This is a genomic window from Aliivibrio fischeri (assembly GCF_009727955.1).
GTDB classification, from domain to species: domain Bacteria; phylum Pseudomonadota; class Gammaproteobacteria; order Enterobacterales; family Vibrionaceae; genus Aliivibrio; species Aliivibrio fischeri_A.
Map to the genome: position 1 here is coordinate 1,243,125 of NZ_WOBR01000004.1, position 57,671 is coordinate 1,300,795.

The window sequence follows — 57,671 nt, forward strand, 5'->3', positions numbered from 1 at the left end:
CTTAAGGTTGAACTTAACGATTACAGCGCGGAATACGAAGTAGTAGATTGCGAAGAATACGATACCTTGGATAATTAGCATGTACCAGTTAACAGCTAGAGGGTTACGAGTAGAAAGTACCATATCTACAAGACCAGCTGAGAAACCGAAACCTGCAATCCATTGCATAGATGCTGCGATGAATACAGAGATACCTGTTAGTGCTGCGTGAACTACGTATAGTGCAGGAGCAAGGAACATGAATGAGAATTCTAGAGGTTCTGTTACACCAGTGAAGAATGATGCGAAACCAGCAGCGATCATGATAGATGCAACTTTTTCTTTGTTCTCAACTTTAGCAGTGTGGTAGATAGCTAGTGCTGCACCTGGTAGACCAAACATCATGATTGGGAAGAAACCAGCTTGGTACATACCTGTAACACCTACAGTTGCAGTACCTTCAGCGATAGACTTAGCGCCACCTAGGAAGTTAGGAATATCGTTAATACCCGCTACGTCAAACCAGAACACAGAGTTAAGTGCGTGGTGAAGACCAACTGGGATTAGTAGACGGTTGAAGAATGCGTAGATACCAGCACCAACAGAACCCATACCTTGGATTGATTCACCAAAGTGTACTAGGCCACCGTAAATTGCAGGCCAGATGTACATAAGTACAAACGCAATTAAGATACCTGCGAAAGATGTTAGGATAGGTACAAGACGCTTACCTGAGAAGAATGCAAGTGCTTTATGCAGTTCTACAGAAGAGAAACGGTTGTAGATTTCAGCAGATACGATACCAACTAGGATACCAACAAATTGGTTATTGATTTTACCAAATGCAGCTGGAACTGCAGCAGGATCAATACCCTGAATTTGAGCAACTGCTCCTGGTGAAAGAAGAGTAGTAACAACTAGGAAACCAACAAAACCAGAAAGTGCAGCTGCACCATCTTTATCTTTAGACATACCATAAGCAACACCTACTGCGAACAGTACTGACATGTTGTCGATGATAGCCGCACCAGCTTTGATTAAAAACGCCGCAAGTGCACTGTTGCCACCCCAAGCTACCGGGTCAATCCAGTAACCAATACCCATTAAAATTGCTGCTGCAGGTAATGTAGCAACTGGTACCATCAGTGCCTTACCTACTTTTTGAAAATATCCTAAAATATTCACCTTTAGTTTCCCCCTATAAGGATTTTAGATTTTTTTTGAATAACTTAACCTGTTCTTCACAAAACTTATTTCGTTACTCGTTATAAACAGGGTCAGTGTAAGGGATTAATTTCGCCCCGCAAATTAAAAGCTAACGTATTGTGATCATTATCACCTGCGGAAGGAATATTTAGGGTATTTTGCTAGCGAGATCATAAAACTTATTTTATCATTCGAAAGAATAAAACATCAGGAATAAAATTTGGTGCATATTATGACCAAATTTTGTCATTACTGAACGTAACATTTAGGTATTCTGAGTGTACCGCTCAGTAAGCAGTTCTATTTTCACCTGCTTAAAAATTTCAACGAAAAAAGTTTATATTTTTTCGTACTCTAAATTATAACCAAAGGATTCAAGCTATGTATGCGCTAACTAACTGTAAAGTTTATACAGGTAACGATGTTCTTACTGACCATTCAGTAATTATTAATGGAACAGAGATTGAAGCTGTTTGCCCAACATCAGAACTACCAGCTGGTATTGAGCTAAAAGACTTAGATGGAGCGATTCTAAGCCCAGGCTTTATCGATCTTCAGCTTAATGGTTGTGGCGGTGTAATGCTTAATGATGAAATTACAGCAGAAACCATGCAAATCATGCATGAAGCAAATCTAAAATCAGGCTGTACTAGCTTTTTACCAACGTTAATCACCTCTTCTGATGAAGATATGCGTGCGGCAATCGAAGCTGCTCGTGAATACCACAGCAAATATCAAAACCAATCTTTAGGTTTGCACTTAGAAGGTCCATACCTAAACGTAATGAAAAAAGGTATTCATAGCGTTGATCATATCCGTACATCAGACTCAGACATGATCCAACTTATGTGTGATAACGCAGACCTAATCGCAAAAGTAACACTAGCGCCAGAGCAAAATGATCCTGAGCACATCGAACGCCTTCATAAAGCAGGTATCGTTGTATCAATTGGTCACACAAATGCAACTTATGCTGAAGCTCGTCAAGGCTTTGAATCAGGTATCACTTTCGCAACTCACTTATTTAATGCAATGACGCCTATGGTAGGTCGTGAACCTGGTGTTGTTGGTGCAATTTATGATACTCCAGAAGTTTATGCTGGCATCATTGCTGATGGTTTCCATGTTGACTATGCAAACATCCGTATTGCACACAAAATAAAGAAAGAAAAACTAGTATTAGTGACCGATGCCACAGCTCCTGCAGGTGCTGACATGGAATACTTTATTTTTGTGGGTAAGAAAGTATATTACAAGGATGGCAAATGTGTTGATGAAAATGGCACATTAGGTGGCTCAGCTCTGACTATGATTGAAGCAGTTCAGAATACAGTTGAGCACGTTGGAATCGCTTTAGACGAAGCACTACGCATGGCGACTTTATATCCAGCTCAAGCTATGGGCTTAGATAATAAACTTGGCCGCATCAAAAAGAACATGGTTGCTAACCTTGCTATTTTTGATCGTGACTTCAATGTAAAAGCGACTGTTGTGAACGGACAATACGAGCAAAGTTAATATGACTGGCGGACAAATTGGTAATGTAGATCTAGTAAAACAATTAAACAGTGCGGCTGTTTATCGTTTAATCGACCAAAAAGGTCCGATTTCTCGAATTCAAATTGCAGATGTAAGCCAACTGGCTCCTGCAAGTGTTACCAAAATCACCCGTCAACTATTAGAGCGCGGCTTAATAAAAGAAGTCGCGCAACAAGCATCTACTGGTGGTCGAAGAGCTATCTCCTTGACCACTGAAACCTCCCCTTTCCACTCTATAGCAGTACGTCTAGGACGAGATTACATTCAACTAAGTTTGTTTGACCTTTCGACTAAAGAACTGGCTAGCGAGTACCAAGAATTCCATTATAGCAACCAAGAACATCTACTCGATGGACTGAAATTACTATTGGAAGGCTTTATTTCAAAAAACCAAGATACAATTAAGCAATTAATTGCTATCGGCATTACTCTTCCTGGTTTAGTTAACCCTGAAACAGGTGTCGTTGAATACATGCCAAATACCGATGTAAACAAGCTACTTCTAGCGGATTTCATCAAAGATAACTTTAATACTGAATGTTTTGTAGGTAACGATGTTCGTGGGCTTGCACTTGCTGAACATTACTTTGGTGCTTCACAAGATTGTTATGACTCGATCTTAGTCAGTGTTCACCGTGGTACGGGGGCTGGTATTATTGTTAATGGCAAAGTATTTTTAGGTCATAACCGAAATGTAGGTGAAATTGGTCATATCCAAATTGATCCTATTGGTGATAAATGCCAATGTGGTAATTTTGGTTGCCTAGAAACTGTTGCAGCAGACCCTGCAATCATTGCACATGTTGAGTCCTTACTAAAGCAAGGCTATCCATCAAGCCTTTCTCAACTACCAAAAATTACCATGACTGATATTTGTCATGCAGCAAACCATGGCGATGAGCTAGCGACTCAAACAATATTGCGTGTAGGTAATCAATTAGGTAAGGCTATTGCGATGACAATAAACTTATTTAATCCTCAAAAGATCGTTATCGCAGGTGCAATTACTCATGCAGATAAAATCCTATTTGCTGCAATCCGCAACTGTATTAAGAACCAATCATTAACTACTTTCCATAAAGATCTACCCATTGTTGCTTCTGAGTTATACGACCAACCAACGATCGGAGCATTCTCTATGGTAAAACGTGCGATGCTTAATGGGGTCTTGTTACAAAAATTACTCGATGAATAATCACGAGTCTCTATTCGCGTGTTATTATTCTAAGGGTTGCTATTAGCAGCCCTTTTTTTCGATTACCATCAGGAACATGAGTATATGGAGTTACTTTTTATCATTGCAGCGTTTGTAATGGGATTTATTGCTTTAAAAATTAATCTACCGCCCCTTGTCGGTTTTTTATTAGCTGGATTTGGTTTACACGCCCTTGGTTTTCAATCTAATGACGCTCTTGAGACATTTGCCGATCTCGGTGTCACCCTATTACTTTTCTCCATTGGCTTAAAATTAGATATTAAAACCTTACTTGCTAAAGAAATTTGGTTAGGCGCTACACTTCATAATGTCTTTTCAACACTGTTTTTTACCTTTGCATTATTAGGGCTTAAACTTCTTGGCATTAACATGCTTGCCAATATAGAAACCGCTCAACTGGTACTCTTTGGTTTTGCACTCTCTTTTTCAAGTACAGTATTCGCAGTAAAGGCATTACAAGAAAAAGGTGAAATGAATGCAACCTACGGCACCTTAGCCATTGGTATTCTTGTTATGCAAGATATCTTTGCGGTTGTATTTTTAACCGCATCAACGGGGAAAATTCCAGAAATTACCGCGCTCGCTCTTTTTGCATTACCTTTGTTTAGACCATTATTTTTTAAACTACTCGATTGGGCTGGCCACGGTGAAATGCTGGTCCTTTACGGTATTTTCTTAGCGTTAGTTGCTGGTGCTGGTACTTTTGAATTAGTAGGTATGAAACCGGATCTAGGTGCTCTTATCTTAGGAATGCTATTAGCTGGACATGCAAAAGCCTCAGAATTATCTAAATCACTTTTTAATTTAAAAGAAGTTCTCCTCATTTGCTTCTTTTTAAATATAGGCTTGTCTGCTGCACCAACTATTTCAGGTCTTGGACTCGCTCTGATCCTTATTCTATTGCTGCCTGTTAAAGGTTTCTTGTACTTCATTATTATTAATAAATTTAAGTTCCGAGTGCGAACCTCATTGCTTGCCTCCCTAACTCTATTTAATTACAGCGAATTTGGGCTTATTGTTGGCGGCCTCGCCTTTAAAATGGGATGGTTACCAGCAGATACCTTAGTTGCCATTGCAATCGCCGTCTCCATCTCATTCATTATCTCTGCACCATTAAATAATTTTGGACATAGCATTTACCAACGTTCTCGTCATTGGCTAAAAGAACATACTGCTGAACGATTAAATCCAATGGATAAGTTAATTAATCCAGGACGAGCTCAAATTCTGATTTTAGGCATGGGTCGCATTGGTAGTGGCGCCTATGATGAACTAAAAGAAAAATATGGTGATATTATTTTAGGTATAGAATTGCGTGAAGAATCAGCAAAACAGCACCAAGAGCTAGGAAGAAATGTGATTTCTGGTGATGCAACCGACCCTGATTTTTGGGAACGTATTCTTTCAACGTCGCACGTAAAGTTAGTTTTATTAGCGATGCCAAATCACCAAGGTAATCAATTTGCACTTGAGCAACTACAAACCAGAAACTATCAAGGACAAACCGCTGCAATCGCAGCATATAATGACCAAATTGATGGATTAATTGAACAGGGTGTTGATGCTGCATTTAATATTTACCACGAAGCAGGCAGTGGTTTTGCCCGCCATGTAAGTGAACAGCTGGATCCACAATTTAATCATCATAAAGATTACATAACACATTAATTTACCGTTAATTTATTTCATTCAAATAATGAAGAGAGCACAGCATCGTTTGTTGTGCTCTCTTTTTTTATTTCTTTTATCTTCAATAATTATAACTTTTAGTTCAAAAAAGCAGCGCTAAGTAATGATTCAATAAGTAAATATTCATTTTGTTAAAAAATATCTAATCATGGGTCGTATTTGTGAATTTATTTGTATTTCTGGGTTGATTTTTTTAGCGGTAATGGCAAATTGTATTCAGGACAATAATTTAAGATAAAAATTAAGAAGAGTAGAAGGAACTTATTTATGTGCTCAATTTTCGGAATTCTAGATATTAAAAGCGATCCAACGCCACTAAGAACTACCGCTTTAGAAATGTCTAAAAAGTTACGCCATCGAGGTCCAGACTGGTCAGGTATCTATTCATCTGACAAAGCAATTTTAGCGCATGAACGTTTAGCTATCGTTGGCTTAAACAGTGGCGCACAACCTCTTTATAGCGAAGATAAAAAGCACATTCTTGCTGTTAATGGTGAAATTTATAACCACAAAGAGCTTCGCGAAAAATACGCAGATAATTACACATTCCAAACTGATTCAGATTGTGAAGTTATTTTAGCGTTATATCGTGAAAAAGGAGCTGATCTACTCGAAGATTTAAATGGTATTTTTGCCTTCATTCTTTACGATGAAGAAAAGGATGAATATTTAATTGGTCGTGACCATATTGGTATTATCCCTATGTATCACGGTTATGATGAACATGGTAACTATTATGTTGCTTCAGAAATGAAAGCATTAGTTCCTGTATGTAAATCAATCAGTGAGTTTCCTCCTGGCCATTTCTACTCATCAAAAGATGCAGAACCAACACGTTATTATTTACGTGATTGGATGGATTATGATGCAGTTAAAGATAACTCAACAAGTAAAGAAGACTTAACGCAGGCACTTGAAGATGCTGTAAAACGCCAATTAATGACAGATGTTCCTTATGGTGTACTTCTTTCTGGTGGATTAGATTCATCCATTACGTCTGCCGTAGCTAAACGTTTCGCGGCGATGCGTATTGAAGACGATGAAAAGTCGGAAGCATGGTGGCCTCAACTGCACTCTTTTGCTGTTGGCTTAGAAGGTGCGCCAGATCTAAAAGCCGCTCGTGAAGTTGCAGATAAACTGGGTACTGTTCACCATGAAATGACTTACACCATTCAAGAAGGGTTGGATGCGATTCGTGATGTTATTTATCATATTGAAACCTATGATGTAACCACGATTCGAGCATCAACACCAATGTTCTTAATGGGTCGTAAAATCAAAGCGATGGGCATCAAGATGGTACTTTCTGGTGAAGGTGCAGATGAAATTTTTGGTGGCTACCTCTACTTCCATAAAGCACCAAACAAAAAAGAGTTCCATGAAGAGACCGTTCGTAAACTACTTGCTTTAAACATGTTTGATTGTGCTCGAGCGAATAAATCACTTGCAGCTTGGGGGGTAGAAGGCCGTGTTCCATTCTTAGATAAAGAATTTATTGATGTGGCTATGCGTTTAAACCCACAAGATAAGATGTGTGGCAATGGGAAGATGGAAAAACACATCTTACGTGAATGTTTTGAGCATTATTTACCTGAAGCTATCGCATGGAGACAGAAAGAACAATTCTCTGATGGTGTTGGATATAGCTGGATTGACACATTACGAGAAACTGCAGAGGCAAAAGTAACAGACCAACAAATGGAATCAGCAAAATTCCGCTTCCCATATAACACGCCAACGACCAAAGAAGCGTATGTTTATCGAGAAATCTTTGAAGAGTTATTCCCTCTAGAAGATGCAGCGAAATGTGTTCCCGGTGGTCCGTCAGTTGCATGTTCATCAGCAAAAGCGATTGAATGGGATGAATCTTTCCAGAACTGTGTAGACCCGTCAGGACGTGCTGTTCAAGCTGTTCATAACGAAGCATATAGTTAAATTTTAGTGTAATAAAAAAGCGCCTTATAGGCGCTTTTTTTATGTATTAATATTCTATATCTGAGTTCGGTATTTTAATTTCTACTTTTTTATTAATTAACGTTATTAAGAGGATGGAGCGTTTTTCACCATCAGCTTCTTTATAAATCGCTTCAATACCGCTATACGGACCTTCTTTTATCGCCACTTTTTGCCCTGCTTCAGGTAAACACTCTAATTTTTCTTTATTGTTATTTTCATCGAGCGCTTTTAATGAGTAAATCAAGTCACCTTGCAGAACCTTTGGCTGAGCTCCAAATCGAATAAAATCACTCACTCCACGAGTAGAGCGAATAGAAGTAAACGATGGACCTATTTCAAAGTCAAAATAGATAAACATATAGCATGGAAATAGTGGTTCTTTTACTTGTTTTCTTTTTCCTCGAACAATTTTCTCTACAACGATCTCAGGATAAAAGCACTCTACCATTTGATTTTCTAAATGCAGTTTTGCTCTCTCTTGCTCACCGCGTTTGCAATAAAGTAAATACCACTCTTTCATAACTCAATACCTAACCAAACCAACGGAAGATCATAGCATGTCAAATCATTCAAAAAAATGATTTCCTAGTAAAAATCAATAGTTACACGCACAACAAATGTTAAATATCGATAAACCACCAAAATTACATCTAAAATCTAAACACCAACACCAAATCAAAACAAAAAACCAACAATGAAAATCAAAATAGAATTTAAAACTGTAAATTAAGATAAAAAAAGAGTATGGTAATGTTACTAATTTAAAGTGTTTCTAAACATTTCAAGGAGTTAAAATGTTAAGCAAATCACATAAAAATGTACGACATTGCAGTAAGGACATTCAAAGCGTATAAATTTATGCTGTATAAGAAGAATAATATTCCATTATAAAAGAGAACATTATGTCAAATAACAACAAATTACTTATGGGACACCCTCAAGGGTTGTTCTTACTTTTTGGAACAGAGCTTTGGGAACGCTTCTCCTATTACGCAATGCGCGCTATCTTGGTTCTGTATCTCACAGATAGAACCATTAATGGTGGTATGGGTTGGACAGTAAAAGATGCATTAAGCCTATATGGTACTTATACCGCCCTTATGTACATCACCCCTCTCATTGGCGGATGGTTAGCTGATAATTACTTAGGCCAACGTAAAGCATTATTAATCGGTGGTTTTTTAATGGTAATTGGTCAATTTACTTTGGCTTTACCACACGATTTTCTTCCATTCTCTGTCGAAGCCTTATTTTATACCGGTCTTGGTTTTCTAATCGCTGGTAATGGTTTATTTAAACCAAATGTTTCAACAATGGTTGGTGATTTATATGAAGATGGTGATCATCGCCGTGATGGTGCATTTACTATCTTCTACATGGGTATTAACTTAGGTTCTTTACTTGCTGGTGTTGTATCAGGCTCTGTAACTGGAGTATGGGGATGGAAAGCTGGTTTCGTTGCAGCTGGTATCGGTATGATCATCAGTTTGATCATTCAAAGTCTTTTTGCTCAGCGCTTCTTAGGTGACATCGGTGTTAGACCTGCTGCACATATTGCAAAAGAGAATGCAAAAGCAGCTGGTAAATCAAGCACAGCGTTAACTAAAGAAGAAATTGATCGACTAAAAGTGGTCATGATCATGGGCTTATTCGTTATTGTTTTCTGGGCAGGTTTTGAACAAGCTGGTGGTCTAATGAATGTATATTCACAACAATACACAGATAGAATGATTGGTTCTTTTGAAGTTCCAGCAGCCTGGTTCCAATCGTTAAATCCATTCTTTATTATTGTTCTTGCTCCTATCATTGCAGGTATATGGGTTAAACTCGGTCCAAAAGAGCCAAGCTCACCAGTTAAATTTGCTATGGCCTTATTCTTCTTGGCTATGGGTTTCGTATGTATGGTTGGTGCAGTACTAGAACAAGGCGGTGATTTAACAATTAAAACCTCAATGCTTTGGTTAGTTGGCGCGTATTTCTTCCATACTTTAGGTGAACTTTGTTTATCGCCAATTGGTCTTTCATTGGTTACTAAATTAGCACCATTACGTCTAGCTTCATTAATGATGGGGACTTGGTTTGGTTTCAATGCTATCTCTAACTACATTGCTGGTTTAGTAGGCTCACACGTTGAAAGCTTAGGTGCTCTGGATATTTTCGCTGGTATTGCTATCACGGCAACGGTTTCAGGTGTTCTTCTTCTGATAATTTCAGGTACGCTTATTCGTTGGATGCACGGCGCTGAAAAAGCCCATTAATAAGTAATTCCAACCTAAATATCAAATATTCAGAATACGATTTAACACAAAAAAGGCAGCTTTCATGGCTGCCTTTTTATTGTACCAATAAACTGATTAGCCAAATTGGTATAACTTAATATAACTCTACAATGTAATTCTATCTCGGTTTTTCTCAACCAGTTTATCCCCAATACCTTTAACTTTCGTTAAATCATCAGCTTTTACAAACTTGCCGTTAGCGTTACGATAATCAATTATCGCTTGAGCTTTTGATTCTCCAACACCAACTAATAGTGTTTTTAACTCTTCAGCTCCAGCCTGATTGATATTAACCGTTATTTCGATACCTTCATGTTTTTCAGCTTTTGCTGTTTCTGCCGCGATTACTGAACCAGAAAAGAGCGCTAGCGTTAACATTAATGTGCTCAGTAGATTTAATATACGTTTCATTATGTATCCTTTTTAGAATGAATATATTGATGATTGATACATCAGAAAAACAACAACCTACTCAAACATCGGAAAAAGCATATTAAAACGTTTACTAAAAACCTATATGGAAATAGTTTCTATCTCTAAAAACACGACGGGCCCCTTATAGGGGCCCGTCTTTTATATTTATCAGTTACAAAGAAATGCTCTATTGTTCAAGTAACGGATAGCTTATTTCTGTACTTGCCTTTAGCGTATCTAACGTTGCCGTTAAATCTTGCTGAGTTTGAGAACGCAATAAACCAGTAGCTATTTGTGATGACATATTTGAATCACTTAATTCTAATACACTATCAAGAGCAACAATGACATGGTTCCCTTGGCGATCCATAACTTGTGCATACGTTGGTTTACCATCAACAGGTTTCTCTAAGCGGTATACATCATTTGCTAACTCATCATTACGGCTGATCATACGAGCCTCATCAAACGCTAAGCCATTATTTGTGATAACGCTATTGTCACCTTGATTAAGACCTGAAATTACGTTTTGAGCAAGTTCTAGAGCTTTCTGTTCGCCTTGTGCTTGAGATAAGCGAGCGATTACTGCATCTTTTACTTCATCAAGAGGTAAAACCATTTCATCACGAACATCTTCAACACGAACAACGATAACATGTTCAGGTGCAATTTCGATAACATCAGAGTTTAAACCGTCTTCTTTAACTTCTGGGCTATAAATAGCTTGAAGTACAGCTGAATCCGCAAGCGCTTTAGGAGCATCAGCTTGAGAGAAGAAATCAGATGTTACAATCTTCGCATCAACTGCTTCTGCTGCATCATCTAATGAGTCAGGTGATTCAAACGCTTTTTCAGCTAATTCAGTTTGTAGACTGTAAAACGCATCTGCTGCATGCTCATCAACTAAGAACGACTTAATATCAGCACTTACTTCAGTAAGCGGTTTTGTCGTTGGCTCTTCGATACCATTCAATTGAATAATATGATAACCAAACGCTGATTTAACGATACCAGAATGATCACCTACTTTTGCTAATTGGAAAGCGGCATCTTCAAACTCAGGGTCAATAACACCACGTTCAATCCAACCTAATGAACCACCTTCTTTAGCTGTAGGAATATCTTGTGAAGCATCTTTAGCTACAGTGGCAAAATCTTCACCATTGTTAATTCTATCTAGCACTTTCTGTGCATCGGCTTCGTCGCCTTTAATTAAAATATGGCTAACTTCACGCTTCTCTTGTGTAGAATATTTGTCTAAGTTTGCTTGATAGTATTCTTCAATTTCTTTATCTGTAATTGGTGCCTGCTCTTTTAGTGAATTACCAGATAACTCTACGTATGACACTTTCACTTGTTCAGGTCGAACAAATTGTTGTTTATTTGCATTGTAGTATTCTGTGATGTCTTCATCTGTTACTTTTGCATTTTTAGCAAAATCAGCAGTATTTAATGTAATCGTACGAATTTCGCGTTGCTGAGTTTCTAAAGCAGCTTGTGCTTGAACTTCATTTGATAGCGTAAATTCTGTTGATTCCAACGCCATGACTAGTTGGTTTCTTGCTAGGTCTTGACGTAAATAAGCAGCAAAACTATCAGAGCTAAAACCTGCGCGGCGTAAAGAAATGTTATAGATTTCTTCATCAAACTTGCCATCTTTTTGGAATTGAGGCATTGAAAGGATAGTTTGACGAATTTGATCATCGCTAATACGCAAGCCTAAATCTTGAGCTTGGTTATCAAGCAGTGCATCATTAACCATACGGTCTAAAACTGACTTACGGAATTGCTCTACATATGCAGGATCACCCAGTAACGTAGCAAAATACTCGCCTAACTGTGATTGCATACGGTTACGTTCATTTTGATAAACTTGCTCAAACTCATTACGAGTAATTTCGCGCTCACCAACTTTCGCTGCTAAAGGCTGGCCACCACCGACTAAATAACTACCTACACCTGCAAATACAAATGAGAAAATAATTAGACCGAGAATGATCTTAACTGCAAGGCCTGTTGAACCTTCGCGAATTCGATCCATCATAATGTGTATTAACTCCTAATCACCGAATGGAATGATTTTATTCCTAAGAAAACATTTCAATTTCTATTGATAGTGAAAATTTAAAATAGTTCAACAAAAGAAAAATTTAACAATAAAAAAGCGCATCATTGGATGCGCCTATGACTCATATCTCTAGTCTACTAGCGTTACGCTAGCTTGTGTAGAGTTTTATCTAGTTTTCGATTAGTTACACGCATCTTTTAATGCTTTACCCGCTTTAAAAGCAGGAACTTTTGCAGCTGAAATCTCAATCGCTTCACCAGTTTTTGGGTTACGACCTGTGCGAGCTGCACGCTCACGAACTACAAATGACCCAAAACCAACAAGAGTTACTTGATCGCCACTTTTTAGTGTCTCAGTTACTGTTTCAACTAGTGCATCTAAAGCACGGCCTGCTGCTGCTTTTGAGATATCTGCACTTTCAGCAATTTGATCAACTAATTGAGATTTATTCACGGTATTCCCCTTTAAAATTTTCATTCAACAGTTTAATGAACGAGTCCATATAATAATATTTGTTGTGTGAATTTATCTTCACAGCAATAGAGTCTAACTTAACGATATCAATATAGAGTGACAAGTCATTTCGACTTGTCAGCCCTGTTATATCAACGTTTTTTGCTACACATCACTTTTTAGATTGTTCAACACTAAAACCTGATGGGTCGCTTTGTAAAGCCAATGTCAAAACTTCGTCAATCCACTTAACTGGATGAACAGATAGATCAGCAATTACATTCGCTGGAATGTCTTCTAAATCACGCTCATTCTCTTTTGGAATGATCACGGTTTTAATTCCACCACGGTGTGCAGCTAACAGTTTTTCTTTTAAACCGCCAATAGGTAGAACTTCGCCACGTAATGTGATTTCACCCGTCATAGCAACATCAGAGCGAACGGGATTACCCGTTAAACTTGAAACAAGAGCAGTACACATGCCAATACCTGCACTTGGACCGTCTTTTGGTGTTGCACCTTCAGGTACGTGAACATGAATATCACGTTTTTCATAGAAGTCAGGATTAATACCTAGTTTTTCAGCACGAGTACGAACAACGGTCATTGCCGCTTGAATTGATTCTTTCATAACATCGCCAAGCGAACCAGTATAAGTAAGTTTACCTTTACCTATCATTGATTCAGCTTCAATCGTTAGTAAGTCACCACCCACTTCTGTCCAAGCTAAACCAACAACTTGACCAATACGGTTTTCATCATCAGCTTTACCATAATCGCAGCGCTGAACACCTAAGAAATCTTTCAAGTTTTCTTGATTAATCGTTACTTTCTTAATCGATTTATCCAATAGGATCTGCTTAACTGCTTTACGACATAATTTAGAGATTTCACGCTCTAAACTACGAACACCCGCTTCACGCGTGTAGTAACGGATAATTCCAATAATTGCTGAATCATCAATCTCAATTTCGTTTTCTTTTAAGCCATTACGCTTAATCTGTTTCGTCAGTAAATGATTTTTAGCAATGTTTAGCTTTTCATCTTCTGTATAACCAGATAAACGAATAACCTCCATACGATCCAATAATGGGCCAGGAATATTCATTGAGTTCGATGTTGCAACAAACATCACATCTGACAAATCATAATCCACTTCTAAATAGTGATCACTGAATGCGCTGTTTTGTTCAGGGTCAAGCACTTCTAATAATGCTGAAGCTGGATCACCACGCATGTCTGATGACATTTTGTCGATCTCATCCAAAAGGAAAAGTGGGTTTTTCACTTCAACTTTAGACAGCTTTTGGATTAGTTTACCTGGTAATGAACCAATATAAGTACGACGGTGACCTCGGATCTCAGCTTCATCACGTACACCACCAAGAGCCATACGAGTGTATTTACGTCCTGTTGCTTTCGCAATAGATTGGCCTAATGAGGTTTTACCTACACCAGGAGGTCCAACTAAACAAAGGATAGGACCTTTTAGCTTACTTACTCGGCTTTGAACCGCTAAATATTCTAAAATGCGTTCTTTTACTCGCTCTAAGCCGTAGTGATCTGAATTTAAGATCTCTTCAGCCTTTGCTAAATCTTTCTTAACTTTAGAGCGCTTATACCAAGGAACACCAACCATGCAATCAATGTAGCTACGAACCACTGTTGCTTCCGCTGACATTGGAGACATCATTTTTAGCTTTTGCAGTTCTTGCTCTGCTTTTTCTTGTGCTTCTTTTGGCATTTTTGCATCTACAATTTTCTTTTGTAGTGCTTCAAATTCATCAGGAGCATCATCCAAATCGCCCAGTTCTTTCTGAATGGCTTTCATTTGCTCATTCAAATAGTACTCACGTTGGCTTTTTTCCATTTGCTTTTTAACGCGGCCACGAATACGTTTTTCGATTTGAAGTAAATCGATCTCCGATTCCATCATGCCCATTAAATACTCTAAGCGAGCAATCACATCAGTCAGCTCTAATACTTCTTGCTTATCTACCAATTTAAGAGGCATATGAGCAGCGATGGTATCAGCTAAACGTGCGGCGTCTTCAATTCCATTAAGCGAAGTTAATACTTCTGGTGGAATTTTTTTATTTAACTTGATGAAACCTTCAAATTGATTAATAGCAGAGCGCATAATCACTTCTTGCTCTGCATCATCAATAACTGGAGTCAGCAAGAATTCAGCATCGGCTGTAAAGAAATCAGCCTCAAGAAACTGGTGAATTTTTGCTCTTTGCTGACCTTCAACTAACACTTTCACTGTGCCGTCTGGTAGTTTTAATAACTGTAAAATCGTCGCAATTGTACCAACGCCGTGCAAGTCATCTAATTGTGGCTCTTCTTTTGCTGCTTCTTTTTGTGCCACAAGTAAAACTTGCTTATTTTGTTCCATTGCTGCTTCTAAGCAACGGATGGATTTTTCACGGCCTACGAATAATGGAATAACCATGTGGGGATATACCACAACATCGCGTAATGGTAGAACTGGTATCTCGATGCGCTCGGAACGCTCCAGGTTCATATTCTTCTCTCTTTCCGTCAGTATCTATTAGGAATAATATGGGGGCAAGTCGCTAAGATTCAATATAATTTTCATTAAAAAATAAAAAAGGAGGCCAATGCCTCCTTTTTATTCAACTAACTTGTCTTTTGCTATTCAGCAGAAATTGCTTTTGTTTCTGTGTTTTCAAAAATTAATAGTGGTTCTGATTCACCATTAATCACAGACTCATCGATTACTACCTTAGAAACGCCTTCTTTTGAAGGTAATTCATACATAGTTTCGAGTAATACTGCTTCTAGAATTGAACGAAGTCCACGAGCACCTGTTTTACGATCCATTGCTTTTTTAGCAATTGCTTTTAAAGCATCTTCACGGAATTCAAGCTCTGCACCTTCTAAATCAAATAATGCACCATATTGTTTTGTTAATGCATTTTTAGGTTGGCTTAAAATTTGAACCAACGCTTCTTCATCTAATTCAGTCAATGTTGTAGTTACAGGCAAGCGACCAATAAACTCAGGAATTAAACCAAATTTAACTAAATCTTCTGGTTCAATTTGTTTAAATAAATCACCAATGGTTGCTTCATTCTCTTTAGAACGAACATCAGCACCAAAACCAATACCTGTACCTGTTGCAACTCGCTGCTCAATTACTTTATCTAAGCCAGCAAAAGCACCACCACAAATAAATAGAATCTTAGATGTATCTACTTGTAGGAATTCTTGCTGTGGATGCTTACGACCACCTTGAGGTGGAACTGAAGCAATTGTGCCTTCAATCAATTTCAATAGCGCTTGCTGAACACCTTCACCAGACACATCACGTGTAATTGATGGGTTTTCAGACTTACGAGAAATCTTGTCAATTTCATCGATATATACAATGCCACGTTCTGCTTTAGCAGGATCGTAATCGCATTTTTGTAATAGCTTTTGAATGATGTTTTCAACATCTTCACCAACATAACCCGCTTCAGTTAATGTGGTTGCATCCGCCATAGTAAACGGTACATCCAAGAAACGAGCTAAAGTCTCAGCAAGTAATGTTTTACCACTACCCGTTGGGCCAATCAGAAGGATATTACTTTTACCAAGCTCTACCCCATCTTTTGTTGTATCGCCATTACGCAAACGCTTGTAGTGGTTGTATACCGCAACTGCCAGTACTTTTTTCGCATGCTCTTGACCAATTACATAGTCATCTAAGTGCTCACGAATATTACGTGGTGTTGGTAACTCTTCACTACTCTCTTTAGGAGACAGAGTATTATCTTTTAGCTCTTCGCGAATAATGTCGTTACATAAATCAACGCACTCATCACAAACATAAACAGATGGGCCTGCAATTAGTTTACGAACTTCATGCTGGCTTTTTCCGCAAAAAGAGCAATATAGTAACTTTCCACTATTTTCGTCTTTACGCTTGTCTGTCATTTGCTAACCTCTTAAACGTTGCCTTTATGCTGTAAGTTTATACTAACTTACCTTCTTTGCTGTAAACGTTACTGCTTTTTTATGAATTAGTCACGCTTATTTAACACAGCATCTACAAGACCGTATTTCACAGCATCATCTGCTGACATGAAATTATCACGATCTGTATCTTGTTCAATCACTTCCAAAGGCTGACCTGTGTGTTCTGCAAGCAACGTATTCAATTTCTTCTTAATCGTTAAGATTTCTTGAGCATGAATTTGAATATCAGACGCTTGGCCTTGGAAACCACCTAGTGGTTGGTGAATCATCACACGTGAATTTGGTAATACATAACGCTTACCAGGAGCACCACCTGCAAGTAAGAAGGCACCCATAGAACATGCTTGACCCATACATACTGTGCTCACGTTTGGTTTGATAAACTGCATTGTGTCGTAAATAGACATACCCGCAGTAACAGAACCACCTGGAGAGTTAATGTATAGGAAGATATCCTTATCAGGGTTCTCAGACTCAAGGAAAAGCAACTGTGCTACAACTAGGTTAGCCATGTGATCTTCAACTTGACCTGTTAAAAAGATAACACGCTCTTTTAACAGACGGGAATAAATATCATACGAACGCTCACCACGTGAAGTTTGCTCAACAACCATAGGAACAAGTGCATCCATAATAGAAGGCATTGCATTGTTTTCTTGATAGCTCATAACCGTATCCCTTATAAAATAAATGGTCCGAATGACGCTTCATTCGGACCATTATTAGCAGATCTTGTGAAACTAAGTCAACTAACTACTTAATTAATTTAGAAATTAAGCAGGTTGTTGATTCATTAGTTCGTTAAAGCCAAATGCTTTTTCAGAAACTTGTGCTTTAGCTAGGATAGCTTCAACCGCTTGTTCTTCTAGAGCAACATTACGCATGTTGTTCATCATTTGCTCGTTGCCTTCGTAGTAAGCAACAACTTCTGTTGGATCTTCGTATGCAGAAGCCATTTCGTTGATAAGCGCTTTTACTTTCTCATCATCAGCTTTTAGTTCTTCAGACTTGATAACTTCACCAAGAAGAAGACCAACAACTACGCGACGTTTAGCTTGCTCTTCAAATAGTTCACGTGGAAGCTCAGGAGCTGTGTCAGCGTTGCCACCGAAACGTTGAACTGCTTGTTGACGTAAAACTTGAACTTCTTGATCGATTAGAGCAGAAGGTACGTCAATGTTGTTTTGCTCAACTAGACCGTTGATTGCTTGCTCTTTGATCTTGTTCTTAACAGCTTGAGCTAGTTCACGCTCCATGTTCTTACGAACTTCAGCTTTAAGACCTTCAACACCACCTTCAGCGCCGAACTTAGCAACGAACTCGTCGTTTAGCTCAGGAAGCTCGCGAGCTTCAACTTTAACTACTTTGATAGCGAACTGTGCAGCTTTACCTTTTAGGTTTTCTGCGTGGTATTCTTCTGGGAAGTTAACATCGATAGTTAGTTCGTCACCAGCTTTCTTACCTTTGATGCCATCTTCAAAACCAGGGATCATACGACCTTGGCCCATTTCTAGAGGGAAGTTATCAGCTTTACCGCCTTCAAATTCTTCACCGTCGATAGAACCAACAAAGTTGATTGTAGCGCGAGTACCGTCTTCAGCAGCGATATCAGCGTCAGCCCAAGTAGATTGTTGCTTACGTAGAGTTTCTAGCATTTCTGCTACGTCTTCATCTTTAACTTCAACTTGTGGTTTTTCAACAACAACTTTGTCTAGACCTTGAAGAGCAACTTCTGGGTAAACTTCAAAAGAAGCAGAGAAAACTAGATCTTTACCTTCAGCGAATTCAACAGGTGTAAATGTTGGAGCGCCAGCTGGGTTGATTTTTTCTTTTACGATAGCTTCGATGAAGTGACGTTGCATAACTTCACCCATCACGTCATTGCGTACCGCTTGACCATACATTTTCGCAACCATCTTCATTGGCACTTTACCTTTACGGAAGCCATCGAAGCGACGATTTTTAGCGATATTACGAAGCTCTGCAGATACTGCATCTTCAATGTTTGCTGCTGGAACAGTGATAGTTAGAACGCGCTCTAGGCCTTCTTTAGTTTCAACGGTAACTTGCATGTTTATATAAACCTCAAAATCGACTCAGGTTCTCTGAGTTTGCGACAAAACAAAACGTGTCGCATCCTTGTGTTACGGGACTATAAAATAGACCGCAACCCCTATGATTCGTGATACCTCAGGGTACCTTCCTTTTATTTACTTTTATATCAAAAGCAAATACGTATTTTAGCAATCAAAATACGTCATTTAGCCAAGTGGCAAAATAAGACGCGATATTGTAGCGATCTGACGTTTCTATGTCGAGGCTCACTACACTTGTTGATAATCTTTAATGAGAAATTGGGGAATAAGTAGTACTTTTCAACCCTAATTAACGATTTTTTTCTTAAAATAACCGTTATTTATTAAAAATTTTGCTACTAACAATATCAGCCATCATTTCAATGTGTAATTCATCATCATTTAAACATGGGATAAAGGTGTATTTTTGACCACCTGACTCCATGAAAATCTCTTTACACTCTTCAGATAGCTCTTCTAATGTTTCCAAACAATCAGACGAAAATGCAGGACTGATAATATCTAATGATTTAATGCCTTTTGGCGCAAGCGTTTTTAATGTTTCAGAAGTATAAGGTTGTAACCACTCTTCACGTCCGAAACGAGATTGGTAACTCATACCAATTTGTTCAGAAGTTAACCCTAGCTCTTGCGCTAATAATTCTGTTGTCCTTTCGCAGTGCGTTGCATAAATATCGCCATTATCAACAAAGCGTTGTGGAATACCATGATATGAGCAAAGAACATAATCCCCCTTTCCATTCACTTCCCATGACTGACGAACAGAATGCGCAAGAGCTTTAATGTACAAAGGATGATCATGATAATTATGGATCATGGTGAAATTTGGTAATACAGCTGTCGTTTTATATTGTTTTGCAATTTGATCAAACACAGCAGCTGTCGTAGTACGAGAGTATTGTGGATACAAAGGCAAAATAATAATCTCTTCACAACCTTGTTCTTCTAATGACTCAATACCTGATTTAATTCTTGGTTCACCATAGGTCATCCCTAACGCGACAGGCATAGAAAGACGCGCTTCTAACGCTTTTACTTGTCGTTGTGAATACACTAATAATGGAGAGCCTTCCTCCATCCATACGCTCTCATATAACTTAGCAACTTTTGGTGCACGTATAGGAAGAATGACACCATGAAGCAACGGGCACCATATGAACCTATTCATATCCACCACTCGCTTATCATGTAAAAATTCTGATAAAAATTGTTTTACAGCAGCAGCTGTTGGTGCTGTTGGTGTACCAAGATTAACCAGCAACACCCCTGTCTTTTTATTACTCACTGTCATTACCTACTTATTTTCCATAAAAAAAGCGACCTATTAAGGCCGCTTCAATATAGCAATAAATTACTGACTACGTAAGATTACGCTAGTGCTTTTTCGATTTCAGCACTTACTTCAGCAACTAGCTTAGTACCATCAAATTTAAGGTACTTAGTGTTACCTGCTTCTGCTTCTTTGTTGTAGTAAGCAATAAGTGGTGCAGTTTGCTCATGGTAGATACCTAGGCGAGCAAGAACTGTTTCTGGCTTATCATCTTCACGGATAACAAGAGGTTCGCCAGTTTCGTCATCTTTACCTTCTTCTTTTGGTGGGTTGTACACTACGTGGTAAGTACGACCAGAAGGAAGGTGAGCACGACGACCAGACATGCGCTCAACGATTACTTCATCAGCAACGTCAAACTCAAGAACGTAATCGATAGATACACCGTTCTCTTTTAGGCCATCAGCTTGAGGAATTGTACGAGGGAAACCATCTAGTAGGAAACCTTTAGCGCAATCTTCTTGAGCAATACGCTCTTTAACAAGACCAAGAATGATCTCATCAGATACAAGTTGACCAGCATCAATTACAGATTTAGCTTGCTTACCAAGCTCAGTACCTGCTTTGATTGCAGCACGTAGCATGTCACCTGTAGAGATTTGTGGAATACCATATTTATCCATGATGAACTGAGCTTGAGTACCTTTACCCGCACCTGGTGCACCTAAAAGGATGATACGCATTGTTTTCCCCTTAAAAAATAATCTTGGAATTTATACCAAACCTTACAAATAAAAGTTACCTAACCTATATTTATAAACTTAGGTATAAGTTTTATTTCTAAAAAATAAGCCGTGAAGATACACGTAACTGTGAAAGCTATCAAGTTTGCAATTAAAAAAGCAAAAACTGACTCTTAAATTGTGTGTATTTTCACCATAAAAGACAATGAGACCTTAGTGTTATCTTTACTAAGGTCTCATCTTATTTAGCACAAATAATAATTATTTAGCTAGCAGTTGATTCATTGCACTTAAGAACTGCGACGGATCTTCTAAAGAGCCTCGTTCAGCAAGCATCGCTTGGCCAAGTAACATCTCAACCCAACGGCCAAATGCTTCTTCATCAGCTTCATCTGCCATTTGTTTTACTAAAGCATGATCTGGGTTAATTTCAAAAATGTACTTCACTTCAGGCGCAGCTTGACCTGCAGCTTCCAACAGTTTTGCCATCTGAGTACCCATTTCAAAATCATCAGTAACTACAACCGCCGGTGTTGTTGCTAATTTGAACGTGGTGCGAACTTCTTTAACTCGATCACCTAAGTATGACTTCGTACGCTCAACAACTGACTTGAACTCTTCTTCAGTTTCTTTGTGCTTTTCTTTTTCCGCTTCATCTTCAAACTTGCTTAAATCTAAGCCCGCTTTTGTAATTGATTGGAATTGCTTGCCGTCAAATTCGGTTAAGTAGCTCATTAACCACTCATCGATACGGTCATACATTAGAATAACTTCAATACCTTTTGCTTTAAATTGCTCTAGGTGTGGGCTGTTTTTCGCAGCAGCATAGCTGTCAGCAGTTAGATAGAAGATCTTGTCTTGTTCTTCTTTCATACGCTCAACATAACCAGCAAGACCTAAAGCTTGCTCTGAACTGTCTTTTTCTGTAGTTGCAAAGCGTAATAACCCAGCGATTTTTTCTTTATTAGCGAAATCTTCAGCTAAGCCTTCTTTTAAAACTTGGCCAAATTGTTTCCAGAAAGTCAGGTACTTTTCATCGTCTTTTTTCGCCATTTTCTCAAGCATACCAAGCACACGTTTTGTACATGCACTGCGTAATGATTGAGTCACTTTATTATCTTGAAGAATCTCACGCGATACGTTTAAAGGTAAATCATTTGAGTCAATTAATCCCTTAACAAAACGTAGGTACGTTGGCATAAATTGCTCAGCATCATCCATAATAAAGACACGTTGAACATATAATTTTAGACCACTTTTATGATCACGGTTCATCATATCAAATGGTGCTTTTGCCGGAATATATAGAAGGCTTGTGTAATCATTTTTACCTTCTACTTTGTTGTGACTCCAAGTTAATGGGTCAGCAAAATCATGAGAAACATGCTTATAGAACTCTTGGTATTCAGCATCTTCAATATCTGATTTACTACGAGTCCAAAGAGCTTGAGCTTTATTTACTTGTTCCCATTTACCTTCTTTATCTTTTCCTTCTTCGTCTTTTTCAACAGTCCAGATAGAGACAGGGATACCGATGTGATCAGAGTATTTACCAATCACTTCTTTTAAACGCCACTCATTTAGAAATTCTTTACCTTCTTCACGCATATGAAGAATGATATCCGTACCACGGCTTTCTTTTGTAATGTCTTCAATGGTGTAATCGCCCTCACCCTCTGAGTGCCATTGAACACCTTGATCTTTTTCAGAACCAGCAGCACGTGTACGAACCGTAACCGCATCAGCGACAATAAATGCAGAGTAAAAACCAACACCAAACTGCCCGATAAGTTGAGAGTCTTTACTTTGGTCTTCAGATAATTTAGAGAAGAAGTCAGCGGTTCCCGATTTTGCAATCGTACCTAAATGCTCAATCACATCTTCACGGCTCATACCAATACCATTATCTGAAATGGTTAATGTATTTGCAGCCTCGTTAAAAGATAATTTAACACCAAGATCGGCATTACCTTCATATAAGTCGCCATTTGATAGCGCTTTAAAACGTAACTTATCTGATGCATCAGAAGCATTTGAGATTAGTTCACGCAAAAAGATCTCTTTATTTGAATATAAAGAGTGAATCATTAAATGAAGTAACTGTTTTACTTCTGATTGAAATCCACGTGTTTCTTTATTAGCAGTTTGCTCACTCATCTAAAAACTCCAATATATAAGAGGTAACATTATTTACACTTACATATTGAAATAGGGTCATAAAACAACAATTCAAGGTAAAGATATGTAAAACAGGCAGATTTTTTGCTGTTTTTTTGCTTTTTTTATAGAACAAAAATGATTAATGATAAATTTTGACATAATATAGACATTCTAAAAGTGATACTCTTTATCATATCTAAGAACTGCCACTACTGAGTTAATAACCGATGAATACAGAAAATAACAAAATTATTATTGGCGACCGGTTTCTCTTCGATCCAAACGACAATAGTCTTATTGATACTCTAAATGATGATGAGATTATTCGCTTGGGTGGTAATGAAAGTCGAGTTTTAAGCCTGCTGATTCAAGAACCAGGGAAGGTTGTTAGCCGTCACGAACTACATGAGTATGTTTGGAGAGACCAAGGCTTTGAAGTTGATGATTCAAGTTTAACTCAAGCTATCTCTACATTAAGGAAGATGCTCCAAGATCCAACCAAGTTACCTGTTTATGTTAAAACAGTACCGAAACGTGGTTATCAATTTATTTCAACAGCCGTTGCTCAAGTCGATCCAGACCAGAAAATAGAAGCTGAAACTGAACACAATTTAGAAAATACTCCGTTAAGCGATTCTCTAAATACCGCTTCAGTATATCAAGATGATGCTCAAGAAGCACAATCTGTGGCACCGCAACAAAACGCAACAATAAATCAATCATCTACGGCTAATTCAGCACCACAAGCACATCTATCTCTTTTAGGTACAATAATGCTTATTATTGCTTTTGTTTTGCCTATTATTGCTTATGTCAATCATACGCCAAAATCAGATGCCTTTGTCCAAGTTGCTAATTATGATAATACGCCTGTTTTTGTTCCGGTTAACCACCCTAGCATCGAGCAGTGGAAACCTCTTATTGAACAATGTACAAATTTTTATAATTCAAAGCATACTGATTCATTAAAACCAATTGAAGTTATTGCCACGAGCGGTCAACCAAATCAAATTACATTAAATTATATACATAACGAAGAACACAGTGATCAAAGTATCAGTGTGCGCTTGCTAATTGATCAAAAAGGGGTGGATAAGGTATGTGGATAAACAAAGAGCAGTTACCTCTATTCAAACGTTTATTACCCTTAATCCTGCTAACTATTTCTATAATAGGAAGCTCATGGTTTTATTGGAAAAGCGACAGTAAAGTAGAACAGCTATTAATATCTAAAGAATGGCAAAGTATGAGCACTGTTCGAATAGACACTGACTATGAGGATATGGGCCCACTTAAGCGCGCTGATATTAAATCTAACGTGGTTTATTTACCAAATAAAACCTATTCAAAATCATCTACATTAACGATTTACAGTGGATTAGCTGATGAAGTCCACCCATTAACGATCAATGTAATGGAGACTGGTAACTGGGATTACAGTGGCGATTATTTACTTATTGACCCTACTGAATTTAAAGATGTTACAGCCAGTGACAATAAAAACTTTTCAGGTTCTCAGAAAAAGCTGATTATGCGAGTTTTCAGAATGGATGCTCAACAAAGTAAGCGAGTTGATGTTGTTAATGATAAAACATTATTGCTAACGAGCTTAAATTACGGCTCTGGCATTTTATTCTCACATTAACGATGATTTCAAACTAATAAAAAAGAAGCGATTATTACGCTTCTTTTTTTATATCTAAAAAATATAATTATTGAATATCAATCGAACGCAAAATATTACCTTCAAAATCACATACGCTTAACGTCTGTCCATCAAGTAATCCATAGCTTGCTTTTTCCCCTTCAATACGTGGGAACGTTGTTGAACCTGGATTAAAAATAATTTGCTCACCAACCCACTCAGCAACCGTAATATGCGTATGACCATGAGCGATAATATCGCCTTTTTTCAATGGTGGTCGCTTATCAGCATTATAAATATGGCCATGAGTTAAAAATAATTTTTGACCCGTTGGTAATAACACAATGTGATAATCAGACATGATAGGAAATGAAAGCAGCATCTGATCAACTTCACTGTCACAATTCCCTCTTACTGCAATGATAGAATCTGCATATTGATTTAATAATTCGGCAACCGCAAGTGGGTTGTGACCTTCAGGTAATGGGTTTCGTGGACCAAAATTAATTAAATCCCCAAGTAAAATGAGGTGATCTGCTTTTGAAGCTAGAAACGTATCAATAACACGCTGGGTTGCAGGTAAAGATCCATGCAGATCCGAAGCAAAAAATAGTTTCACGAAAGGTCCTTAAATATCGATATAATGCGAACACAAAGTATAAAGGAAATGTAAGCAAAGTTGCCAATCATTGAAGTCAATTTATACTTAGTTAGACAGATAACGAAAATATCTTGCAGGAGACGAGATGAAAATACTCATAACAGGTAGTACAGGATTAATAGGAAAACAATTACTTGACCACCTAAAAGGGCATCACTTAATCCTTCTTACTCGAAATATAAAAAAAGCCCAACTTTCTTTAAATCATCTTGCTTTACCACATGTAGAGTTTGTTTCTGACCTGTCAGCTTTTTCAAATTTTAATGATATTGATATTATTATTAATCTAGCAGGGGAACCCATTGCCGATAAAAAATGGACAAAAAAACAAAAGAAAAAAATCACTCAAAGTAGATGTGAGCTAACTCAACAGCTTTCTGAACTTTGTCTTGCCTCTTCAACCCCACCTAGTTGTTTTATTTCTGGATCAGCTATCGGCTATTACGGCAATCATGATAATAAGAACATAGACGAAAGCATGCAGGTATCCCTACCCGATTTTACTCATCAAGTATGTCGAGAATGGGAAAGCAAAGCACTCCAAGCTAAAAACGACAATACTCGAGTTTGCATACTGCGTACTGGCATTGTGTTATCTCAATCTGGTGGAGCACTAGGAAAAATGTTACTCCCGTATAAACTGGGTCTAGGCGGACCAATTGGTAACGGTAAACAATATATGTCATGGATACACATCGATGATATGGTTTCTGCTATCTTACACCTAGTTTTTGAAGAGCAAAGTCATGGTATTTATAACATCACGGCGCCCCACCCTGTAACCAACCGTGTATTTAGCCAAGCCTTAGCAGGAACGCTGCAGCGTCCACATTTTTTATTCACACCAAAATTATTAATTAAAACAATTTTGGGTGAATCCGCAGTATTACTTTTGGATAGTCAACGTATCAGACCGAAACGTTTAGTTGATGAAGGATTCAAATTTCGCTATTCGCGGATAGAATCAGCATTAAAACAACTTCTACAATAACCTCGCTCCTTTCCGCTTTAACCTATCATTCACTTCGAATAGACAATGTCATTGTTTATCCGAAGTGAGGATAAAAATAATCATTCGATAATCAATTCCAATTCCCACTCAATTAATTTAATTCGTACTCAAATTAATTATCAAAATACTTCTGTTAAGTTCATTTACATTCAATCTAACCAAAATATTCAATACGTTATTGAAAATATGCTACTGCTTATTAATAACACTTCCAAGCCACTAAGAATCAATGACTTACAATGAAATAATTCGCATTTATGCGACTCATTTATCAATAAAATGAATTTGATAAATTATTTTACAATATGGCAACTATTGATTATCAACCGCATTTTACTTATAGTACTAACCAATATTTTAATAAAGGATCTAAAACATGAATCCCATACTGGAAGTTAAGGGACTGTACAAAGTATTTGGAGAAGACACTGACCGTGCATTTTCAATGATTGATAAAGGCGCAAATAAAGATCAAGTGTTTGAGAAAACGGGATTAACAATTGGAGTTAATGATGTTTCTCTTAGTATTCAAGAAGGCGAAATTTTCGTAATAATGGGACTTTCTGGTTCTGGAAAATCCACATTAGTTCGTCTTCTCAATCGACTTATCGAACCAACAAAAGGGAATGTGTTTCTCAGAGGAAAAGACATCGCCCACATTTCAGAAGAAGAACTTCGCCAAGTTCGCCGCAACAACATCTCCATGGTTTTTCAAAACTTCGCTCTAATGCCACACATGACCGTCATAGAAAATGCAGCTTTTGGTTTAGAACTAGCAGGAGTTGATACGGAAAAAAGAAAAGCAAGTGCGCTAGAAGCGCTAGATAGAGTTGGGCTTGGTGCCTATTCTGAATCTTATCCTGATGAACTATCTGGTGGTATGAAACAACGAGTTGGTCTTGCTAGAGCATTAGCTTGTGATCCAGATATTTTATTAATGGATGAAGCATTTTCTGCTCTTGATCCTTTAATCAGAACCGAAATGCAAGACGAACTCATTCGCTTACAAAATGATGATAAACGCACGATAGTTTTTATCTCTCATGATCTTGATGAAGCGATGAGGATCGGTGATCGCATTGCTATTATGCAAAATGGTGAAGTGGTTCAAGTAGGCACTCCAGATGATATCCTTAATAATCCAGCCAATGACTATGTTGAAGCATTTTTCAGAGGTGTAAATGTGGCTAGCGTTTTAACGGCTAAGGATATTGCACGAAAAAAACCTGCCGCTGTTTTTAAAAAATCAGAACATGATGGTCCAGCTTCAGCTCTTCAAATCTTAATTGATAATGATCGCGAGTATGGGATTATTGTCGATAAAAGCAACCACTACTCTGGCATCGTCTCTGTCGACTCTCTTCGCGAAGCTCATAATGACCATAATTCATTAATAAGTGCTCAATTGGCAAATGGCGTCACTCTTACACCTGAACAGCCAATTAATGATATTTTAGGTATTGTTGCTGACGTTCCTTATTCCGTTCCTGTCGTTGACAAAAACGGTAATTACTTTGGTGTTGTGACTAAATCACGACTTCTACAAACGTTAGATAAGGGATAAGTCATGTCAGCAAATCAAACAACAAATGATCCATGGTCACAAACTGAAACTCAATCAAACGATCCTTGGGGTCAAGCAAGCGAATCGGCATCTTCAAACGATTGGTTAACAACAGAAACAGTTGAAGCCAAGTCTTTTGATATTTTAAATCCATTTGAAGAAGCGGTTCTTCCTGTAGATACATGGGTTGAATCTGGATTAAATTGGTTAGTGGAGCATGGTCGCCCCCTATTTCAAGCAATACGTGTTCCTATCGACTTTATTTTAAGCTCTTTTGAAACTGCTCTTGTATCAACACCTGCGCCATTCATGTTGCTTATTTTATTTTTACTTGCGTGGCAATTTTCAAATCTAAAGCTTGGCGTATCCACTGCAATTTCACTGTTATTTATAGGACTTATCGGTGCTTGGTCACAAGCGATGACAACCCTTGCTCTGGTTATGACCTCCGTGTTTTTCTGTTTACTTATCGGACTCCCTATGGGGATCTGGTTAGCAAGAAGTCGCACTGCGGCCAAATTTATTAGACCTATCTTAGATGCAATGCAAACCACCCCTGCATTCGTTTATTTAGTTCCAATAGTTATGCTATTTGGTATTGGTAATGTTCCAGGTGTAGTGGTAACCATCATTTTTGCTCTACCTCCGGTTGTTCGTTTAACCATACTCGGTATTCAGCAAGTACCTACCGACCTTATTGAAGCTGGACACTCTTTTGGTGCGAATAAAAAACAGATGCTTTATCGAATCCAATTACCTCTCGCGCTGCCAACTATCATGGCTGGTGTAAACCAAACCTTAATGCTATCTCTGTCCATGGTTGTTATCGCATCTATGATTGCTGTCGGTGGTTTAGGACAAATGGTATTACGAGGCATTGGAAGGTTAGATATGGGACTGGCTGCTGTTGGCGGTCTGGGTATTGTTATCCTTGCCATTTTACTCGATAGAATCACTCAAGTATTAGGCGTAAACGCAGGTAATACCAAATTACGTTGGTATCAAATGGGACCTGTCGCCATCTTATTAAAAATATTTGCTCAAAAAAAAGAACCAAAACAAGAACTGAAACTTAAGGAGAAATAAGAATGATTAATTCATGGAAGAAAGCACTAACAGCCAGTATCGTGTCGACATTAGCTTTATCTACTAATGTTTGGGCTGAAAAGCTTCCAGGAGAAGGAGTTAGCGTTCAAGCTCTTCAATCAACAGTTGCTGAAGAAACATTTCAAACCTCGATTGTAAATCGCGCCCTTGAAGAACTAGGTTATGATGTACAACCAACAAAAGAAGTGGATTACAACGTTGCTTACACATCAATTGCCAAAGGCGATGCCACATTTCTTGCTGTTGGATGGTTCCCTCTTCATGCCGATAAATACACTATGTCTGGTGGAGATGAGAAATTCTACCGTCAAGGTCAATACGTAAGCGGTGCTGCTCAGGGTTACTTAATTGATAAAAAAACCGCAGAGAAATATGGCATCACAAACATTGGTCAATTAAAAGATCCAAAAATAGCCAAGTTGTTTGATGCCAACGGTGATGGCAAAGCAGACCTGACAGGCTGTAATCCTGGTTGGGGTTGTGAAATGGTAATAGAACATCAAATTGAAGCTTATCAACTTGAAGATACCGTCACGCATAACCAAGGTAACTACGCAGCAATTATTGCTGATACGATTTCACGTTATAAAAATGGCGAGCCAATTATCTACTATACATGGACACCTTACTGGGTAAGTGGCGTTCTTGTACCAAATAAAGACGTTGTCTGGTTAGAAGTACCTTTCTCTGCATTACCGGGTGAACGTAAAAATGTAGATACCACGTTATCAAATGGCAAAAACTACGGTTTTGAAATGAACTCTATGCGCATTATTGCGAATAAAGAATTTGCTGCACAAAACCCAGCCGCTGCAAAGTTATTTGAAATAATTAAGCTAAACATCAACGATGTAAGTGCGCAAAACATGATGATGAGTAAAGGTAAAAACAGCACTGCTGATATTGAATCTCATGTCAATGGTTGGATAAAAGCAAACCGTAATTTATTTGACTCTTGGATAAATGAAGCGAAAAAAGCAGCGATGTAATCCTTCGTCATACTCCAAAAAAAGCCAATAGTATTATTGGCTTTTTTATTTTATACGCAAAATCTCACACTCAAATTATCAATTCTATAACCCCTACTTTATACTGTTTTCTATTGTACTTATGTCAACGAAAATAAGGTCTATATACTTATTTGGTTTGCTAATAAACATTTATAGGGATTTATGAAGCGTTCTATATTTATAACTGGCTGCTCTACAGGTATCGGATATACCGCAGCTCACCAATTACAGCAACACGGCTTTGATGTTATCGCCTCATGTAGAAAAGAAGAAGATGTTATTCGACTTCAGAAGGAAGGACTCACTTGCTTACAACTCGATTATAATGACCCTAAGAGCGTCAGTGATGCAGTGCAAAAAATAAAAACACTAACTGATGGAAAATTATACGCTTTATTTAATAATGGGGCTTATGGACAGGCAGGCGCACTCGAAGATCTACCTCGTGATGCCTTAAAAGAACAGTTCGAAGCTAATTTCTTTGGTTGGCATCAGTTAGTAACAGAATTACTCCCTATAATGAGAGAACAAAATCAAGGACGTATCATTCAAAACAGCTCTGTTTTAGGTATTGTTGCCATGAAATACCGTGGAGCTTATAACGCATCAAAATTTGCTATTGAAGGTTGGACAGATACGTTACGTCTAGAACTATCAGATACAAACATTAAAGTCTGCTTAATTGAACCTGGGCCAATAGAAACCGAATTTCGTTCTAACGCATTGAAAGCATTTAATAAATGGATAGATGTAGAAAATAGCCCTCACAAGGAAAAATACCTTATCCAGCAACAAAGACTCGAAAAAGAAAAATCAGGTAGTGTGTTTGTTTTACCATCAACCGCCGTCATTTCCCCATTACTACACGCCTTAAATTCCACAAAACCAAAAGTAAGGTATCGGGTTACCTTTCCAACGTATTTATTTGCATTTCTTAAACGTATTTTACCAACAAAAATCCTCGATAAGATCTTAAATAAGAGTGATTAATGTAACTTTATACCGCCACCACTGTGTAATTTTTAATAAATACGAGAAAAAGATAAAAATGTAATATTAGTGTCATAAAGCAATCGTATATTTAATACTATCTGGTCGATTAGTGTTTTCGAGGGAAGTATGACACTAGGAAAAATTAACTGGATCTGTGTGAGTGTAGCGGTTGCGGTATTCATACTGATCTAATAGTAACCTTTGCTTGCAAACAAAAAGCCACAATATATTAATATCGTGGCTTTCTTGTTTTTTGTCTCCTTGAAAATAGCCCACTAACGCCATATATCTACTAAAAGAGATAATTCTGATTTTAGGACAAGATATGCAAGCAGAACATAGCGTTGAATTGAACGAACAAAATTTCCAGCAAATTATAGAAAGCTCAGTGCAAACCCCTGTGTTGATTCACTTCTGGGCGCCAATGAGCCAAGAAAGCCTTTCTGTAATACCTGCACTTCAACAGCTTGCCCAACAATACGGTGATGCTGTTACCCTTGCCCTACTTAATTGCCAAGAACAACAAGGCCTTGCTCAACAATTTGGTGTGCAAACATTACCTACTATTGCTTTATTTAAAAATGGTCAAGCCGTAGATGGTATGGGTGGTCCTCAAACAATTGAAGCCATCCAAGATATGTTAAGCAAACACTTACCTAGTCAAGAAGAGCTTCAATTAGGTCAAGCGTTTAAATTAGTTGAAGAAGGTGAATACCAAGCGGCACTTCCTATGTTGCTTGCTTTATTAGATCATTTTGGTGGCAATGGGCAGATCAAGCTTCATATCGCTCAATGCTATATTGAAACACAAGCTTATGAGCAAGCTGAAAGCGTCTTGTCTGAAATTTTAATGCAAGATCAAGACAGTAAATATAAAGAATTAGTTGCTAAGCTTGAACTGCATAAGCAAGCAGGTAATACACCTGAAATCCAAGCATTAGAAGAAAAACACAACGCAGATCCAACTAATACAGAAGTCGCATTAGAGCTTGCTATTCAATACAGCCAAGTGAATCGCCAAGAAGAGGCGTTAGAGATTCTAATGACGATATTAGTTAAAGATCTTAATGCTCAAGATGGTCAAGTAAAAAAAGCGATGATGGATATTCTATCCGCTCTGGGTCAAGGTAACCCTATTGCAGGTAAATTCCGCCGCCAACTCTATTCTCTACTTTACTAAGACATAAGCGATTATTATCTAAGTAGTTATTATTTAACCTGTTGTTATTTTTTCTCATGGCAACAGGTTAACCCTCGAATGATTGGACAGTCATTACTATCGTCACCAGGACACGTATCTGCTAGTTCTAATAATGTTTTCTTCATTCTCTCTAACTCTTCTATCTTAGCCTCTATTTCTGCAACTTTTTCTAATGTCTTGTGCTTAACATCCGCACTTCGTCTATTTGGATTATTCGATAAATTTAACAGCTCTTGACATTCATCTAAGCTAAATCCAACTAACCTTGAGCGACGGATAAGTAACAACTCATCCACTTGATGTTGTGAGTATTGACGATACCCATTTGCACCACGACTTGCTTCTTTGATTATTCCTTTCCCTTCATAAAAACGAATTGCTTTTGCTGTTAATCCGGTTAATTTCGCCACTTCACTGATATTCATTTATTTTATCTCATTTAATCTATTGACCTTCCATTAACTGTAAGGTTTATGATACTCAATATCAAGATAGGTTATCGAGGTTATTATGAGTCAAGAATTCAATCTGCCTTTAGCGGGGTTAAATTGCGGTCGGTGTATTGCAAAAATAGAAAAAGCCTTTGCAGACAATCCGCAAGTACAGCAATACTCGGTAACTAAAACGGATACGCAGCTAACTACTAGCCTTTCTTATCAAGAGATCGTTAAATTAATCACGGATCTGGGTTATTCCATCCCTAAAGCGCAACATATCACGCTTTATTTGTCTGGATTAAATTGTGGTAAATGCGTAAATAAAACCAAAGAAGCGTTAAGTGGTTTATCGCATTCCAGTATTACGTCTATTTCAACAACACTATTGAAATTAGAAACCACGTACTCGCAACAACACATTATCGACCTCATAGAGTCTATTGGTTTTCATGCAAGTTCCGTATCACCTGCATCTGATAATCAAGAACAACAAACGCCTCTATTTGATAACTCAAAAACAGACAATATCAGCCATTCATCTGAAAAAATGACACAATTAATATTGTCTGGAATGACGTGTGCGAGCTGCGTATCTTCTGTTGAAAAGATCATTGCACAAAATAAAAACGTACGCTCAGTAACGGTGAATCTTGCTGAACGTACCGCGCTCGTTCATGGCGATATTGATGTACCAACATTAATCAAAGACATTGAAGATGGCGGGTATGGAGCAGAGCTAAGCGTAAGTGAAGAGCAGCGCAGAGAACGACAAAAAGAGCAATTTCTAAAAACAACCGCTGAGCATAAAAGAAATACTATCCTATCACTAAGCATCGGCGCTCCGCTTATGTTATGGGGTGTTTTCGGTGGCAATATGCAAATATCAAATACTCACGACCAACTCGCTTGGGGAGTAATTGGGTTTATATGTTTAGGATTATTACTGACGGCTGGCCGACACTTTTTTGTGAACGCATGGAAAGCCTTTACTCACCACAGAGCAACGATGGATACTTTAGTTGCACTGGGTACAGGCTCTGCTTGGCTATATTCAATGGCACTGGTTCTTTTTCCTGAGTTTTTCCCAGAGCAAGCTCGTCATGTGTATTTTGAAGCAACAGCAATGATCTTAGGCTTAATTACACTAGGTAATCTCATTGAAACTAAAGCCAGAAACCGCACGTCAAATGCCATTGAAAAGCTGATCAACTTACAACCACAAACGGCCACCGTTATTATTGATGGCCAAGAGGTTACCTTGCCTGTCGCTCAAGTTATTGAAGGAATGGTAATTAAAATTAAACCCGGTGAAAAAATTCCCGTTGATGGAACAATCTTAAGTGGTGAGAGCTATCTTGATGAAGCTATGTTAACTGGAGAGCCAATACCGAGCTTAAAATCCTTAGGTAATGCCGTACATGCCGGTACCATCAATCAACAAGGAAGCTTTACCTTTAAAGCGACGAAAGTTGGTGAGCACACCATGCTCGCTCGTATTATTACCATGGTACGAAATGCACAAAGCAGTAAACCTAAATTAGCTAAATTAGCAGACAAAATATCGTCGATCTTTGTTCCGACCGTTATGATTATCGCGATTCTATCAGCGCTTATTTGGTATAACTTTGGTCCAGAACCGACATCAAGTTACATGTTAGTTGTCGCCACTACGGTTCTAATTATTGCTTGCCCTTGCGCTCTTGGATTAGCAACGCCGATGTCAGTAACGGTTGGGATTGGTAAAGCAGCTGAATTTGGAGCGTTAATTAAAGATGCAGACGTACTTCAAACAGCAAGCACCATCGATACGGTTGTTGTTGATAAAACAGGAACATTAACGGAAGGAAAACCAAGGGTAAGTAAAATAACCGCCGTCAACCAATACGATGAAAAAGAAGTAATTTCACTCGCAGCAGCAGTAGAAATTCATTCGGAGCATCCACTGGCTTTAGCGGTTGTGAATTATTTAAATGACAACCAGTGGGTACCTTTTACAAGTACAAACTTTGCTGCCGAACTGGGCCTAGGCGCATCAGCTAAAGTAAATGGTAATGTCATCTTTATTGGTAACCGCCGTTACCTTGCTAAGAACAACATACCAACTCCTGATATTTCTATTTCACCATCAGCAACACCTTTATATGTGGCTAATGAGCAAGAGTGTATCGGTGTTATTCAGGTCAGTGATGCTATTCGCTTAGATTCCAAAGCAGCCATCAAGCAATTTAACCAACTTGGCATTGATGTCGTCATGTTAACTGGTGATCGTAAAGAAACTGCTAAGCACGTAGCAAAGGAACTAGGGATCAATCAAATCATTGCAGATGTATTGCCTGATGGTAAAGCTCAAGCAATCCAAGAACTGCAAAAACAAGGCAAAAAAGTGGCTATGATTGGCGATGGTATTAATGATGCTCCAGCACTAGCACAAGCTGAAGTTGGAATCGCAATGGGCAATGGTAGCGATGTAGCAATTGAAAGCGCACACTTAACGTTAATGAATCATTCCCTATTAACCGCTGTTAATGCAATTAAACTATCTAAAGCAACCATGAAAAATATGAAACAAAATCTATTTGGTGCATTTATATACAATACCATTGGGATCCCTGTTGCGGCAGGCATTTTATTCCCATTTACTGGAATGCTACTAAGTCCAGTAGTTGCAGGAGCAGCAATGGCACTTTCATCTATAACGGTCGTCACCAATGCAAACCGGTTGCGACTTTTTACTCCCCAATCTCAACAAAAGTAACGGGTGGAACTCATGATTAATGTAATTGGTCTTTCTTTAATAGCCGCCATTATTTATTGGTTCTGGCTTTCACCTAATTCAAAGTAAATAGTGGAATATCACCATGAAAAACGTAAAAAAAATAGCTTTCACTTCTCTTATGTTAATGAGCTCATCTGCATTTGCAGCAACCGAAGTTACTTCTTACAAATCCCCTTACTGCGGTTGTTGTACAGAGTGGGAGCAGCACATGAAAGATAACGGTTATGACGTTAAAACTGAAAAGCATGAAGACATGAGTGCGATTAAGAAAAAACTAGGTGTTGATCCTCGTCTTACTTCTTGTCATACCGCTGTCATTGATGGTTATGTATTTGAAGGTCATATTCCAGCATCGGATATTAAAGAATTTCTTGCTGATCCTCGTGATTATAAAGGATTAGCAGTTCCAGGTATGCCAATGGGCTCTCCAGGTATGGAATATGGTGAGCAGAAAGATAAGTACCAAGTAGTAGCGTTTAAAGAAAATGGAAAATTAGCGCTATTTAATACGCATAACTAGGGACTAGGGAAATAATAAACGGTGTTGATTGATATCAATGCCGTTTTTATATCAATCGCAGTAAATAAGAATAAATAGTTACTTGAATGAATACAGGATCGACAAATGCAAAAAAGCCGCATCATTTCTGATGCGGCTTTCTTAAAAGTGGTCGGTGAAGAGGGATTCGAACCCCCGACCCTCTGGTCCCAAACCAGATGCGCTACCAAGCTGCGCTATTCACCGAGATGTTTAACAAAGACCATGTCCGTGTCAACGAGGGCTATAATACTGCTCAGGATTTTTTTGACAAGTGTTTTTTTCATTTTTCAATTTGTTCGGCTATTTATTCATCAAATTAATCGAATTCATAAATAAATCATCAAAATTTGCTTAGAATTCATCAATTACATCACTATAATCCAAATAAATATATGATCGCTCTAAGGATTATTTATGCCTCATACAGATGAATTTTCACTATTCCAAGAGATGATGGGAGATGTAAAACCCATTAAACAAGATATAGTAACACCACTAACCTCTCCCCATAAAGCAACAGAATCTCAATTAGCACGTAAAGAGGCAGCACAAGCATTATCAGAAACTGATCCAGATTTTCTGTCTTTAGATAATGCACCACTATTACAACCTGACGATATCATTGAGTTTAAACGTGATGGCGTTCAAGATGGTGTATATCGAAAAGTTCGTCTCGGTAAATATGAAATTCAAGCACGTTTAGACTTACATAAACGCACATTAAAACAAGCTAGAGATGAAGTGCTTCACTTTTTAAAACAATGCCAGAAAATGGATGTACGCTTTGCTGTGATCGTTCATGGTAAAGGTGCAAAATCCAACCCTCCCGCATTAGTTAAAAGTCATGTTGCTCAGTGGCTCCCACAAATAAAAGAGATAATGTGCGTACATTCAGCCAAAGCACAACATGGTGGTTCTGGAGCGGTATATATCCTATTAAGGAAAAGCGCTGAAAAGAAATTAGAGAACAGAGAAAAGCATCAAAAACGCAGTGCATAAAAAAAGCCTCCAAATATCTGGAGGCTTTTTATTAACCAGTAAACTTACTGTTATTTGTAAACAATTTCACCACGTGGAGCAAATTTGTTTACGTCGATTGGGCTGTTTGTTTCTAGGAAATCTTTCAACACTTCAGCATCAACGAAACCAGTATTTACATAACCTGGGTGATCTGAGATTTTTGGATAGCCATCACCGCCAGCAGCATTATAACTTGGTACTGTAAAACGGTATGTCTTATCTAAACGTAGTTGTTTACCACCAATAAAGACATTTGATACTTTCCCATTTTCAACAGTCATTTTAATGCCAGCAAATTGTGCATAGGCACCAGAATCAACAGGTTTAGTCGCAACAACATTCAGGTAATCTAACACTTCTTTACCTGTCATATCCGCGTAAGTTACGATATTGCCAAATGGTTGAACCGTTAATACATCTTTATAAGTTACATCACCCGCTTCAATTGAATCACGTACACCACCAGAGTTCATTACTGCAAAATCAGCTTTTGCACGAACCATATGTGATGTAGCAATCAAGCGACCTAAGTTAGTTTGTTCAAAACGAACAACATTACGATCACCTTCTAATTTGCCATTAGTTGAAGCAATCTTAACATTTAATTGACCTTGGCCTTTATCTTGGAATGGCTTCAAGAATGCAAGTAATTCTGCATCTTGTTCAATTTCATCTTCAATAAATACGCGTTGTTTTTTACCATCAATTTTCACTTTTTTCTTTAAGTTCACAGGAATAAGATCGTAGCTAACCATTTCTAATTCACCATTACGGAATTCAAAATCAGCCTTACCTACGTATTTACCCCATTCGTGAGCTTGAACAATCCAAGTACCATTTTGCTGATCTGGTTTACACTCATCACCCGGCTTAAAGTTTTTCTTAATTAAGTTAGGTCCTTCCATACATACAGGCTCTTGTGAGTGACCACCCACAATCATATCTAACTCGCCCATATCCAAAGAACGCGCTAATGCAACATCGCCCGGTGCATTAATACCACGCTCGCCATTTTCATAGTGACCCATATGAGTTACAGCAAAAATAAGATCTGGCTTTTCAGTTTCATTTAATTCAGCAATAACTTTCTTTGCTTCCAATTTAGGGTCACGGAATTCAAGACTACCGATATACTCAGGATTACCAATTTTTGCTGTATCTTCTGTCGTTAAGCCAACAACAGCGATTTTGATCCCTTGCTTTTCAAAGATTTCGTATGCTTGATACATACGCTCGCCAGTTTTCTTATCGTAGATATTGGCAGACAACATTGGAAACTCAGCCCAATCAATTTGCTTTTGTAGTACATCTAATGGATTATCAAATTCATGGTTACCCAGTGCAATTGCATCATAACCAATTTTGTTCATACCCTTGAAATCAGGTTCTGCATCTTGTAAATCCGATTCAGGAACACCTGTATTAATGTCACCACCAGATAAAAGAAGTACGCTGCCACCTTCTGCTTGAACTTCCGCTCGAATATCATCGATCAACGTTTTACGAGCAGCCATTCCATACTCACCGTATTTATTCTGCCAAAAACGACCATGGTTATCATTCGTGTGCAGTACTGTGATTTTATACGTTGTATCTTCTTGCCAAGCAGGCTCAGAGGTTGTTGCACAACCAGCTAGTGTTGTTACTAATGCAGCAGCAATCGCCGCTTTTAGAGAAAGACGTTCCATCATGTTTCACCATTATTCAAAGGGGGATAAATTATGGCCAAATTAAGAATTTTCTTTCTTACTGGCCAAATAACCTGACCAAGTTTAAAAGAATTACGTCATACACTCACATTGATCTCATAAATATGTCTATTAGATCACTAAAAATTACTGATCATTATGTAAAAAAAGATAAATAGCACAAGGATTTAACATACGCTGAGCGCGCAATCGTTTACCTTTCAGGTTAGTGCTTACTTATCAAACTATGTTTGTTCTCATTTTTTATATAAAAAACTAAAACTTGAAATATTCACCATTAAAATTACCTATAAATGAGTAAAGTTATTTCAGTTCACCCCGATAACATAACTGAAGATTATAATAAAACAGATAAATCAAAGCTATTTAATATTAATGGATTACTTTTAATAAGATTAGGCAAAATCATGAAATTAAAACATAAGTTAATCGGGGCCAGTTTACTTGCTGTCATCATTACTGCTTCAGCTCTTACTTGGTTGGCTTCTAACCAACTGTTTGAGCAGACACGCAATGGTGTCTATTCACGAGCAGAAAGCGTAACATCTGCTGCAACAACCGGTATATCAAACTGGATATCATTAAAAGCAGAAATTGCACATGCCTTTAATGATTACAGCCAAGAAGAAGATATTGTTTCATTTTTACAAATAAGCCGTAAAGCTGGCGGATTTGATGATATTTTCTTTGGAACACCACAAGGCGAAATGTACCGCTCTCACCCTGAGAGAAATCGTGCAGATTACGATCCTCGTCAACGACCTTGGTATCAAGAGGCTCAACGCGAAAATAAGCAGATCATCACGTCCTCTTACCAAGATGCTATCACTCAGTCTCTACTTGTGACTATCGCCGAACCTGTTTATAAAAATGGACAATTTTTAGGTGTTGTTGGTGCAGATGTTCTTATTGATCAGTTAATCAATGATGTGATCAGTTTAGATGCAGGCAAAGATACCATTACGATGCTAATTGATAGCGACGGTACATTCCTGGCTCACCCAAATAAAGCGCTAATTAAAAAAGAAGTGAATCGCTATTTCAGCGATATGAGTGCCCAAAGTATTCAAGATTCAATCAGCGCAAACCGTATTGAAGTTGCTAATATTAACGGCAGCGAAAAACTGGTTTATTTTGCTAAAGTACCAAATACTAATTGGACGTTTGCTGTTGAAATGACTAAAGAAACAGAAGAAGCGGCTCACAGTGCCCTACTTCGTGAAATCATTTTATTAAGCATTGTGTTAACGGTTATTGTTGCTATTGGTGTAACTACATTAGTTAATCTATTATTTAGAGATTTAATCCGAGTATCAGACGCACTAGCAGAAATATCATCTGGTGAAGGCGATTTAACTCAACGTCTAGAACCTCATAGCGATGACGAAGTAGGTCAACTTGCCATTAACTTTAATACCTTTGTTGGTAACATGCATTCAATGGTATGTCGTTTACGTGATATTTCAGTAACACTAGCAAACCAAGCGAACTCTACGGCAGAGGGAGCGGAAGAACGTAATGTTCGTATCCAGCATCAAATGGATGAAATCAATATGGTGGCAACTGCGATTAATGAAATGGCAGCAGCGACACAAGAAATTGCAGGTAATGCTGATAATACAGCTCAAACAGCTGAAGAAACCGTGACAGCATCAAATCATGGTGCAGAGCAAGTGAGCCAAAGCCAACACTCTATCGACAACCTTGCAAAAGAAGTCGAAACAGCAACTGGCGTCATTGAAGAACTTCACCATAATGCTCAGAACATCAATACGATTCTTTCAACAATCCAAAACATTGCTGAACAAACCAACTTGCTTGCATTAAATGCGGCTATTGAAGCAGCTCGAGCGGGTGAGCAAGGTCGTGGTTTTGCAGTAGTTGCTGATGAAGTCAGAATTCTAAGCCAACGAACTCATGCTTCTACCCAAGAAATTCAGCAAATGATAGAAACGCTGCAAGGAACAACTCAAAAAGCAGTTGGTATCATGGAAGACAGTCAGAACCTTGCAAATACAAGTGTAGAAGATGCACAATCTGCTTCAGCAAGCTTATTGCAAATCACCAACTCAGTGACTCAAATAAGTGATATGGCGGCTCAAATTGCAGCTGCGGCGGAAGAGCAATCATCGGTGACGGAAGAAATCACACGTAATACTGAAGCGGTTCGTGATGTTTCAAACGAACTAACAGAAGAAACAAAACAATCTGTCATTCAGGCGTCTGAACTCTCTGAACTGTCAAATGAATTAAAACAAGAAATCGACCGATTTAAACTGTAAATTCATTAAACATATCCCCAAATTAAAGACAGAACGTGAATTCACATTCTGTCTTTTTTTTTCAGAAAGTCAGAATAAAACCAACAAAAAAGAAAATAATTCTGTTAGATATTGTAAAAAAACTACACACATTACTCACGTGCTACATACAACCACTTGATTTAATAACAAAAAGTGATATTACCACCTTAGAACTACCCCTTTCGAGTAGTTTTATTTCGTAATTGATCCACATCATATCTACATATTCGTTCATAATTCATCATATCTATATATCAAAAATAATAGGATTTCTTATGAACAAGATGAAGTTAGTCATCATCGGTAATGGCATGGTTGGTCATCGCTATATCGAAGATTTAGTCGATAAAACTGACGTTCAAAACATGGACATCACCGTGTTTTGTGAAGAACCTCGAATCGCATACGATCGTGTTCACCTTTCGTCCTACTTCTCTCATCATACTGCTGATGAGCTTTCTCTTGTTAAAGAAGGCTTCTACGAAAAACACGGCATCAATGTATTATTAGGTGAACGTGCAATTAACGTGAACCGTGAAAACCGCATTGTCTACTCAAGCACAGGCCGTGAAATTCAATACGATAAGTTAATCCTTGCAACGGGTTCTTACCCATTTGTCCCACCAATTAAAGGTAATGAAAGCAAAGACTGCTTTGTTTACCGTACCATTGAAGATCTAAAATCAATTGAAGCAACCGCTAAGAAAAGTAAAAGTGGCGTTGTTATTGGTGGCGGTCTTCTTGGTCTTGAAGCCGCTGGCGCACTTAAAGCATTAGGTGTAACCACTCACGTTGTTGAATTTGCTCCTGTATTAATGGCTGAGCAACTTGATCAACAAGGTGGCCTGCAACTTCGTAATAAAATTGAACGTATGGGCGTCCAAGTTCATACCAGCAAAAATACACTAGAAATTGCACCTGAAGGCACAGAAGCGCGCAACGTAATGCGCTTTGCTGATGGTACAGAGCTTGAAACCGATTTCATTGTTTTCTCTGCAGGTATTCGCCCTCAAGATAAACTGGCTCGCCAAATGGGCTTAGGTATTGCTCCTCGTGGCGGTATCGAAATCAACAACAACTGCCAAACAACAGATAAAAACATTTACGCAATTGGCGAATGTGCATCTTGGAATCAAACTTTCTATGGTCTTGTTGCACCAGGTTACAAAATGGCAACGGTTGCCGTTGATCATTTAGTTGGTAACGAAAGTGAGTTTGAAGGCGCTGATATGAGCGCAAAATTAAAACTTCTAGGCGTTAAAGTTGGCTCAATTGGTGATGCTAATGGCCGTACTCCTGGCTGTAAAAGCTACGTTTATCAAAACGAAGAAGAAGAAATCTATAAACGCATTATTGTTTCTGAAGATGGCAAAAAGCTACTCGGTGCTGTAATGGTAGGTGATACATCGGATTATGGTGATTTACTTCAACTAAAACTGAATGATATCGATTTACCTGAACACCCAGACCTTTTGATCTTACCCGCACACGCTGGTGCTGAAAAACCCTCTTTAGGTGCTGATTCATTACCTGAAAGTGCCGTAATTTGTTCATGTTTTGATGTAACAAAAGGGAAGATTGCTCAAGCGGTTGCCGATGGCAATCACACAATGGCAGAAATTAAGGCGGCTACTGGAGCGGGTACTGGCTGTGGGGGTTGTATCCCTCTAGTAACGTCTGTTCTTAATGCAGAGCTAGCAAAATCAGGTATTGAAGTAAAAAATGATATCTGTGAACACTTTGCTTACTCTCGCCAAGAACTGTTCCACCTTATCCGTATTGAAGAGATCAAAACTTTTGATGAGCTATTAGAGAAGTACGGGAAAGGATACGGTTGTGAAGTGTGTAAACCAGCCGTTGGTTCCATCTTAGCATCATGCTGGGGCGAGCACATTCTAAAACCTGAGTTGGTTAAGCTGCATGATACTAATGATAACTTCTTAGGCAACATGCAAAAAGATGGCACTTATTCTGTTATCCCTCGTATGGCAGGTGGTGAAGTAACGCCTCAAGCTCTAAGCGTTCTTGCTGATGTGGCAGCAGAATATAATCTGTATACAAAAATCACTGGTGCTCAACGTATTGGTTTATTTGGTGCTCAAAAAGACGATTTGCCAGCTATCTGGAAAAAACTGATTGCCGCTGGATACGAAACTGGTCAAGCGTATGCAAAAGCCCTTCGTATGGCTAAAACGTGTGTTGGCTCAACGTGGTGTCGCTACGGTGTCCAAGACTCTGTTGGTCTTGGTGTAATGATTGAGAATCGTTATAAAGGCATTCGTACCCCTCATAAAATGAAGTTTGGTGTATCTGGCTGTACTCGTGAATGTGCAGAAGCTCAAGGTAAAGATTTAGGTATTATTGCTACCGATGCTGGCTGGAATATGTACGTATGTGGTAACGGTGGTATGAAGCCCCGTCATGCAGATTTACTGGCTACCGACCTAGACCAAGAGACATTAATTAAATACATCGACCGTTTCATGATGTTCTACATTCGTACGGCTGCACCACTGCAACGTACTTCAGTGTGGATGGAAAACCTTGAAGGTGGCGTTGATTATTTACGTGAAGTTATTGTTGATAACAAACTGGGTATCAATGATCAGTTAGAACTAGATGTTGCAAAACTGGTTAATGAATTCTCATGTGAATGGACAGATACCATCAATGATGAATCTCAATTAAAACGTTTTGCTCATTTCATCAATAGTGATGAGCGTGATGACAATGTGATTTTTGTTTCAGATGGTCGTGAACAACACCGCCCTGCAACATACACAGAGAAAAACCCAAATGCGAAAGGCGATATTCTGCATGTCGCTCTAACTGATGCAACAGTGGAGAAATAATCATGGCTGCTAAATTTCAAAAAATCTGCCAACTCGATGACATCATCCCAGGCACTGGTGTTTGCGCTCTTGTAAATGGTGAACAAGTTGCTGTATTTCGTCCAAGAGAAAATGACGAAATATTCGCTATTAGTAATCGTGACCCATTTGCTCATTCAAACGTACTTTCTCGAGGTTTAACTGGCGAGCATCAAGGTGAACTTTGGGTAGCAAGTCCATTAAAGAAACAGCACTTTAATTTAGTGACTGGAGCATGTATGGAAGATGAACGTTTTAACGTAAAGACATACAAGGTTCGTGTAACTAACGGACATATCGAAATCTCTGCATAAGAAGATTTGATAGTTCAAGGGTTTTAGTCACCTATTTATTGCTCATAAAACAGCGACTAGAGCCCTTTCCTATCCAATTTTAATTTTAACTTTTAGTAAGGGACTTCTATGTCTTATAACAAACCCTCTGAATTCGTCCAAACTATGATCGATGTTGGCGAAGCAAAGATTAAAACTAGCTCTCGTGATCTTATTTTACGTGGAACAATGGCCGGTATTATTCTCTCTCTAGCTGTTGTTGTTGCAATCACGACTATTGTTCAAACGGGTGTTGGTATTGTTGGTGCTCTTGTCTTCCCTGTTGGTTTTTGTATTTTAAGTTTAATGGGCTATGACCTTGTTACTGGTGTATTTGGTCTTGCTCCTCTTGCTAAATTTGAAAATCGTAAAGGTGTTTCTTGGGGGCGTGTTTTCCGTTGTTGGGGTCTTGTTGGTCTTGGTAACCTAATTGGTTCTTTAATTGTCGCCGCTCTTATCGCACTATCATTAACAATGAATTTCAGCGTAGAGCCAAACGCAGTTGGTCAAAAATTCATGGCAGTTGCTACTGCACGTACTGTTGGTTTTGAAAATCTAGGTATGGATGGTTGGATCACCTGTTTTGTACGCGGTATTTTATGTAACCTAATGGTATGTCTAGGTGTCATTGGTAATATGACAGCTCGCTCTGTTGCTGGAAAAATTGCAGCAATGTGGTTACCTATCTTTATCTTCTTCGCACTTGTATTTGAGCATGCTGTGGTAAATATGTTCCTATTCCCACTAGGTATGATGCTTGGTGCAGACTTTGGTATCACTACGTGGTTAAGCTACAACTTAATCCCAACTATTTTAGGTAACATTGTTGGTGGTCTTCTATTTACATGTATTCCTCTGTACCTAACACATGTAAAAACAGCACCATCACTAGACGCTTAAGCATCTCTTTCCGTTTAGATTAGTTATAACTCATGCGATTAAAATCACTCTTAATAATTGATTAAGGGTGATTTTTTTTATCGACTCTTACATACTAAGGTGATTACACCTTATTCTGGAATTCCATTATGCCAAGTATTCAAGCTCAATCTGAGCCGAAAAAACAAAACGGACTTGTTTCTCTTGTTGGCGCAGGTCCTGGTGATCCCGAACTATTAACCATGAAAGGTTATCGCCTAATTAAAGAAGCGGATGTCGTCGTTTATGATCGTCTAGTATCAAAAGAGATCTTAGCACTTGCAAATGAAAATGCTGAGATGATTTATGTTGGAAAAAAATTGGATTTCCACTTTGTTCCCCAAGATAAAATCAATCAAATCTTAGTTGATAAAGCACAAGAAGGTAAACATGTGGTTCGCCTTAAAGGTGGCGATTCATTTATCTTTGGACGTGGCGGTGAAGAGCTTGAAACGTTAGCTGAAAATGGGGTTCACTTTGAAGTTATACCAGGGATCACGGCCGCAGCGGGTGCAACCTCATACGCAGGTATCCCATTAACTCATCGAGATCATGCACAGAGTGTTCAATTTATCACGGCTCATGTACAAAAAAATGGCGCTGAAATTGAATGGGATGCGTTAGTTCGTTCAAATAACACTTTAGTATTTTATATGGGGTTAAAACAATCTCCCCATATATCTGAACAGCTAATAAAACATGGATTAGCTGCAGATACACCGTGTGCCATTATCGAACGAGGCACAACAAAGAAACAAAAAGTGTTTACAGGTAATATTTCAGAACTTGCACAATTAGCAAAAAAAGCAATCAGTCCATCGCTAATCGTAGTAGGTACCGTAACAACGCTTCATCATAAATTAGATTGGTTTAAACCAAACGAATAATTTTTTACCATTCATATAATAAAAAAGCCCAAGAAAGTATTCTCTCTTGGGCTTTTTTATTTATTCTTTAGAACTCGATTATTTAATATCGATGTGCTCAAAGCCTTTAATTAAATCATCTAGTGATTTCATTTGCTTCAAGAAAGGTTCTAATTGATCTAATGGCAATGCAGAAGGACCATCACATAATGCTTTATCTGGATTTGGATGCGCTTCAATAAATAGACCAGCAATACCTGTTGCTAGACCAGCTTTTGCTAGCTCAACAGTTTGTGAACGACGGCCACCAGATGCTTTACCACTTGGATCGCGATTCTGTAGTGAATGCGTCACATCAAAGATAATTGGACTGCCGTTTGATGCTTTTTTCATTACACCAAAACCAAGCATATCAACAACTAGATTGTCATAGCCCATGCAAGAACCACGTTCACAAAGAATGATATTTTCATTACCACACTCAGAGAACTTATCAATGATATTACCCACTTGGTCTGGGCTCATGAACTGTGGTTTTTTCACATTAATTACAGCACCTGTTTTTGCCATCGCTTCAACAAGGTCAGTCTGACGCGCTAAAAATGCAGGTAATTGAATCACATCCACCACATCTGCAACAGGTTGAGCTTGAGCTTCTGTATGAATATCAGTAATGATTTTCACACCGAACGTATCTTTTAGCTCTTGGAAAATTTTCAAACCTTCTTCCATACCAGGACCACGGTATGAATGAACAGATGAACGGTTTGCTTTATCAAAAGACGCTTTAAATACGTATGGGATACCTAATCTATCTGTTACTTCTACGTATTTCTCACAGATTTGCATTGCAAGATCACGAGATTCTAATACGTTCATACCGGCAAATAAGGTAAACGGCTTATCATTCGCTACATCAATATTGCCAATTTTTACTGTTTTTTGATTTTGCATTATCTTCACTCTTAATGGAGAACGGTAGGGTGTTGTTCAAGTAGTAATTGAACTTGCTCTTTCATCAGCAAAACCGATGGGTCATTTGGGCACTGTTCAATAAAATATTCTAAATCATTTTTCGCAGCATCATTACAATGCAATTGTTGATAGATTAATCCTCTATCACGAATTTCAAACGGATCATCTGGCACCATGGTCAGTGCTAAATCACTGCATTTTAGTGCAAATGAAAAATTCTTTTCGCGAATACAAGCGGTTTTAATAACAGCAAGTAATCGACCAAGTAGAGTGGAATTATCCACCTTTTCCAAATGTGATGGCTGAATTGTAGCTAATGGGCCACCGTAGCCTATTAACCATGCCGTCATCAAGTGCTGACTTAAATATTGCCCATCAAACGGATTAAAATATTGTGGATTCTTATGCGGCCATTCTATTTGCAATACGAGTTGTGTAGGGAAATTAATCGCACTAACTGGAAAACCCATGTATCGGCATAAATACAAAAACACAGCACCTAAGGTGACAGGAATGCCTTTTTTTTCTTTGAGTACATGTTCAATAAATGCATTCTCAGAATTAAAATAAGTATTCACGTCTCCGCAATAACCCCATTCAACATAAAACAATTGAATAAGACGCTCTAAGCGTAGTTCATCATTTGGCTCATGAACAAGCACTTGCTCAGCTTCTTGGCACATCTGCTGTAATTTATGTTTAGCCCAATGTATTTCAGTATCAGGGTTTATCGCTAAATTAAGCTCTAATGCTCCTTCAGCTAAAGTGCGTTCATCTAAATTTTCATCACACAGTTGGAACATAATTACCCCAAGAACGTTGGTACTTTTGTTACCGCAATTTTAGCAGCAACCATTAACCAACCCATTGCACCTAAAAATGCAAAGGTCTTAAAGACTTTGTTTTTACCATTATTTAAAGTAACCACGCCTAAAGCAAGGTAAACCATAATACAGGTGATTTTTTCTGTTAACCAAGGTGCAGATGACGTAAATGGAATGAATCCAGTAATAAAAATAAGCCAAATACCACTAAGTAGCATTGCTGAATCAACAACGTGAGGAACACGCTTAAAGAAGCCATTATTACGAATGTCAGAATTTGCCATCATCAAACAATAACGAACGACAAAAAACAATACGCTACAAGCGACTAATAATAAGTGTATGTGTTTAACTGCGGTATACATGAATTATCCTTTATTCTAGTTATCGACTACCCATTGACCTAAAGTAACTCGGTCATTGCCAGCATAATCTTGCTCTGTTTTCACATTAATATAACCATGCTCTTCAAAAAAGTGACGTAATTGTTCACCTTGTTCAAAACCATGCTCCATCATTAACCAACCGCCATTTAATAAATACTCTCGGCCGTGTTGCATAATGTGAATTAAATCTGAAAAACCATTTTGCTCTGCAACCAAAGCGGTTTGCGGTTCAAAACGAACATCCCCTTCAGATAAATGAGGATCATTACCATCAATATAAGGGGGATTACTTACAATAATGTCGAACTTATCACTCAAAGAAATAGGTTCAAACCAACTGCCTTGTCTAAATTCAACATTATTAATGTGATTTATTTTCGCATTCCCTTTTGCTAACTCAACCGCATCGTCTTGATAATCGACACCTATCACATTAAGAGTAGGCATTTCAGAAGCAATGGCCAACGCAATGGCTCCTGTTCCTGTTCCTAAATCCAAAATGGATTGCGCATTAGGTGTTAAATGATCTAATGCCACTTCAACCAGACGTTCGGTATCAGGTCTTGGGATTAATGTTGTTGGCGATACCTTAAGTGGTAATGACCAAAATTCACGATACCCCACAATATAAGCAATCGGTTCACCAGTAAGACGACGCTCTAGTAACGCATTAAAATTACCCAGCTCTTCATCTGATACTATTTTCTCAGGCCAAGTTAATAGATAACTTCTTGGCTTATCTAACACATGACAAAGAAGAACAGCAGCATCAACTTGAGGAGAATCACTCCCCTCAAGTATCAGAGATTGAATTGAGCGCTTTAATAACGCTTCAATAGACAAACTCATTAGTTTTGTTCAGCCAATGCAGCTAATTGGTCAGCTTGGTACTCAAGAACAACTGGCTCAATTAGACAGCCTAAATCACCTTCCATCACTTCATTTAAACGGTAAACCGTTAAGTTAATGCGGTGATCCGATACACGACCTTGTGGGTAGTTATAAGTACGGATTCGGTCTGAACGATCACCAGAACCTAATAGGTTGCGACGCGTATCTGAAACAGCAGCAGCACGGCGCGCTTCTTCTGCTTGAATAATACGAGCAGCAAGAACAGACATCGCTTTTGCTTTGTTTTTATGCTGTGAACGTTCATCCTGACACTCAACAACCGTACCGGTTGGTAAGTGAGTAATACGGATTGCAGAATCCGTGGTGTTAACGTGCTGGCCGCCCGCGCCAGATGCACGGAAAGTATCAATTTTTAAATCTGCCGCTTTAATTTCAGGAAGATCCGCTTCTGGGATTTCTGCCATTACAGCAACCGTACATGCCGATGTGTGTACACGACCTTGAGATTCAGTTTCTGGTACACGTTGCACACGGTGACCGCCTGATTCAAATTTAAGTACACCGTATGCACCTTCACCGCTCACTTTTGCGATCATTTCCTTATAACCACCGTGTTCTGCTTCGTTTGAGCTCATTACTTCAACACGCCAGCCTTTTTTCTCAGCAAAACGTGAATACATACGGAATAAGTTACCAGCAAAAATGCCCGCTTCATCACCACCTGCACCAGCACGAATTTCTAAGAAACAATTACGCTCATCATTTGGATCTTTTGGAAGAAGAAGAACTTGAAGCTCATCCGTTAAACGTTCAATAGCTTCTTTAGCATCTTTAATTTCTTCTTGTGCCATCTCTCGCATTTCTTCATCATCTTCTTGCGCCATTTCTTGGGCTGCAACAAGATCTTCTTGAGCTTGCTCATAAGCTTGGAAGCATTGTGTCACTTCTTCTAGCTGTGAGTATTCACGAGATAAAGCACGAAACTTATTTTGGTCTCCGATAACATCAGGATCGCCTAATAAATGCTGAACTTCTTCATAACGCTCAACCAGCGTCTCTAATTTTACTCGAATGGATGCTTTCATAATAATATTTGTTCTTTTTGTTGGTAGCGAACGCTACGCTTAGTTGTCTAGACCAATAGTGGTTCGGATTACTGTTAACTTTTCAGTTTCACCGTTTTTTGCAGCTTGCTGCATCGCCAATGTTGGTGCATGAATGAGTTTATTGGTTAACTTATTACTGAGTTCAGCCAATACTTTTTCTGGATTTTGCCCTGAAGCAAGTGCTTGCATACTTTTTTGCAATAGCTCAATTCGCATCGCTTCTGAATTTTCACGATACTGACGGATACTATTTACCGCTTGACGAGAACGAATCCACGTCATGAATTCTGCGCTCTCTTCACTGACAATTGCTTCAGCTTGTATCGCTTCTATTTTTCGTTGTTCTATATTGTGATCAATAATAGATTGAAGATCATCAACTGAATATAAATACGCATCATTTAATTCTGCGACCTCACCCTCAATATCTCGAGGAACAGCAATATCAACGAACAACATTGGTTGGTGTTTACGTAATTTCAACGCACTTTCAACCATCCCCTTGCCAATAATAGGCAAAGGACTTGCAGTAGAACTAATAATGATGTCGGCTTTAGGAAGATGCTCAGGGATCTCAGGAAGACTGATGACTTCAGCATTAAATTGTTCAGCTAACCCCATCGCACGTTCGCGTGTTCGGTTAGCGACTATTAATTTTTTACAGCCAGAATCATCTAAATGTTTTGCGACAAGCTCAATAGTTTCACCCGCCCCAACTAAAAGTACGGTCGAGTCAGATAAAGATTCAAAAATTTGACGAGCTAATGTACATGCAGCATAAGCAACAGAAACGGCATTGCCACCAATATTGGTTTCAGTACGAACTCGTTTTGCTACCGAGAAGTCTTGTTGAAATAATTTTTCAATTGTTCCTTCAACCGCATTATGCTCTCGTGCATCAGCAAAGGCTTTTTTTACTTGCCCTAAAATTTGTGGTTCACCTAAAACCAACGAATCCAAACCACAAGAAACACGCATAAGATGTTTTACTGCTGCTTGCTCTTCATGGATATAAATACTGGGCATTAAGGTTTCTAGTGCGACATGATGAAATTCAGCAAGCCAATTAATCACATAACCGCTGCTAATACCGTGTTTAACTTCGCAATAGATTTCCGTTCGATTACAGGTCGATAAGATTACGCCACTTTGAATTGCATCGCTGTTTTTTAATTCATCTAACGCTTTTGTCAATTTTTCCGGAGAAAATGCAACTTTCTCACGTAAATCAACAGAGGCTGACGTATGATTAATTCCAATAACAAGCAATGACATTCGGCAAACGGACCAATAATAAAAATAACAAGGGCGGATTTTACTTGATGCGACCCAATTTTAAAAGGCATCAGGGCTTTTGTGTAAGAAATTAGTGATATTCAAATACTATTTGGCTCCAAATTCGCCATTAATTTGCTACAATTGCTGCATTACTTCAGATTTAAAGATGAGATTATCAAGAATGTTTCCTCGCTTTGTATGTTCCCCTTTTACTATTCTCATATTCACGCTTTTTCTTAACGCCTGTTCAACGACCCCTTTAACTCCTCAACAATCGACAGATTGGGACAAGCATCAAGCAAAGCTCGAACAAATAACACAATATAAAGTAACAGGAAAAATTGGATATCAAGCACCAAACCAACGCCATAGTTTAAATTTCCAGTGGATTCAGAAACCAGAACAAAGTCAATTATTGCTCACTTCATTTCTTGGCCAAACCGTAATGAAACTAACAATGACAGAGCAAATGACAACAATCGAAACTGGCGATGGACAAAAATTTGAAGGCCGAGATCCGGGGAGATTAATGTATAGCTTAAGTGGCATTAGCATGCCTATCGGGTACTTACAGGATTGGATTAAAGGATTACCAACCGCCGCAGATAATTTCCAACTCAATGAGCTTAATACTGTAGAACACTTATCAAAACAAATCGGTCAAACCAATTGGCATTTACGCTACAACAGTTATATCGAAAAAGATAACTTACTTCTTCCTAATTCAATGAAACTTACGCAACAAGACACCACCATTAAAATCATTGCTTCAAATTGGATAATTTCTCAATGATCACCAAAACAACACGCTGGCCATCTCCAGCCAAATTAAACCTGTTTCTTTATATCAATGGCCAACAAGATAATGGCTATCATGAGCTTCAAACTTTATTTCAATTTATTGATTTATGTGATTACCTCACCATTACAGCCAATCAATCAGGTCAAATAACCCTTTCTCCAGACATTCCAGGAGTAAAAACAGAAGATAACCTGATATGGAAAGCAGCAACGCTATTACAGCAGCACAGTCAATGTGAATTGGGTGCTCATATCGAAATAGAAAAGATTTTACCTATGGGGGGAGGCATCGGTGGTGGTTCATCTAATGCCGCAACCGTACTCGTCGCTCTTAATTTTTTATGGCAGCTCAATTTAAGTAACGATACTTTAGCAGCACTAGGAGTAAAACTAGGGGCTGATGTGCCTATTTTTGTGCATGGATTTGCCGCTTTTGCAGAAGGTATTGGTGAAAAACTGCAACCAGCCACCCCTAAAGAGTTATGGTACGTTTTAATCAAACCAGAAGTCAGTATCGCAACCGTCGATGTTTTCACTCATCCTGACTTGGTTAGAAATACACCAAAACAGCCACTTAACGCACTTTTAGAGGCTACATACGTAAACGATTGCGAAAAAATTGTCAGAAGTGTGTATCCAGAGGTTGATTACCAACTTTCATGGCTGTTAGAATATGCGCCATCGAGATTAACAGGAACAGGCGCTTGTGTTTTTGCTGAATTTAACAGCGAAAAAGAAGCACAAGAGGTTTATTCTTTAATCCCCGATAATGCAACCGGATTTATCGCCCGAGGTATGAATACTTCGCCACTCAACCGAACATTGGAAGAGTATAAATCATTATGCAAAATATAAAATTCTCACAATTTGGACGCAACCCTGAGGTTTCCACCGTGCCTGACATGAAGCTATTTGCTGGTAATGCAACTCCTGAACTAGCCCAACGTATCGCTGATCGACTATATATTTCACTTGGTGACGCTACTGTAGATCGTTTTTCTGACGGCGAAGTAGCCGTTCAAATTAACGAGAATGTACGTGGTAGTGATGTTTTCATCATTCAATCGACTTGTGCTCCTACTAATGACAACATTATGGAATTAGTAGTGATGATTGATGCACTTCGTCGTGCTTCTGCTGGCCGTATTACTGCGGTAATTCCATACTTTGGTTACGCTCGTCAAGATCGTCGTGTACGTTCTGCTCGTGTACCAATCACTGCAAAAGTTATTGCTGATATGCTTTCAAACGTTGGTGTTGACCGCGTTTTAACTATCGACCTTCACGCTGAACAAATTCAAGGTTTCTTCGACGTACCAGTAGACAACATCTTCGGTACTCCAGTACTGCTTGATGACATGCGTACTCGTGGTTTGGAAAACCCTGTAGTTGTTTCTCCTGATCTAGGCGGTGTTGTTCGTGCTCGTGCAACAGCAAAAGCATTAGGTGATGTAGATATCGCTATCGTTGATAAGCGTCGTCCACGTGCTAACGTTTCTGAAGTAATGAACCTAATTGGTGATGTTGACGGTCGTGATTGTGTAATCGTTGATGACATGATCGATACTGGTGGTACATTATGTAAAGCTGCTGAAGCGCTTAAAGAGCGTGGCGCAAAACGTGTATTTGCATACGCAACTCACGCAGTATTCTCTGGTAGTGCACCACAAAACATTGCAAATTCAGTTCTTGACCAAGTTATCGTAACTGACTCAATTACTCTTTCTAAAGAAATGGCAGCAACAGGTAAAGTAACTGAACTTAGCCTTTCTCGCATGCTAGCTGAAGCGATTCGTCGTATCAGCAATGAAGAGTCTATCTCTGCAATGTTTGATCACTAATCAAACAGAAATCTATTCAAACGCCCTGCCTTTGCGGGGCGTTTTTGTATTTGGAATTCTTGTGGTAATATGGCGCGCCTTTTTAATGGTGCATACTAATATCATTAATTGTATTTAGCTCTCATACGCTCTAAACAAGTTCATTAATCATATTAGTATCCAAGATAAGAGAGATAATTCTTTGAGTAATCAGATCAAACTTCTCGTTGGACTAGCAAACCCTGGTCTTGAGTATAAAAGAACTCGCCATAATGCTGGTGCATGGGTTGTTGAAGAACTCGCTCGAGTTCATAATGTTTCTATGCGAGAAGAAGCTAAATTCTTCGGCTTAACTGGTAGGATCCAAAGTAATGGTGACGATCTTCGATTGTTGATCCCAACCACTTTCATGAATCTATCAGGTAAAGCTATCGCTGCGATGGCAAAGTTCTATCAGATCAAACCAGAAGAAATTCTTGTTGCTCATGATGAACTGGATCTCCCTCCTGGTGTTGCTAAATTTAAAAAAGGTGGTGGGCACGGTGGCCATAACGGTTTACGTGACACCATTAGTAAATTAGCGAATACGAAAGAGTTTTACCGACTTCGTATTGGCATTGGTCATCCTGGCCATAAAGATAAAGTTGCCGGTTTTGTTTTAGGTAAAGCGCCAGCTAAAGAGCAAGAATTAATCGATGCTGCAGTAGATGAATCTACACGCTGCCTTGATATCCTTCTCAAAGATGGATTAAGCAAAGCACAAAATCGTTTACACACATTCAAAGCTGAATAACACAGATAAGGTTTACATCATGGGTTTTAAATGCGGAATCGTTGGTCTTCCAAACGTTGGTAAATCAACACTATTTAACGCACTAACAAAAGCAGGAATCGAAGCAGCAAACTTCCCTTTCTGTACAATTGAACCAAACACAGGTGTGGTTCCTGTTCCTGATCTACGTTTAGATGCATTAGCAAAAATCGTAAAACCAGAACGTATTCTTCCTACTACAATGGAATTCGTTGATATCGCTGGTTTAGTGGCAGGCGCATCTAAAGGTGAAGGTCTAGGTAACAAATTCCTAGCAAACATCCGTGAAACAGATGCAATTGGTCATGTTGTTCGTTGTTTTGAAAATGAAAACATCATTCACGTTGCTGGTAAGATTTCACCAATTGAAGATATTGAAATCATCAACCTTGAACTTGCTCTTGCTGATTTAGATTCGTGTGAACGTGCAATGCAACGTAATGCGAAAAAAGCAAAAGGCGGAGACAAAGACGCGAAGTTTGAAATTTCTGTACTTGAGAAACTGCTTCCAGTATTAACTGAAGGTGGTATGGCTCGCACTGTTGAGCTAACTAAAGAAGAAGCGGCAGCTATTGGTTACCTAAACTTCCTAACGTTAAAACCAACAATGTACATTGCGAACGTAAGCGAAGATGGCTTCGAAGATAACCCATTCCTAGATATGGTTCGTGAATACGCAGAAAAAGAAAACAACGTAGTTGTTCCTGTTTGTGCTGCTATTGAATCTGAGCTTTCTGAACTTGACGATGAAGATCGTGAAGAATTCCTTGCTGATATGGGTATCGAAGAACCAGGTCTAAACCGCGTAATCCGCTCTGGTTATGAACTGCTTACTCTTCAAACTTACTTCACTGCTGGTGTTAAAGAAGTTCGTGCATGGACTATCCCTGTAGGAGCTACAGCACCACAAGCAGCTGGTAAGATCCATACTGACTTTGAAAAAGGCTTTATCCGTGCTGAAGTTATTGGTTACGACAACTTCATCGAGTTCAACGGTGAGAGTGGAGCTAAAGAAGCAGGTAAATGGCGCCTAGAAGGTAAAGAATATATCGTTAAAGATGGTGATGTTGTTCATTTCCGCTTCAACGTATAATTAAATAAGGCCAGCAAATTTGCTGGCCTTTTTATTACTTGCTAATAATTCAACCACTTAAGATTACTTTTCAACCAGTCCTCTGTTATTTTTCTTCCCCCCTTTTTATCTCTTATATACTGAGTTTTATTCATTTATGCTCATATTTGCATATAAAAAGCACGGTTTGATTAAATTCCGTTCGAACAAACAAAGAATTACTGTTTTTTTCAAAAAAGTGTTGACGCATAAGCCTTAGATACGCATAATGCGCTCCGTCCTCACCGCTAAGGCGAAAGAGAGACAAGCAAGAAATGCAAGACAATTTGGCTACTTAGCTCAGCTGGTTAGAGCACATCACTCATAATGATGGGGTCACAGGTTCAAATCCCGTAGTAGCCACCATACAATTTTTAATTGATTATCCAATTGTCGATTAAAATAAAATTTCTACTTAACGTATTAACGTTAAAATAGTAGAATGCGGACGTGGCGGAATTGGTAGACGCACCAGATTTAGGTTCTGGCGCCGCAAGGTGTGAGAGTTCAAGTCTCTCCGTCCGCACCATTATTTAGATTCGTAAGAATCTCGTTGGGATATCGCCAAGCGGTAAGGCAGCGGCTTTTGATGCCGCCATTCCCTGGTTCAAATCCAGGTATCCCAGCCACTTTAAAACATAATTGATTCATTTCGATTATGGAAACGTGTTATTGGATCACCAATCTCTAATTTCACTATAAAATTTGTGCGGTCGTGGCGGAATTGGTAGACGCACCAGATTTAGGTTCTGGCGCCGCGAGGTGTGAGAGTTCAAGTCTCTCCGACCGCACCATTATTTAGGTTCGTAAGAATCTCGTTGGGATATCGCCAAGCGGTAAGGCAGCGGCTTTTGATGCCGCCATTCCCTGGTTCAAATCCAGGTATCCCAGCCACTTTTAAAAAGCTCATCATTAATTTGATGGGCTTTTTTTTTCGTCTGTAAGATTCTATTTTCATCTATTCATACCAATCAGGATAATTAGTTAATCAGATACAAAAAAGGTGACCAATTAATGATCACCTTCTGCGTTTCCAGTTCTTTCCTACTTGTCCCTAATATTTTCTATAACCCTAACGCATACTTCAGTGCTTGGATCTTTAATGGACCAGCTGATTCTGCAGCTCTTAATCCAATATTACGTAATAATTTAACCGGAGGCAGTGTATTGCTAAATAAGGTATAAAAAACGTCCATACTGGTTTGCATTAGTAAATTATCTGTTCGTCTTCTGCTTTCATATCTTGATGGCGCTTTATCACTCTCTACGCCATTTTTTTCGACTTCTTCTAAAAAGACATTCACATCTTTAAAACCTAAATTAACCCCCTGCCCTGCTAGCGGATTAATGGTATGTGCCGCATCACCAAGTAACACACACCGATGGTTTACATATTGTTGAGCATGCCTGCGTGTAAGAGGAAAAGCTCCAAAACGTTCAACTTTAAAACCACCAAGTTCTGCAGGAAAGTGTCGCTTGATTTGTTCTTCTAATTGAGTATTGCTCATTGCCGTTAATTGTTTAATGCGTGTAGGCGAGTCATACCAAACTAATGAACCTTTATTTCCAGATAATGGTAAAAATGATCTTGGCCCTGACGGTGTAAACCATTGCCATGTAATGTCTTGCTGTGCTTGCTCGGTTTCAATATTAATCAACATACAATGTTGACGATAATCCCAAGCGG

48 protein-coding genes and 6 tRNA genes (2 of these 54 cut by a window edge) are annotated in these 57,671 nt (G+C 38.6%); 31 read left to right on the forward strand and 23 right to left on the reverse strand.

What is annotated here, in order from left to right; all coding sequences use genetic code 11:
• Positions 1-1,164 carry the 5' portion of an N-acetylglucosamine-specific PTS transporter subunit IIBC gene (gene nagE, locus GNP81_RS09010; RefSeq protein WP_005418270.1) on the reverse strand. 330 nt of this gene lie to the left of the window's left edge, so the window shows 1,164 of its 1,494 coding nt (coding positions 1-1,164); the start codon lies at positions 1,162-1,164; its stop codon lies off the left edge, out of view.
• 402 nt (positions 1,165-1,566) lie between these two features.
• On the opposite strand from nagE, the gene nagA reads away from it, so the two are divergent.
• The 4 genes from nagA (at position 1,567) to asnB (ending at position 7,564) form a co-directional block, all read left to right on the forward strand.
• Positions 1,567-2,703, forward strand: a complete 1,137-nt coding sequence (nagA, locus tag GNP81_RS09015) for an N-acetylglucosamine-6-phosphate deacetylase (protein WP_146864098.1) — start codon at positions 1,567-1,569, stop codon at positions 2,701-2,703.
• A gap of 1 nt (position 2,704) precedes the next feature.
• Positions 2,705-3,919, forward strand: a complete 1,215-nt coding sequence (gene nagC / locus GNP81_RS09020; RefSeq protein WP_146864101.1) for a DNA-binding transcriptional regulator NagC — start codon at positions 2,705-2,707, stop codon at positions 3,917-3,919.
• Between the two features lie 84 nt (positions 3,920-4,003).
• Positions 4,004-5,608, forward strand: a complete 1,605-nt coding sequence (locus tag GNP81_RS09025) for a cation:proton antiporter family protein (protein WP_155672137.1) — start codon at positions 4,004-4,006, stop codon at positions 5,606-5,608.
• A gap of 288 nt (positions 5,609-5,896) precedes the next feature.
• Positions 5,897-7,564, forward strand: coding sequence for an asparagine synthase B (gene asnB, locus GNP81_RS09030; protein ID WP_155673403.1), 1,668 nt, complete (start codon positions 5,897-5,899; stop codon positions 7,562-7,564).
• A gap of 46 nt (positions 7,565-7,610) precedes the next feature.
• On the opposite strand, the gene rfaH is transcribed toward asnB, so the two are convergent.
• Positions 7,611-8,105 carry a transcription/translation regulatory transformer protein RfaH gene (gene rfaH / locus GNP81_RS09035; protein ID WP_146864107.1) on the reverse strand — a complete coding sequence of 165 codons (495 nt, stop codon included), beginning with the start codon at positions 8,103-8,105 and terminating at the stop codon, positions 7,611-7,613.
• Positions 8,106-8,487: 382 nt separating this feature from the next.
• Between rfaH and GNP81_RS09040 the strand changes: the two genes are divergently transcribed.
• Positions 8,488-9,843: a peptide MFS transporter gene (locus tag GNP81_RS09040; protein ID WP_065604145.1), complete on the forward strand. Its 1,356-nt coding sequence runs from the start codon at positions 8,488-8,490 to the stop codon at positions 9,841-9,843.
• A gap of 126 nt (positions 9,844-9,969) precedes the next feature.
• Here the strand turns inward: GNP81_RS09040 and GNP81_RS09045 are convergent, their stop codons facing one another.
• The 10 genes from GNP81_RS09045 to htpG form a co-directional block, all read right to left on the reverse strand.
• A complete protein-coding gene (locus GNP81_RS09045) occupies positions 9,970-10,275 on the reverse strand; it encodes a ComEA family DNA-binding protein (protein WP_155673402.1) in 306 nt (101 codons plus the stop codon).
• A gap of 190 nt (positions 10,276-10,465) precedes the next feature.
• Positions 10,466-12,322 (reverse strand): peptidylprolyl isomerase, encoded by a 1,857-nt coding sequence (ppiD, locus tag GNP81_RS09050; RefSeq protein WP_155673401.1) that lies wholly within the window; start codon positions 12,320-12,322, stop codon positions 10,466-10,468.
• Between the two features lie 204 nt (positions 12,323-12,526).
• The gene (locus tag GNP81_RS09055) at positions 12,527-12,823 is read right to left on the reverse strand and encodes an HU family DNA-binding protein (RefSeq protein ID WP_011261491.1); all 297 of its coding nucleotides are present in this window, start codon (positions 12,821-12,823) and stop codon (positions 12,527-12,529) included.
• A 148-nt stretch (positions 12,824-12,971) separates the two neighbouring features.
• The gene (gene lon / locus GNP81_RS09060) at positions 12,972-15,326 is read right to left on the reverse strand and encodes an endopeptidase La (RefSeq protein ID WP_155672140.1); all 2,355 of its coding nucleotides are present in this window, start codon (positions 15,324-15,326) and stop codon (positions 12,972-12,974) included.
• Between the two features lie 131 nt (positions 15,327-15,457).
• Positions 15,458-16,744, reverse strand: coding sequence for an ATP-dependent protease ATP-binding subunit ClpX (gene clpX, locus GNP81_RS09065; protein WP_005418253.1), 1,287 nt, complete (start codon positions 16,742-16,744; stop codon positions 15,458-15,460).
• 86 nt (positions 16,745-16,830) lie between these two features.
• Entirely contained in the window at positions 16,831-17,454 is a 624-nt protein-coding gene (gene clpP / locus GNP81_RS09070) for an ATP-dependent Clp endopeptidase proteolytic subunit ClpP (RefSeq protein WP_005418252.1), read from the reverse strand.
• Positions 17,455-17,559: 105 nt separating this feature from the next.
• A complete protein-coding gene (gene tig, locus GNP81_RS09075; RefSeq protein ID WP_155672141.1) occupies positions 17,560-18,858 on the reverse strand; it encodes a trigger factor in 1,299 nt (432 codons plus the stop codon).
• Between the two features lie 340 nt (positions 18,859-19,198).
• Positions 19,199-20,167: a ferrochelatase gene (hemH, locus tag GNP81_RS09080; protein ID WP_336495392.1), complete on the reverse strand. Its 969-nt coding sequence runs from the start codon at positions 20,165-20,167 to the stop codon at positions 19,199-19,201.
• An 83-nt stretch (positions 20,168-20,250) separates the two neighbouring features.
• Positions 20,251-20,895: an adenylate kinase gene (gene adk / locus GNP81_RS09085; RefSeq protein WP_005418249.1), complete on the reverse strand. Its 645-nt coding sequence runs from the start codon at positions 20,893-20,895 to the stop codon at positions 20,251-20,253.
• A 261-nt stretch (positions 20,896-21,156) separates the two neighbouring features.
• Complete coding sequence (gene htpG / locus GNP81_RS09090) at positions 21,157-23,052, reverse strand: molecular chaperone HtpG (protein WP_155673400.1); 1,896 nt, start codon at positions 23,050-23,052, stop codon at positions 21,157-21,159.
• Between the two features lie 230 nt (positions 23,053-23,282).
• Here htpG and GNP81_RS09095 point away from each other — a divergent pair, with 230 nt between their 5' ends.
• Positions 23,283-24,164: a winged helix-turn-helix domain-containing protein gene (locus GNP81_RS09095; RefSeq protein ID WP_155672143.1), complete on the forward strand. Its 882-nt coding sequence runs from the start codon at positions 23,283-23,285 to the stop codon at positions 24,162-24,164.
• Positions 24,155-24,700, forward strand: a complete 546-nt coding sequence (locus tag GNP81_RS09100; protein ID WP_155673399.1) for a regulatory protein ToxS — start codon at positions 24,155-24,157, stop codon at positions 24,698-24,700. Before GNP81_RS09095 ends, GNP81_RS09100 begins: the two co-directional genes overlap by 10 nt.
• A gap of 67 nt (positions 24,701-24,767) precedes the next feature.
• Here GNP81_RS09100 and yfcE read toward each other — a convergent pair whose 3' ends face one another.
• Entirely contained in the window at positions 24,768-25,319 is a 552-nt protein-coding gene (gene yfcE / locus GNP81_RS09105; protein WP_005418244.1) for a phosphodiesterase, read from the reverse strand.
• Positions 25,320-25,446: 127 nt separating this feature from the next.
• On the opposite strand from yfcE, the gene GNP81_RS09110 reads away from it, so the two are divergent.
• The 6 genes from GNP81_RS09110 to GNP81_RS09135 all read left to right on the forward strand — a co-directional run bounded on the left by GNP81_RS09110 (position 25,447) and on the right by GNP81_RS09135 (position 32,227).
• On the forward strand, positions 25,447-26,352 hold the full coding sequence (locus GNP81_RS09110) for a TIGR01777 family oxidoreductase (protein ID WP_155672145.1): 906 nt from the start codon (positions 25,447-25,449) through the stop codon (positions 26,350-26,352).
• Positions 26,353-26,749: 397 nt separating this feature from the next.
• Positions 26,750-27,937 carry a glycine betaine/L-proline ABC transporter ATP-binding protein ProV gene (gene proV / locus GNP81_RS09115; protein WP_155673398.1) on the forward strand — a complete coding sequence of 396 codons (1,188 nt, stop codon included), beginning with the start codon at positions 26,750-26,752 and terminating at the stop codon, positions 27,935-27,937.
• Between the two features lie 3 nt (positions 27,938-27,940).
• Entirely contained in the window at positions 27,941-29,023 is a 1,083-nt protein-coding gene (gene proW / locus GNP81_RS09120; protein WP_155672147.1) for a glycine betaine/L-proline ABC transporter permease ProW, read from the forward strand.
• Between the two features lie 2 nt (positions 29,024-29,025).
• Positions 29,026-30,033, forward strand: a complete 1,008-nt coding sequence (proX, locus tag GNP81_RS09125) for a glycine betaine/L-proline ABC transporter substrate-binding protein ProX (RefSeq protein ID WP_155673397.1) — start codon at positions 29,026-29,028, stop codon at positions 30,031-30,033.
• A 183-nt stretch (positions 30,034-30,216) separates the two neighbouring features.
• Positions 30,217-31,044 carry an SDR family oxidoreductase gene (locus tag GNP81_RS09130; RefSeq protein ID WP_155673396.1) on the forward strand — a complete coding sequence of 276 codons (828 nt, stop codon included), beginning with the start codon at positions 30,217-30,219 and terminating at the stop codon, positions 31,042-31,044.
• Positions 31,045-31,372: 328 nt separating this feature from the next.
• Positions 31,373-32,227: a thioredoxin family protein gene (locus tag GNP81_RS09135; protein WP_155673395.1), complete on the forward strand. Its 855-nt coding sequence runs from the start codon at positions 31,373-31,375 to the stop codon at positions 32,225-32,227.
• Positions 32,228-32,271: 44 nt separating this feature from the next.
• Here the strand turns inward: GNP81_RS09135 and cueR are convergent, their stop codons facing one another.
• Positions 32,272-32,673, reverse strand: coding sequence for a Cu(I)-responsive transcriptional regulator (cueR, locus tag GNP81_RS09140; RefSeq protein ID WP_155673394.1), 402 nt, complete (start codon positions 32,671-32,673; stop codon positions 32,272-32,274).
• Between the two features lie 85 nt (positions 32,674-32,758).
• Here cueR and GNP81_RS09145 point away from each other — a divergent pair, with 85 nt between their 5' ends.
• Positions 32,759-35,440, forward strand: a complete 2,682-nt coding sequence (locus tag GNP81_RS09145) for a heavy metal translocating P-type ATPase (protein ID WP_155673393.1) — start codon at positions 32,759-32,761, stop codon at positions 35,438-35,440.
• A gap of 103 nt (positions 35,441-35,543) precedes the next feature.
• Positions 35,544-35,981, forward strand: coding sequence for a DUF411 domain-containing protein (locus tag GNP81_RS09150; RefSeq protein WP_155673392.1), 438 nt, complete (start codon positions 35,544-35,546; stop codon positions 35,979-35,981).
• A gap of 148 nt (positions 35,982-36,129) precedes the next feature.
• Here the strand turns inward: GNP81_RS09150 and GNP81_RS09155 are convergent.
• Positions 36,130-36,206: transfer RNA gene (locus tag GNP81_RS09155), tRNA-Pro, on the reverse strand.
• 210 nt (positions 36,207-36,416) lie between these two features.
• Between GNP81_RS09155 and smrA the strand changes: the two genes are divergently transcribed.
• Entirely contained in the window at positions 36,417-37,001 is a 585-nt protein-coding gene (gene smrA, locus GNP81_RS09160) for a DNA endonuclease SmrA (protein ID WP_155673391.1), read from the forward strand.
• Positions 37,002-37,051: 50 nt separating this feature from the next.
• Here smrA and ushA read toward each other — a convergent pair whose 3' ends face one another.
• A complete protein-coding gene (gene ushA / locus GNP81_RS09165; protein ID WP_196587328.1) occupies positions 37,052-38,713 on the reverse strand; it encodes a bifunctional UDP-sugar hydrolase/5'-nucleotidase UshA in 1,662 nt (553 codons plus the stop codon).
• A gap of 425 nt (positions 38,714-39,138) precedes the next feature.
• On the opposite strand from ushA, the gene GNP81_RS09170 reads away from it, so the two are divergent.
• The 5 genes from GNP81_RS09170 to cobA all read left to right on the forward strand — a co-directional run bounded on the left by GNP81_RS09170 (position 39,139) and on the right by cobA (position 46,041).
• Positions 39,139-41,013, forward strand: coding sequence for a methyl-accepting chemotaxis protein (locus GNP81_RS09170; RefSeq protein WP_155673390.1), 1,875 nt, complete (start codon positions 39,139-39,141; stop codon positions 41,011-41,013).
• A 296-nt stretch (positions 41,014-41,309) separates the two neighbouring features.
• Positions 41,310-43,886: a nitrite reductase large subunit NirB gene (gene nirB / locus GNP81_RS09175; RefSeq protein WP_155673389.1), complete on the forward strand. Its 2,577-nt coding sequence runs from the start codon at positions 41,310-41,312 to the stop codon at positions 43,884-43,886.
• 2 nt (positions 43,887-43,888) lie between these two features.
• On the forward strand, positions 43,889-44,218 hold the full coding sequence (gene nirD, locus GNP81_RS09180) for a nitrite reductase small subunit NirD (protein WP_155672155.1): 330 nt from the start codon (positions 43,889-43,891) through the stop codon (positions 44,216-44,218).
• Between the two features lie 108 nt (positions 44,219-44,326).
• The gene (locus GNP81_RS09185; RefSeq protein WP_005418214.1) at positions 44,327-45,136 is read left to right on the forward strand and encodes a formate/nitrite transporter family protein; all 810 of its coding nucleotides are present in this window, start codon (positions 44,327-44,329) and stop codon (positions 45,134-45,136) included.
• 128 nt (positions 45,137-45,264) lie between these two features.
• Positions 45,265-46,041 (forward strand): uroporphyrinogen-III C-methyltransferase, encoded by a 777-nt coding sequence (cobA, locus tag GNP81_RS09190; protein WP_155673388.1) that lies wholly within the window; start codon positions 45,265-45,267, stop codon positions 46,039-46,041.
• A 78-nt stretch (positions 46,042-46,119) separates the two neighbouring features.
• Here the strand turns inward: cobA and kdsA are convergent, their stop codons facing one another.
• The 6 genes from kdsA to hemA are packed head-to-tail and all read right to left on the reverse strand — an operon-like array spanning position 46,120 to position 51,438.
• A complete protein-coding gene (gene kdsA, locus GNP81_RS09195) occupies positions 46,120-46,974 on the reverse strand; it encodes a 3-deoxy-8-phosphooctulonate synthase (protein WP_005418209.1) in 855 nt (284 codons plus the stop codon).
• Positions 46,975-46,985: 11 nt separating this feature from the next.
• Entirely contained in the window at positions 46,986-47,798 is an 813-nt protein-coding gene (locus GNP81_RS09200; RefSeq protein WP_155673163.1) for a SirB1 family protein, read from the reverse strand.
• 2 nt (positions 47,799-47,800) lie between these two features.
• Entirely contained in the window at positions 47,801-48,184 is a 384-nt protein-coding gene (locus GNP81_RS09205; protein WP_005418206.1) for a SirB2 family protein, read from the reverse strand.
• Positions 48,185-48,199: 15 nt separating this feature from the next.
• Positions 48,200-49,054: a peptide chain release factor N(5)-glutamine methyltransferase gene (gene prmC / locus GNP81_RS09210; protein ID WP_155673164.1), complete on the reverse strand. Its 855-nt coding sequence runs from the start codon at positions 49,052-49,054 to the stop codon at positions 48,200-48,202.
• Complete coding sequence (gene prfA / locus GNP81_RS09215; RefSeq protein WP_005418202.1) at positions 49,054-50,142, reverse strand: peptide chain release factor 1; 1,089 nt, start codon at positions 50,140-50,142, stop codon at positions 49,054-49,056. Before prfA ends, prmC begins: the two co-directional genes overlap by 1 nt.
• A gap of 39 nt (positions 50,143-50,181) precedes the next feature.
• On the reverse strand, positions 50,182-51,438 hold the full coding sequence (gene hemA, locus GNP81_RS09220) for a glutamyl-tRNA reductase (RefSeq protein WP_155673165.1): 1,257 nt from the start codon (positions 51,436-51,438) through the stop codon (positions 50,182-50,184).
• A gap of 169 nt (positions 51,439-51,607) precedes the next feature.
• Here hemA and lolB point away from each other — a divergent pair, with 169 nt between their 5' ends.
• The 10 genes from lolB (at position 51,608) to GNP81_RS09270 (ending at position 56,878) form a co-directional block, all read left to right on the forward strand.
• Positions 51,608-52,234: a lipoprotein insertase outer membrane protein LolB gene (lolB, locus tag GNP81_RS09225; protein WP_236798228.1), complete on the forward strand. Its 627-nt coding sequence runs from the start codon at positions 51,608-51,610 to the stop codon at positions 52,232-52,234.
• Entirely contained in the window at positions 52,231-53,097 is an 867-nt protein-coding gene (ispE, locus tag GNP81_RS09230; RefSeq protein WP_155673387.1) for a 4-(cytidine 5'-diphospho)-2-C-methyl-D-erythritol kinase, read from the forward strand. Before lolB ends, ispE begins: the two co-directional genes overlap by 4 nt.
• Positions 53,098-53,135: 38 nt before the next feature.
• Positions 53,136-54,083 (forward strand): ribose-phosphate pyrophosphokinase, encoded by a 948-nt coding sequence (locus GNP81_RS09235; protein ID WP_005418196.1) that lies wholly within the window; start codon positions 53,136-53,138, stop codon positions 54,081-54,083.
• A 181-nt stretch (positions 54,084-54,264) separates the two neighbouring features.
• The gene (gene pth, locus GNP81_RS09240; RefSeq protein WP_155652689.1) at positions 54,265-54,855 is read left to right on the forward strand and encodes an aminoacyl-tRNA hydrolase; all 591 of its coding nucleotides are present in this window, start codon (positions 54,265-54,267) and stop codon (positions 54,853-54,855) included.
• 19 nt (positions 54,856-54,874) lie between these two features.
• A complete protein-coding gene (gene ychF / locus GNP81_RS09245; RefSeq protein ID WP_005418193.1) occupies positions 54,875-55,966 on the forward strand; it encodes a redox-regulated ATPase YchF in 1,092 nt (363 codons plus the stop codon).
• Positions 55,967-56,273: 307 nt separating this feature from the next.
• A tRNA-Met gene (locus GNP81_RS09250) sits at positions 56,274-56,350 on the forward strand.
• Positions 56,351-56,428: 78 nt separating this feature from the next.
• Positions 56,429-56,513, forward strand: a tRNA-Leu gene (locus GNP81_RS09255).
• Between the two features lie 25 nt (positions 56,514-56,538).
• Positions 56,539-56,613: transfer RNA gene (locus GNP81_RS09260), tRNA-Gln, on the forward strand.
• Between the two features lie 80 nt (positions 56,614-56,693).
• Positions 56,694-56,778: transfer RNA gene (locus GNP81_RS09265), tRNA-Leu, on the forward strand.
• A gap of 25 nt (positions 56,779-56,803) precedes the next feature.
• Positions 56,804-56,878 (forward strand) — tRNA-Gln (locus GNP81_RS09270).
• Between the two features lie 170 nt (positions 56,879-57,048).
• On the opposite strand, the gene GNP81_RS09275 is transcribed toward GNP81_RS09270, so the two are convergent.
• Positions 57,049-57,671: the 3' portion of a 2-octaprenyl-3-methyl-6-methoxy-1,4-benzoquinol hydroxylase gene (locus tag GNP81_RS09275; protein WP_155674997.1), read on the reverse strand. Its footprint extends 535 nt past the window's final position; only the last 623 of its 1,158 coding nucleotides appear in the window; its start codon lies off the right edge, out of view; its stop codon occupies positions 57,049-57,051.

Bases quoted from the DNA above. Each gene is read 5' to 3' on its own strand.
- GNP81_RS09100 (WP_155673399.1), top strand. From the start codon at position 24,155: ATGTGGATAAACAAAGAGCAGTTACCTCTATTCAAACGTTTATTACCC.
- GNP81_RS09110 (WP_155672145.1), top strand. From the start codon at position 25,447: ATGAAAATACTCATAACAGGTAGTACAGGATTAATAGGAAAACAATTA.
- lolB (WP_236798228.1), top strand. From the start codon at position 51,608: ATGAGATTATCAAGAATGTTTCCTCGCTTTGTATGTTCCCCTTTTACT.
- GNP81_RS09200 (WP_155673163.1), bottom strand. From the start codon at position 47,798: ATGTTCCAACTGTGTGATGAAAATTTAGATGAACGCACTTTAGCTGAA.
- GNP81_RS09150 (WP_155673392.1), top strand. From the start codon at position 35,544: ATGAAAAACGTAAAAAAAATAGCTTTCACTTCTCTTATGTTAATGAGC.
- smrA (WP_155673391.1), top strand. From the start codon at position 36,417: ATGCCTCATACAGATGAATTTTCACTATTCCAAGAGATGATGGGAGAT.
- rfaH (WP_146864107.1), bottom strand. From the start codon at position 8,105: ATGAAAGAGTGGTATTTACTTTATTGCAAACGCGGTGAGCAAGAGAGA.
- GNP81_RS09145 (WP_155673393.1), top strand. From the start codon at position 32,759: ATGAGTCAAGAATTCAATCTGCCTTTAGCGGGGTTAAATTGCGGTCGG.
- asnB (WP_155673403.1), top strand. From the start codon at position 5,897: ATGTGCTCAATTTTCGGAATTCTAGATATTAAAAGCGATCCAACGCCA.
- nirB (WP_155673389.1), top strand. From the start codon at position 41,310: ATGAACAAGATGAAGTTAGTCATCATCGGTAATGGCATGGTTGGTCAT.
- GNP81_RS09055 (WP_011261491.1), bottom strand. From the start codon at position 12,823: ATGAAAATTTTAAAGGGGAATACCGTGAATAAATCTCAATTAGTTGAT.
- prfA (WP_005418202.1), bottom strand. From the start codon at position 50,142: ATGAAAGCATCCATTCGAGTAAAATTAGAGACGCTGGTTGAGCGTTAT.
- nagC (WP_146864101.1), top strand. From the start codon at position 2,705: ATGACTGGCGGACAAATTGGTAATGTAGATCTAGTAAAACAATTAAAC.
- tig (WP_155672141.1), bottom strand. From the start codon at position 18,858: ATGCAAGTTACCGTTGAAACTAAAGAAGGCCTAGAGCGCGTTCTAACT.
- GNP81_RS09095 (WP_155672143.1), top strand. From the start codon at position 23,283: ATGAATACAGAAAATAACAAAATTATTATTGGCGACCGGTTTCTCTTC.
- nagA (WP_146864098.1), top strand. From the start codon at position 1,567: ATGTATGCGCTAACTAACTGTAAAGTTTATACAGGTAACGATGTTCTT.
- lon (WP_155672140.1), bottom strand. From the start codon at position 15,326: ATGAACCTGGAGCGTTCCGAGCGCATCGAGATACCAGTTCTACCATTA.
- proW (WP_155672147.1), top strand. From the start codon at position 27,941: ATGTCAGCAAATCAAACAACAAATGATCCATGGTCACAAACTGAAACT.
- GNP81_RS09045 (WP_155673402.1), bottom strand. From the start codon at position 10,275: ATGAAACGTATATTAAATCTACTGAGCACATTAATGTTAACGCTAGCG.
- hemA (WP_155673165.1), bottom strand. From the start codon at position 51,438: ATGTCATTGCTTGTTATTGGAATTAATCATACGTCAGCCTCTGTTGAT.
- GNP81_RS09170 (WP_155673390.1), top strand. From the start codon at position 39,139: ATGAAATTAAAACATAAGTTAATCGGGGCCAGTTTACTTGCTGTCATC.
- GNP81_RS09185 (WP_005418214.1), top strand. From the start codon at position 44,327: ATGTCTTATAACAAACCCTCTGAATTCGTCCAAACTATGATCGATGTT.
- GNP81_RS09205 (WP_005418206.1), bottom strand. From the start codon at position 48,184: ATGTATACCGCAGTTAAACACATACACTTATTATTAGTCGCTTGTAGC.
- clpX (WP_005418253.1), bottom strand. From the start codon at position 16,744: ATGACAGACAAGCGTAAAGACGAAAATAGTGGAAAGTTACTATATTGC.
- GNP81_RS09130 (WP_155673396.1), top strand. From the start codon at position 30,217: ATGAAGCGTTCTATATTTATAACTGGCTGCTCTACAGGTATCGGATAT.
- cobA (WP_155673388.1), top strand. From the start codon at position 45,265: ATGCCAAGTATTCAAGCTCAATCTGAGCCGAAAAAACAAAACGGACTT.
- proX (WP_155673397.1), top strand. From the start codon at position 29,026: ATGATTAATTCATGGAAGAAAGCACTAACAGCCAGTATCGTGTCGACA.
- ispE (WP_155673387.1), top strand. From the start codon at position 52,231: ATGATCACCAAAACAACACGCTGGCCATCTCCAGCCAAATTAAACCTG.
- GNP81_RS09040 (WP_065604145.1), top strand. From the start codon at position 8,488: ATGTCAAATAACAACAAATTACTTATGGGACACCCTCAAGGGTTGTTC.
- cueR (WP_155673394.1), bottom strand. From the start codon at position 32,673: ATGAATATCAGTGAAGTGGCGAAATTAACCGGATTAACAGCAAAAGCA.
- clpP (WP_005418252.1), bottom strand. From the start codon at position 17,454: ATGAGCTATCAAGAAAACAATGCAATGCCTTCTATTATGGATGCACTT.
- ychF (WP_005418193.1), top strand. From the start codon at position 54,875: ATGGGTTTTAAATGCGGAATCGTTGGTCTTCCAAACGTTGGTAAATCA.
- proV (WP_155673398.1), top strand. From the start codon at position 26,750: ATGAATCCCATACTGGAAGTTAAGGGACTGTACAAAGTATTTGGAGAA.
- ppiD (WP_155673401.1), bottom strand. From the start codon at position 12,322: ATGATGGATCGAATTCGCGAAGGTTCAACAGGCCTTGCAGTTAAGATC.
- GNP81_RS09025 (WP_155672137.1), top strand. From the start codon at position 4,004: ATGGAGTTACTTTTTATCATTGCAGCGTTTGTAATGGGATTTATTGCT.
- nirD (WP_155672155.1), top strand. From the start codon at position 43,889: ATGGCTGCTAAATTTCAAAAAATCTGCCAACTCGATGACATCATCCCA.
- adk (WP_005418249.1), bottom strand. From the start codon at position 20,895: ATGCGTATCATCCTTTTAGGTGCACCAGGTGCGGGTAAAGGTACTCAA.
- htpG (WP_155673400.1), bottom strand. From the start codon at position 23,052: ATGAGTGAGCAAACTGCTAATAAAGAAACACGTGGATTTCAATCAGAA.
- kdsA (WP_005418209.1), bottom strand. From the start codon at position 46,974: ATGCAAAATCAAAAAACAGTAAAAATTGGCAATATTGATGTAGCGAAT.
- ushA (WP_196587328.1), bottom strand. From the start codon at position 38,713: ATGATGGAACGTCTTTCTCTAAAAGCGGCGATTGCTGCTGCATTAGTA.
- prmC (WP_155673164.1), bottom strand. From the start codon at position 49,054: ATGAGTTTGTCTATTGAAGCGTTATTAAAGCGCTCAATTCAATCTCTG.
- GNP81_RS09135 (WP_155673395.1), top strand. From the start codon at position 31,373: ATGCAAGCAGAACATAGCGTTGAATTGAACGAACAAAATTTCCAGCAA.